Source organism: Peribacillus sp. P4_B1 (assembly GCF_056402395.1).
The window spans coordinates 1-55914 of record NZ_JBFUHM010000017.1 but is presented as its reverse complement, the minus strand read 5'-3'; the positions used below and the strand labels follow the sequence as shown (position 1 = coordinate 55914).

Sequence of the window (55914 nt, the reverse complement as noted above, 5' to 3'; positions counted from 1 at the left end):
GGTCGGCTATACCGCAATGGCCGGGGTCATCGGCGCAGGCGGGCTTGGTAATCTAGCCTATCTAGACGGCTATCAAAGAAGCCACAATGACGTTACGTTAGTAGCGACTATCGTTATTCTGATTATCGTCTTCATTATTCAAATTATTGGAGATGTGATTACATCTAAATTAGACAAAAGATAAAGGGAGATGAATAGGATGAAAAAGTTTTTAGGATTTGCATTAGTCCTTGTTTTATCGATTGCTCTGGCAGCTTGTGGAGCCGATAAGGACAAAAGTGGCAGCGATACAGAAAAGGAAACGAAGAAATTAGTTGTAGGGGCATCCAATGTTCCGCATGCTGAGATTCTTGAAAAAGCTAAACCTCTTCTTAAAGAAAAAGGAATAGATTTGAAAATTGAAAAATTCCAGGATTATGTTTTACCGAATAAGGCTTTAAATGATAAGGAATTGGATGCTAACTATTTTCAGCACCTACCTTTCCTTGAGGCGGCCAATAAAGAGAATGGATATCATTTAGTCAACGCGGGCGGAATTCACATCGAGCCTATCGGACTATATTCACAAAAATATAAAAGCATCGCTAAACTTCCGGAAGGGGCAACAATCATTATGAGCAGCTCGGTTGCTGACCACGGACGTGCGTTATCTCTGTTGGAAAAGAATGGCCTGATCAAGTTGAAAGAGGGCATCGATAAAACGACAGCAACAACAAAAGACATCGTTGAAAATAAGAAAAACCTTAAATTTGATGCTAATTATGAAGCAGCTTTACTTCCAAAGATTTATGAGAGTGGCGAAGGGGATGCAGTTCTGATCAACTCTAACTATGCAATCGACGCAGGCTTGAATCCATTGAAGGATTCGATTGCCATTGAAGATTCAAAATCACCATATGTGAACGTGATTGCGGTTAACAAAGGTGATGAAAATAAAGAAGAAATCAAAACGCTAGTAGAAGTATTGCATTCTAAAGAGATTCAAGATTTCATCCTTAAAGAATATGATGGTGCAGTTGTACCGGTTGATAAATGATTCAAGAAATGGCGGCCTGATAAATTCAGGTCGTTTTTCATGTTTAATCCCGAATCTGAAGGGTAAATAATTATTGAAGGAAATAAAATGATACACAAATTTGAAAGGATGGTTCACTATCAATACTCTTGATTTAAATGTAACAAGCGAAATGGAAAAGGCGATGCAGTCTTCACATGGGATTGGCTACAGTGAGTACAGTAGGAACTTAGACCTCCGTATCGAGGTTGAGAAGGAACGAGATAGGGAACATGTAAAGTGCAACAAAATGGTCCTGGATCTTCAACGCAAAATTCACGTCTAAGCATATAAAAGAGTTCTTTAAAAGATCGGTCTGTAGAGGTAAAATGGAAAGTGGTCCGGAAAATAAGGGTTTCCTTATTGGATAAACTTACATAATGCCTGACAGTCCGATTTTTTTCTTTCCAAACCGGAACGTTCATACCTTCCAATCGAATCTGTCGAACATATATTAATAAGAACGAAGGTTTGCCGAATAATAAGATAATTTTAACAAAAGCTAAAATACGGCTGAATATGCTGTAAATATGCCCTATCTGTTAGTATCCTAAGAATAGGACAGGTTTTTACTATGTAATAAGTGGAAACCCCTATCTATATTAGTTGATTCTAAATTGGATTTGTTATAAAATTGGAATGAGAATAAATTGAGAATGCTTTTATGCAAATTATAGTAAAGAAAGTTATCTTTACTTTCTGGTAATAAAATAGGAATTAGTTCACGGAGGTATTATTATGTCAGCTTCTACATTAACGGTTAAAGATCTTCACGTATCAATTGAAGGTAAAGAGATTTTAAAAGGGGTAAACCTTGAAGTTAAAGGTGGAGAAATCCATGCGATCATGGGGCCAAATGGAACTGGTAAATCCACTTTATCATCAGCAATCATGGGTCACCCAAAATATGAAGTGACAAGCGGAAGCATCACATTCGATGGGGAAGACGTATTGGAAATGGAAGTCGACGAGCGCGCTCGTGTAGGTCTATTCCTTGCTATGCAATATCCAAGTGAAATCAGTGGCGTTACAAACGCTGACTTCTTACGTTCTTCCATTAACGCACGCCGTGAAGAAGGCGATGAAATTTCATTGATGAAATTCATCCGTCAAATGGATCAAAAAATGGAATTCCTTGAAATGGATGAAGATATGGCGCAACGCTATTTAAATGAAGGTTTCTCCGGCGGAGAGAAAAAACGTAACGAGATTCTTCAATTAATGATGATTCAACCTAAAATTGCAATTTTAGATGAGATTGATTCAGGGCTTGACATTGATGCACTTAAAGTCGTTTCAAAAGGAATCAACGAAATGCGCGGAGAAGACTTTGGATGCTTGATCATCACTCACTACCAACGTCTATTAAATTACATCACTCCTGATTATGTACACGTAATGATGCAAGGACGTGTCGTAAAATCAGGCGGTCCTGAACTTGCTGCCCGCTTGGAAGCGGAAGGTTATGATTGGATCAAACAAGAATTGGGCATTGAAGACGAAACTGTTGGCGAAGAAGCGTAAGTAGGAGGATTTGCAATGACTACAGAAACGAAATTACCGTTTGAACAAGAGGATATAAGCTCTTATTCAACTAAAAATAATGAGCCAGCTTGGCTTTCCGAGCTTCGGATTCAAGCGTTTTCTGAATTTGAAAAGCTCCCGATGCCAAAGCCGGATAAAACGAAAATCGACAAATGGAATTTTACTTCTTTCAAGACCCACGCGGTTGAAAGTGAAGCTTTTGCCTCTAAAGAGGAGCTTCCGGAAGAAATCAAAGCCATCATTGAAGAAAACGGAAACTTATACATTCAACGCAACAATACGCCGGCACATATCAATCTGTCAGCAAATGTAAAAGAACAAGGCGTCATTTTTACGGATATTTTCACAGCGGCACGTGACCATTCCGAGCTTGTGCAAAAGTATTTCATGAAAGACGGCGTTAAAATAGATGAGCATCGTTTAACAGCATTGCATGCTGCATTAGTTAATGGGGGAGCATTCCTTTATGTTCCGAAAAATGTAGAAATCAAAGAGCCGATTCAAGCGGTATTCTTGTTGGATAATCCAGATACTGCACTTTTCAATCATGTATTGATCGTAGCGGAAGATAACAGCTCGGTAACATATGTGGAGAACTATTTCTCAAATGTTGAATCTAACGAAGGCATCGCCAATATCGTAACTGAAGTATTTGCGAATGCGAATGCAAAAGTGGAATACGGAGCGGTCGATACACTTTCAAAAGGCTTTACGACATATGTTAACCGTCGTGGAGTGGCAGGACGTGACGCCCGTATTGAGTGGGCGCTTGGCCTGATGAACGATGGAAATACGATTTCAGATAATACAACATATCTAATGGGCGATGGCTCTCACGGTGATACTAAATCCGTTGTTGTCGGACGCGGGGAACAAAAACAGAACTTTACGACAGCCATTATTCATTTTGGCAAACGCTCTGAGGGCTATATCCTTAAGCACGGTGTCATGAAAGACGCAGCATCCTCTATTTTTAATGGAATTGGGAAAATAGAGTTTGGTGCTACAAAGGCTAATGCCGAACAAGAATCACGCGTACTGATGCTGAGTGAAAAGGCACGCGGTGACGCCAATCCAATCCTCTTGATTGATGAAGATGATGTAACGGCTGGTCATGCTGCTTCCGTCGGCCGTGTTGACCCGCTTCAACTGTATTATTTAATGAGCCGTGGTATTACAAAGAAAGAAGCAGAAAGACTTGTCATTCACGGATTCTTGGCCCCTGTTGTTAACCAGCTTCCTATTGAGGGAGTTAAAAAACAATTAGTAGCGGTCATTGAAAGGAAAGTACAGTAATGAACCCATACGAAATTCGTAAGCTTTTTCCAATATTAGATCAAGAAGTCAATGGTCAGCCATTAGTTTATTTAGATAGTGCTGCAACCTCTCAAAAACCGGCTGCAGTGATTGAAGCGATTGAGCAATATTACCGCGGATACAACTCGAATGTTCACCGCGGGGTGCATACACTAGGAACAAAAGCTACGGATGCGTATGAAGGTGCACGTGAAAAGGTACGTAAGTTCATTAATGCTTCTTCTACAGAAGAAATCATCTTCACTAGAGGTACAACGACTTCTTTAAATACTGTAGCAAGAAGTTACGGTGGTGCAAATATTAAAGCGGGTGACGAAATCGTCATCTCCTACATGGAGCATCATAGTAATATCATTCCGTGGCAGCAGCTTGCCAAAGAAAAAGGCGCTGTACTGAAGTATATTCCGCTTCAGGAGGATTGTACGATTTCCCTTGATGATGTTAGGGCAACAATTACGGACGCAACGAAAATCGTTTCCATCATGCAGGTTTCGAATGTACTTGGTGTTATCAATCCTGTGAAGGAAATCGCGCAAATCGCCCATGAACACGGTGCTATAATGGTAGTCGACGGGGCGCAAAGCACGCCGCACCTAAAAGTGGATGTCCGTGATCTGGATTGTGATTTCTTTGCCTTCTCAGGTCATAAAATGGTCGGCCCAACTGGTATCGGCGCATTATATGGCAAAAAAGAACTTCTGGAAAAAATGGAGCCGATTGAATTTGGCGGTGAGATGATTGATTTTGTAGGTTTGTATGAGTCTACATGGAAAGAACTCCCGTGGAAATTCGAAGGCGGAACCCCTATCATTGCAGGTGCCATCGGTCTTGGGGCTGCGATTGATTTCTTGGAAGAAATCGGCTTGGATAATATTGAACGGCACGAACATAAACTCGCCGCTTATGCGATGGAGAAAATGTCTGCAGTTGAAGGACTGACGATATACGGTCCAAAAGATTCAGAAAAACGTGCGGGTGTAGTAACCTTTAATATTAATGACGTACATCCACATGATGTCGCTACCGTACTTGATGCAGATGGAATTGCTGTCCGTGCCGGTCATCACTGCGCACAGCCATTAATGAAATGGCTTGACGTGTCCTCGACAGCAAGAGCAAGTTTCTATCTCTATAACACGGAAGAAGATATTGATAAGCTTGTGTCCGGGCTTGTTAAAACGAAGGAGTATTTCAGCAATGTCTTTTGATAACTTAGATACACTTTACCGTCAGGTCATTATGGATCATTATAAGAAACCACGTAATAAGGGCATGCTAGAGGATGGCAGCATGACGATTGACATGAACAATCCAACTTGCGGTGATCGGATTCGATTAACGATGAAGATTGAAGATGGAAAAGTCAACGATGTTAAATTCGATGGTGACGGTTGTTCGATATCCATGAGTTCAGCTTCCATGATGACTCAAGCCATTAAGGGCAAAGACGTTGAAACTGCTTTAGCCATGTCCGAGACTTTTTCCTTAATGATTCAGGGAAAAGAATACGATGATGAGATGGACCTTGGGGATATTGAAGCCCTTCAAGGTGTTTCTAAATTTCCTGCCCGAATCAAGTGTGCGACGTTAGCTTGGAAGGCCATGGAAAAGGGATTGAAGGAATAATTAAATTAAAATGAGCTGTTGTAATTCAGCCATTTGAAATGGAGGAATACGAGCTATGGCAAAGAAAATGCCTGAAATCGGCGATTATAAATATGGCTTTGCGGATAAAGATGTTTCCATCTTCCGTTCAAAGCGCGGTCTGACAAAAGAAATCGTGGAAGAGATTTCTCGAATGAAGGATGAACCGCAATGGATGCTTGATTTCCGTTTGAAATCATTGGAGCATTTTTACAACATGCCAATGCCTCAATGGGGCGGCGACATGCAGAGCTTGAACTTTGATGAAATCACATACTATGTTAAACCATCAGAGAAATCGGAAAAATCTTGGGATGAAGTTCCTGAGGAAATCAAACAGACTTTTGATAAGTTGGGAATTCCTGAGGCCGAACAAAAATATCTTGCAGGCGTATCCGCTCAATATGAATCTGAAGTGGTTTACCATAGCATGAAAGTTGAATTGGAAGATTTGGGTATCGTGTTTAAAGATACGGACTCAGCACTTCGTGAAAATGAAGATATCTTCCGTGAGCATTTTGGAAAAACGATTCCGCCTACTGACAATAAATTCTCGGCATTGAACTCGGCGGTTTGGTCAGGCGGATCTTTCATCTATGTACCAAAAGGCGTTAAAGTGGATACTCCGCTTCAAGCTTATTTCCGAATCAACTCTGAAAACATGGGTCAATTCGAACGTACGCTAATCATTGTTGATGAAGGCGCATCCGTTCACTATGTAGAAGGTTGCACAGCACCTGTATATACAACTAACTCCCTTCATAGTGCGGTTGTTGAAATAGTCATTAAAAAAGATGCTTACTGCCGTTACACGACGATCCAAAACTGGGCAAACAACGTGTTTAACCTGGTTACGAAACGTGCGGTATGTGATGCTAACGCAACTATGGAATGGATTGATGGTAACATCGGTTCTAAATTGACAATGAAATATCCTGCTGTCATCTTAAAAGGTGAAGGTGCCCGCGGTATGACATTATCCATTGCCATTGCCGGAAAAGGCCAGCACCAAGATGCTGGGGCAAAAATGATTCACCTGGCGCCAAATACATCTTCAACTATCGTATCTAAATCAATTTCTAAACAAGGCGGTAAAGTAACATATCGCGGTATCGTTCACTTCGGACGTAAAGCGGATGGAGCTCGTTCGAACATTGAATGTGATACATTAATCATGGATAATCAGTCTACATCTGATACAATCCCTTATAATGAAATCTTGAATGACAACATTTCCCTTGAACACGAAGCGAAGGTTTCCAAAGTATCTGAAGAACAATTGTTCTACTTGATGAGCCGCGGAATTTCTGAGCAAGAAGCAACGGAAATGATCGTAATGGGCTTCATCGAACCATTTACAAAAGAACTTCCGATGGAATATGCGGTTGAAATGAACCGTCTGATCAAGTTCGAAATGGAAGGCTCCATCGGATAATAACCGACTGTCATGCCTGTAAGGCGATTTAGAATAACCCATTCATACAAAAAGCCTGCCAGGGAGACTCGGCAGGCTTTTTGTTTTGGAAAGTGATATTCGACACCCTTATCAAAGATTGAATATGGTTATACAAGGGTGAAAAATAGTAGACAGGAAATGGGGCCTGTCCCGAAAGGAGTGATGGTCAGATGATATATGTTGGTGTGACCGGTTGGGGGGATCATGATAGTTTGTATCATGGCGGAGTGTCGCAACGTGATAAACTCAAAGAGTATGGGGCTCATTTTCCCATTGTGGAGGTGGATGCCTCATTTTATGCAATCCAGCCAAAGAGGAACAGTGAAAAGTGGATATCCGAGACACCAGCGTCATTCCAGTTTGTCGTTAAAGCCTATCAAGGGATGACGGGACATCAGCGTGGGGAAATTCCATTTGAAAGTAAAAAGGAAATGTTCAAGGCCTTTCGGGACTCTCTAGAAGCTTATCAGAAGTCCGGCAAGCTCGCGATGATCCTATTTCAGTTTCCGCCATGGTTTGATTGTAACCGTGAAAATGTAAATTACCTGAGATGGTGTAAAGCTGAAATGGGCGATATTCCAGCTGCCATAGAATTTCGGAATCAAAGCTGGTACAGACCCAACATGGTCCAGCAAACCCTGGACTTCATCCAAAAGGAGGGTTGGGTCCACACTGTATGCGATGAGCCTCAGGCTGGGGAGGGTTCCATTCCTATCGTCCTCCATTCCACCCATGAAGATAAAACGCTGATCCGCTTTCATGGCCGTAACCTGCATGGTTGGCAGAGACCTTCTTCGGGTGATAATTGGCGTGAGGTCAGGTACTTATACCGATATAATCATCAGGAATTGAATGAATGGGTGGAGAAAATCAGGATAATGGAAAAGGAATCCAAGGAGATATATGTCCTGTTCAATAATAACTCAGGCGGAGATGCCGCTGATAATGCCAAACAAATGATTGAGTTGCTTGGTATAGAATATGAAGGACTGGCTCCCCGGCAGCTTGGTTTGTTTTAAGACGCATTATATAATTAATAAAGAGATGGTATGACAAGCAAGTAAGAGGTAATATCCTCACAAACAGGTAAAGGCGGATTTCTTTATGGTATGGTTAGTATTAGTGGGTATCGGATTATTAGCGGGTTCAATTGGCTCTCTTGTCGGTCTGGGCGGCGGCATCATCATTGTGCCTTCTCTTTTATATTTAGGTACATCTACAAATATAATAGAAGGACTGACACCTCAGATCGCCGTCGGTGTTTCAACGGTGATCATGATTTTTACCGGCTTATCTTCTACTTTATCTTATTTAAAACATAAAGTGGTGGACTATAAGGCAGGCTTAATTTTCTTTATAGGCAGTGCACCTGGTGGAATAATAGGAGCCTATGTGAATAAAAACCTTAATGTCGAAGCTTTTTCATTGTACTTTGGAGCTTTCATGATTTTCATGGCTATCGTGTTATTAGTGAAAAACCGTTTGAAGCCAATGGTTTTCAAGCCTGGTAAAGCGAAAATAGTTAAGACGTATAAAACTGAAAATGGACATTCATTTTCTTATGGTTACCATCCCCTGATAGCTGTATCGATTACATTTGTCGTGGGATTCAGCTCCGGGTTATTTGGAATTGGCGGTGGAGCCTTAATGGTTCCTGTAATGATGCTTCTTTTCTTCTTCCCTCCGCATATGGCTGTAGCGACTTCGATGTTCATGGTATTTCTATCTTCGGTCACAAATTCGATTACGCATATTTCCCTTGGAAATGTAAATTGGCCATATGCTTTTGCCCTGATCCCAGGTGCATGGTTCGGTGCTAAATTAGGGGCTTACATCAATACGCGCCTAAAGAGCGGGGCACTTGAAAATATGTTAAAAATAGTACTGATAATCATTGGTTTACGTCTTATATACCAAAGTATTACAGGATAAACGAGGAGGAAAAATGATGTCAGAAATCATTCATTTATATCACACCAATGATCTCCATAGTCATTTTGAAAATTGGCCTCGTATTGATAAGTTTCTTAAAGAAAGAAGACAACTTCATCAAGAAACGGGAGAAGAGGCAATCATACTTGATATAGGAGACCATGTGGATCGCTGGCATCCATATACAGAAGGTACGTTGGGTAAAGGAAATATTGAGCTTCTGAATGAAGCGGGCTACCAATATGTAACCATCGGTAATAATGAAGGGATCACTTTACCTCATGATGCGTTAGACTCCTTATATGATCATGCAAGGTTCAAGGTCTTGGCAGCAAATATTTATTATGGGGATAATGAAAGGCCGGAATGGGCGCTGCCATATTGGATACATACAACGGTAAAAGGCACCAAAATTGCCTTGATAGGTCTGACAGCTTTTTTTCAAAAGTTTTATTCTGCGATGGGCTGGGAATTAACAGAACCATTCGTTGAGTTAAAGGAACAACTAGAAAGGGTTAGAACAGAGGCAGATGTAATCATCGTCCTTTCTCACCTGGGCATCCATGATGATGAGCGGATGGCAGCGGACTTTCCGGAGATTGACGTCATACTTGGCGCGCATACCCACCACATCCTTCACCAAGGGAAATTGATCAATGATACACTCCTATGCGGTGCAGGGAAATATGGTTTTTTTGTTGGGCAGGTGGAAATGACCGTCAATCAGGAAAAGAGAATTAGCAAGAAGAGTGCCATTCTCTATGATACGAATGACTTTTCGGAATTAGAGAATGAACGATCATGGATTGAAGCAATGTATCAGGCCGGTGGGGAAACGCTAAAACAGGTCGTAGTGGACTTACCGGAAGCGCTGGAAAATGATTGGTTCAAAGTAAGTGCTTTGACGAAAATCCTTGGTGAGGCCTTAAGGGAGTGGAGTCAGGCGGATTGCACCTTTTTGAATGCGGGTCTTCTGCTCGATGGATTGCCAAAGGGACCTGTCACAAAAGGGGATATTCACAGAATCTGTCCACACCCCATCAATCCTTGCATCGTTGAAGTTAATGGGAATGAATTAAAAGAAATCTTAATGCAATCGAGAAATGAGGAGTGGCCACACATTCAGGTGAAAGGTTTCGGTTTCCGGGGAAAAATCATGGGCGTCATGAATTATGATCAAATTGAATTTAACGAAATGGAGAATGGAATCGTAAAAGGGATATTGATAAAAGGGGAGAAACTGGAGACTGATAAGTCCTATAAACTGGCAATACCTGATATGTTCACGTTTGGGCACTTTTTTCCAAGTATTCAGCGCACAAATCGCAAGAAATATCTATTACCGGAATTCTTACGGGATATCCTTTTATGGAAGTTGAAAAAAATATATACAGATGCCTAACGCTAAATCACGGTTTCGCCTTTTCATTCATAAAGTATGAGGAAGAAAGGGGCGAACCCAATGATTAGCATGATACCAATAATACTTGATAATCATACATTCCTAGCCATTTCTGTCCGACTTCCCAAAACGAATTTACTTGCCATCGCTTCCGATAAAGGATATATAATGTGCGGTGCGTTGGATGTAGCGCTGCTGAATGATAAATTGAGAGATCGTAAAATCCTTGCAGGCAGGGCTACAGGAGTTAAATCGATTGATGAGCTTTTGGAAGCGCCGCTTGAATCAGTTACCTGGGAAGCTGTGGAAAAAGGTATTTATCCAGGAATGATTGGTAAAGAGGCATTAATCAAAATGATTTGAAGTGGTGGGCTTTCTTTTATCCAGAAGGGGGCCTTGTTTTAATTCACCAAGAAAATAGTTAATATTTTTCAATAAATATTTTTAAACGGATTCATTTATAAGGATATTTTCCGATAACCCTTATAAAGGAACGGTTTGATTTACAAATATTGAATTGGGAAATGGAGTACAAGTATGAGGCTAGCTATTACAAAGTCCCTGAGCCCTGGAGCCAGGCTTGGAAAAGACATTTATAATGAGCAGGGCCATATCCTCTTGTGTGAGGGTCTTACATTAACGCAGAAAATGATCGCTCGACTGGTATCCCTTAATATTCCTTTAGTTTACATTCAAGATTCTAGGACGGATGACATTATTCCAATGCCACCAGTATTCGGGAACCTAAGGAGAGAAGCCATTAATAGGATTGAAACCACTTTCCTGGACATGAAAAACGAAATGAACCTTGATGGATCTTTCACGATGGAGCAACCTAACGTCAAGTTCACTCAAATCGTCCGAAACATCATGGACGAGCTCAATAGGAATAATGAGTTATTGACTATATTGGCGGATGTTTATACATACGATGACTATATCTTTACTCATTCCTTCAATGTGACCCTATATACCCTGGCAATCGGGATGGAGTTGAATATTAATAATAAGAATCTCGAAATTCTTGGGCTTGGAGCGATTTTACATGATGTCGGCAAAATGTTCATACCTTTGGGAATCCTCCATAAACCCGGTAAGTTAACGGAAAAGGAATTTGAACAAATCCAAAAACATGCCGATTATGGATTTCATCTAATCAAAAATGTTCATACCGTTTCACATTTAGTTGCAAATTGTGCCTATCAGCATCATGAAAGGCTTGATGGATCTGGATATCCACGTGGAATAAAAGGGGATGAAATCCATTATTTCGGCAAGATCATTGCCGTTGCCGATGTGTTTGATGCCGTGACTTCCAATCGGGTTTACCGTAAGGCCATGCTGCCTCATCAGGGGTTGGAAATCCTTTATGCGGGAATCGGGAAAAAATTCGACAATACGATCATCGAGGCGTTCCGCCGGGCAGTTGCCATCTATCCAAATGGTCTATCCGTAGAATTGAATGATGGGAGAAAAGGTGTCGTATCCGCTCAGAATGAGGGGATAGGGGACCGACCTATGATAAGGATACTTGAAGAAAATGGGGAACAGGTAAAAGAGTCCTATGAAGTGGATTTGAATAAAAACCTGCAGTTGCTGATCATGAAATGTCTCAATATACAAGAACCAGCCTAAACTCAAGGATAAGCTGGTTTTTTTATTCCTTGTTTTCCTTCATGATGGCAGGTGCCACCGAACCGTTTCCGTTACTATAATAACTTGGTACATCACCCTCAATTAGCAAGCTGCCGACTGTCACTTCCTGACTGACCTTGGTCTCTTTAGTGAAGGAGGGGATGACGATTTGAATATTGACATCAAAATCAACAATCAATTCATAATACACATTATTGATGCCTGCGTTTGTCAATTTTGTCTTCAAATCCGATTCAACATTACCGATGACTGACATTTTCACTGGGATTTCAGGTCCATAGTTGGAAAGGAGATTATTCCCGGTTACGACACCCAATGGTATATAATAGACTACACTTTTATATTGTTCATCATTTATTTTGGAGGAACCCTTTTTAAAAGGATTTCCCTGTTCGATGCCAAGCTTGTTTTGAATATCCTTTGTAATGTTAGCGCGCAATTCACTGTATATGACCGGATTGAAGCTATAGGAAGAACTGGAGTCCTTACCACCCTCGTTGTTGGTGATGATTTTGTTCATATCAATCTTGGATATATTCTCATCTACAGATTCATGAATCGTTTCCGTTGCAATCCGTTTGATTTCATGTTCGGCTACACTCATGATCACCGGTTCAATTGATTTATCAACATACCAAAGAGTCATGATGCTTGATATGATAAAAAGGATAAATGAGTAGAGGAATACTTTTCGGGTGGGAAGAGGCCCCTTTTTTCGGAATTTCTTTGTTCGAAATCTTTTTCGGAACACGCTTTAGCCCCCTTTACTAATACCTATGCATCAAGTTCGGGGGTTTATGTTCGAATCAAAAAAAAGCAGCGAGAAATTCGTCGCCGCTCACTTTTGTTTTTTAGCTAAATCCTTCCTTTCCCACATTTTTAAATAGGGGTAAGGGTCAAAGCTCCATTCTGTGATTCCGTTGTCTTTGTACATCCCATAATGAAGATGCGGAGGGAACTTACCCGCAGTTCCAGGAGGGCCGTAACCTGTACTGCCTACACCTCCGATGATTTGTCCGGGCTCGACGACTTGTCCGACTTTCAATCCTTCGGCAAATCCGCTTAAATGGGCAAAGTAATGATACGTATTATTTAAATCCCGTATCCCAATCCGCCAACCCCCGAATTTATTCCAGCCTTTCATTTCAATGATTCCATAGCTCGTTGACCGAACAGGAAGGCTATAATCCGCAAATATATCTGTACCCTCATGGATTCTCCTTCCGCCCCATCCACGAGCGCTTCCCCATGTATTTAAATACGTATAATGCGTCCGTACTGGAACTGGAAAGGCTTTTTCCTGTAAATCCAGCCGGCCATATTTCTTATAGATCTTCGCATTGCCGATAATGATGCTGACGGCTTTATCTCGTTTATAATATTCCCACAAGCCGATCCGGATATTATCTTCATCTGAACCATAAGTATGGAGATGCTTCGAAAAAGCGTATAATCGATCGGTGTCATTAGTGACATCAGCTTTGCCATCGCCATTCCCATCCTGGCCTAACCCATCAAAAAAGGTGATCGTTAGCGGGTTCACGTCGTTTAAGTGAGGATTGAGAGCCCCACCCCACTTTGAAGGCTCGATATTGATGCCAATTAAACCCTTTGCCGGCTCTAAATCCCGTCTGGCAGCCCTTAGGCTGTGCTCATATTGATCAGCGCCAGCAAGGTAATACCATGGGATTTGCAGGGTAGCTTCCATGTTTCTATAAAGCGCCATTCTTCCTGCATAAGCTTCAGGGGTATCAGCGGCATTAACCATTTGGCTTGATGCATCCAAAATAAACAAACAAGTTATGATAAGAAGAAATAATTTTTTCAACGGGGCAACTCCTTTCATGAGAATCTCCAATTTATAAAGACATCAGTCCATCTTTTATAGTTTTGCTGATTTGGCTTTAAACATGAAAAATAAATAATGGGAAACCAACTATAACTTGTATAAATGCTTTTTTATTGTTAAAGTAGGGTGTGTTAATTTCTATAGAATGGAGTGACATTTTCATGTCTTCTACAAATAAAGAAATTCTTCGTAAACCAGATTGGTTAAAAATAAAGCTTAATACTAATGAAAACTACCTCGGTTTAAAAAATATGATGCGGGAAAAAAATCTTCATACAGTCTGTGAAGAGGCGAAATGTCCGAATATTCACGAATGCTGGTCAGTGAGAAGAACGGCCACATTCATGATCTTAGGTGAAATCTGTACAAGGGCATGCCGTTTTTGTGCAGTTACAACCGGACGTCCTAATGAATTGGACTGGGCTGAACCAGAGCGTGTTGCGGATTCCGTTGTTCTGATGAATTTAAAGCATGTTGTCATTACAGCTGTTGCCCGTGACGATTTAAAGGATGGAGGCGCTGAAGTTTTCGCTGAAACGGTCCGTGCCATCCGACGCAAGAATCCATTTACATCAATTGAAGTATTACCGTCGGATATGGGCGGGTTGCATGAAAATATTAAGACTTTGATGGATGCTAAACCAGACATTCTGAACCATAATATAGAGACAGTCAGAAGTCTATCCGACCGTGTACGGGCTCAAGCTAAATACGAACGTTCATTGGAGCTTTTAAGAAGAGCCAAAGAACTGTATCCGGAGATTCCGACAAAGTCCAGCTTAATGGTCGGCCTTGGAGAAACACGGGAGGAAATCCTCGAAACGATGGATGACCTAAGGGCTAATAATGTGGATATCATGACGATCGGCCAGTATTTGCAGCCGACTAAAAAGCATTTGAAGGTGCTGAAATACTACACGCCTGAGGAGTTTGCCGAATTGAAGGAACGTGCATTGGAAAAAGGATTCAGCCATTGTGAATCCGGCCCGCTTGTCCGTTCTTCCTACCATGCGGACGAACAGGTTAATGCAGCAGCTAAACATAAGCAAACCAAAGGTGAAGAATTATTGAAATAGAGTGAAATAAAGGACCGAAAAATTCGGTCCTTTCATTTTTAATTAACGGTTATCCATTTTTTGATGGATGTTATCGTGATGATCCCTTTTATCGTTAACCATTTCTCCGTTTTCATTTTCTGCGTTACTCATTTTGTATCCTTGAGGCGATTTCAGCATTCTTTTGATGGTTTGTTCAATCGTATAGTCCATCCCTTTGCTGCCGGATTTCAATGTAGCGAAATTCTCGACATCTTGGGAAAGGTTTTGAAAATCATCACTGACGTAGACGTGATAGTAGCGAGGAACGACGGACATAGCTGTTCGTTTAACTTGGTCAGCGGTTTCGGTCCGATCCTTGGTATTTGTATCGTATACGACAAGAACTTCCTCATCCGTTACGAGGGTAGCCGCATCATTGACATTTGGAATCTGTACACTGAGCTTAGAAATGACATCAGACAATTGTTCACGGTCAATGGAAGCAGCCTTGTTAGAAATGTTACGGCCGTCAATGGTTGTACTATTGGTGCGGGTAAAACCGAAATCATCACTTTTATTGTCATGATTGCGATAATCCTCGTCATAATATTGGGTCGGATTATTTACGTTTGTTGGGTTACCAGCATGATTTTTTGCACCGAGCCCCTGATCATGTTTATTAGAACATCCGGTCAGTGCAATAATCGAACTTAAACCTATTGTTATTATCGTTTTTTTCATCAATAACACCCCCGTAACTTTAGGATGAACATATTTCTCTATTTTTCGCTTAGTAATTGATGGGGAATCAGTTATAATTTAAGAAGGAATGTATTTTTGAGAGGTGAAAGCAATGATTAACATCAATAACATGACCTATGAAATAATCGAGGATGAAAGGGAAGGCTATAACGAAGAAGCGTTTAAAGCCAGATACAGTGAGATTTTAACGAAGTATGATTATATTGTAGGGGATTGGGGTTACGGCCAATTGAGGCTGCGTGGATTTTTTGATGATTCTAATCAGAAAGCGACCTTCGATACAAAAATAAGCACGCTTACTGAATATTTATATGAATACTGCAATTTTGGCTGTCCATATTTCGTCATGAAGAAAATAAAGAAATGAAAAAGGCCAGAATTTACTCTGGCCTTCCATGTTAAGAGCTTCCGTATCCTTTATAAGGAGGCTGCTCATGGTTTTCTGGATCATCATGTGTCGGATGAGCACCAGGATATTTTCGAGGTAAGTCTTCGTGCAACGATTTATTTTCAAAATTAAAGGCACTTTGATATCGTTGCCCTTCCTGCCATGGCGTGTTTTTATTTTGAACTGGTGCATCCTTTGCTCTGGATGATCCAAAAGGTCCTTCGGGAAATTCTTCAGGAATTAAATAATCCCGCTGTTTTTCGACATTGGAGAAATCGTGGTATATTTCCTCTTCTTTGCCCAAGGTAATCCCCCCTCATGTAATCGTACATTCAGTAGGTTTTCCCGATTAAGAAAAAAACTTCAGCTTTCAGACGATTTCCATTAAAAAGTGACTTAATTCTTCCGCTTCCGCTTCTGACAACTGAAAGGCATGCTCAAGATAGCCTTCCTCTTCTAAATCATCAGGTCCAATGATCGCGAATCGGTTACTCTGCATATTTAAAACAAGTTTCTTCCCATAAAAACGATCAGTTGTCGTAATGGCCAAATCGAATCTTGATTCTTCGCCCATGAAACTTATGAACCGGGTTTTTGAATCAACGACGTCATTGTATAAATAAAAACGATCTTCCATAATATCATTCCCTTCTTATGTTCACATTTGTAATTCCATCATAACAAAGTGACTTCAATAGGGGAACAGACATTTTCGGGCTTCCAAAGGTGGAGGAACTTCGTCACGCGTCTTGATGCATTAGGATCGGCAAGCAATCATGCCGCGAGAGAGTTTTCCTCGATTAAAGGAAAATTGTCAAGAATGCAAATGGGAGTAATTTTGGTTACTTTTATTTCAATGGATGACGGGAAATGCGACCCCTGTAAAGAAGTCAATGTACGTTTCTGCCGATGTTTAGTAGAGGGATCGGTTCAAAGGTTGTGGCTGAAGGAATTGAGAGTAGGGGAGAAGCTATGGTATTATCAAGGAATAAGGTTGTTTTGGTACAGGGTTATAACTCGGCTGGCCAATCAACCATAGTAATGCTTCCTATATCATCTTAGATCAGAAAGGATCTGGAAAAAATGTACTTTGTAGACCGCCAAAAGATTGAACAAATATTAGGTTTTCTTGAAAAGCAGCTTGGACTTTTTGAAGGGCATGATAATTGGGATGGAGACATTGGGGAACTTATCGCTGAAAGGCTCATACAGACTTCAATCGATTCCGTGTTGGATGTAGGAAATGCAGTAATTGATGGTTTTATTATGCGTGATCCGGGAAGTTACGAAGATATTATCGATATCCTTCATGATGAAAAAGTCATTTCAGAAGAAAAAGCGATACAATTTAAAAAGGTTTTGCCGCTAAGGAAAATGCTGGTTCAAGACTTCATTGAAGTTGATCACAACGAACTGCATAAGGTATTCTCGGAAAATATCGCGGCATTTAAGCAATTCCCGAATTTGGTGAGGAACTATTTAACAAACGAATTGGGACCTGTATCTGCTTTTAAAAACTAGTATTGTTAGGAAGGCGAATTCAAATGAAGTCGTATAAAGGGTATTTGATTGACTTAGATGGCACCATGTATCGCGGGACTGAACAAATTGCGGAAGCTGCAGGTTTTATAAATGACCTAAAAAAAAGGGATATCCCTTATTTATTCGTCACCAACAACTCGTCCCGGACTCCGGCACAGGTAGCGGATAAATTGAGAAGCATCGGCATATCAACGGAAGATGATCAGGTTTTCACGACAAGCATGGCCACAGCGAATTACATAGCTGAACAAAAGGAAGCTGCATCGGTCTATGTAGTGGGTGAAGAAGGCATTATCGAGGCTCTCAAGGAAAAAGGAATGAAGCTTGTGGATGAGCATCCAGACTTTTTGGTAATGGGCATCGACCGCGGCATCAATTATGAAAAGTTGTCAAAAGCCTGCCTTGCAGTTAGAAATGGCGCAGTTTTCATTTCAACAAATGGCGATATTGCCATTCCTACTGAACAAGGCCTTTTGCCGGGGAATGGTGCTTTGACATCCGTTGTTTCCGTTTCGACTCAGGTACAGCCGATTTTCATTGGAAAACCTGAATCCGTCATAGTGGAACAGGCTCTAAGAGTATTAGGGGTACCTAAAGAAGAGACAATCATGGTTGGGGATAACTATGATACGGATATCCTCGCCGGCATTAATGCAGGGATCGACACATTGCTTGTACATACTGGGGTAACGACCAAAGAACGCTTGAAGCAATATAAGGAGCAGCCGACGCATGTGGTGGACACGCTCGACCTATGGCGCTTCGAATGAAAAAACCAGGCCTGCGAAAGCAGCCCTGGTTTTTTTATGTCGCAAAACAGTGAAAATCGATGAAATGAATTATGGCTTACTACTCTGCATTTTCGGTTCTGTGGGCAAGCCGGCTTGAAGCGGCAGCTGCAATTGCTCCAACAATATCATCTAGAAAGGTATTTACCTTACCTGTGCTTTTATCGTTCAAATATTTTAAGATACCCGGCTTTTGCTTATCGATGAAACCATAATTAGTAAAGCCGATGGATCCGTAAACATTCACAATAGAAAAAGCTAATATTTCATCAACCCCATATAGGCCTTCATCTATTTCAATGATGCTTAGCAAGGGTTCCTCGAGCAGTTTTTTCTCGGCTAGAATATCCAACTGTATGCCGGTCAGTATGGCATTTTGGACCTCGCGTTTTGAAAGGACACGTTCTACATTATGAAGGCAATCGGCCATTTGGAGATTTTCATGGTAACCTGATTGTAAATACATGACAAGTTCAGCGATATCCTCCAATTTCACTCCTCTTTCAATTAACCATCTTCGAGCCGTTTGTTCAGAAATTGATTGTTCAATATTAGCCATGTAATCACCCATTTCTCTATATTTTAAAGGGATAGTTCTAATGCCGGCAGTTTTTAGTTGATCAAAATGAAAACCCATGTTTTAATGCGAATTTCCAATAAGGTTTCGATAATCATTCAGAAAACGGATTATTCCACATATATATAAGTATATGATGTCCAATATTTCTATTATATCCATTTAATGAGGGGGGCCATTCCATGATAGAAGAAATCATTTTTAATAATTATGGTATACAGGTAGGGCTTGAAGAAACCAATAGCAGGTTTCCAAGCTTCCGTTCAGGGAATATGGTTTACAGCATCGTTCCCATTGGAAATATGGAGCAGGAGGAATTAGTGGAACGGCATAAAATGTCTCAACACCTGATTTCACAAGGAGATCGCTACGTATCGGCCTTTGTCCTTGCCAATCATGGAAGTTTTGTTTCGGAAGCGGATGAACAATTATTCATCCTTCTTGCCAATCAGGCTTTAGATGGCCCGAAAAATTTCAACCCAGGAAGACGGCTGGCAAGATTTCACCAGCGTGGGAGAAATATTACTGAAACGATTCGAACATGTTCAAGGATTGGTAAATGGAAAGAGTTATGGGAACAAAGGATCGATCAGTTAGAAATGATTTGGAGGGATAAGCTCAATGCCCATCCTGATAACCAGTTTGAAAAATTATTTATAGAAACCTTTCCCTATTATATGGTACTTGGTGAAAATGCGATTCAATATTTGGTCGACACGGAAATTGATGATGCCCCGCAAATTGTCGATAGTGGAACAGTATGTTATGAACGTTTTTTACATGATACCTGGAAAAGCAATAAATGGATGAAAAATCCGTTTGATTGGGTGTTCGACCACGGCACCAGGGATGTGGCGGAATGGGTGAGGGAACACTATTTTCAAAATGTACATACCCATCAGAAAGGCATTGGCCATTTCTTTCACGAATATCAGGCTATAGAACAATTCTCCAGCTTTTCAGCCCGGTTGTTATATTCAAGAATGCTATTTCCCATTCATTACTTTGAAACAGTAGAAGAGTATTTTTCAAAAACGACGGAATCAAGGTCAAATGAATTGGAGGACAAAATATCGTCGATCACGAAATCCTCCCAACAATATGAATCATTCCTCAAACATTTTTATGAATTGGCGGAAGTTCCGGCCAAGCAATATAATTTACCTCAAATTGACTGGATTTAGGAAAGAAATATGATCCATCCTTAATTACTATGTTATGATGATAACGAGATTTTTTTGAATAGTTAGATATTTAAAGTGAATTACTTAAAGATGTGGAAAGGTGAGTCCATGAAAAGATTGATAATGGCGGCCCTTTTATTCCTTTTAGTCATCCAGACGACAAATCTTGCGAAAGCTGAAACGAAAATAAGTTGTGAAGCAACTCAATTCAAGATTGTCATGAAGTCTACTACTGATATGAAAGAAAAGGCGTCGGCTGCAAGTAAAACATTAAAGAGTTATAACAAAAATAAAGAATTATCGGCAAGTGGGAGAACTGGAAACTGGTATAAGGTCTGTCACTCAAAAAAGACTGCATATATCAAGATGGCAGATGCAAAAGAGGTTTTCAGTTCCGATGAAAAAACCCTTCTGAAGAAATTCGATATGAGAAAGGGTGTTAACCAGGTTGTATCGGTAAAAGGGAGATCGATGAGTGATACGGAGGTCACGATCAAAACGTATGAAAAGAAACAAGGTGAATGGAGACGGGCATTAAAGGGGATGGAAGGCGTCATTGGGAAGAACGGCTTCACGAAGAGCAAAAAAGAGGGCGATGGAAAATCCCCGGTTGGGATTTTTTCATTTGGTACTGCTTTTGGAAGCGAAACGAAGCCGGCCGGTATGAAAATGAGCTATAGGAAAACGACCAATTATGACTACTGGATTGATGATCAAACATCAAAGGATTATAACAATTGGAAAACCTATAAAGGGAATCCGGCTGATAAATGGAAGTCTTTCGAAAGGATGAATCATGAACTATATAAGTATGGGGCGGTCATCAATTATAATACGAATCCCATCATAAAAGGAAAAGGCAGTGCAATCTTTCTTCATATATGGAGAGGGGAAACAATGCCGACGGCGGGATGTATAGCCACTGCCGAAAAGAACGTCCTCAGTATACTGAAATGGATGGATCCCTTGCAAAAGCCACATATAGTAATGGGTACAAATGATTCATTAAAGAGCGTTAAGTAATAATCTTCAAAATGGTTTTCCCATGAAAAATTAGTGTTATCCGTTCTTACTCATTCAAGGGATGGACAAAAAAGTTCGTACATCCATCTTTTCTAACTATTGATAATTATATGAATTAATCTTATAATGTCTACTATACAAATACAAATGTTTTCTTCAGGTAAACAGTTCTTAAGGGGGAACCAAATATGAAAGCCATCTCGATCGGTTTATTAGGGTTAGGTACAGTCGGATCAGGAGTCGTACAAATCATCGAAAGTCATCAGGACAAGCTCACGCATCAAGTGGGCTGTTCCATATCCATTAAGAAGATTCTAGTCAAAGACACGACGAAGGAGCGGCTTGTCGATATTGAAAAAGGTATGTTAACTGACAATCCTGAGGATATCCTTTCGAATCCCGAGATTGATGTTGTAATTGAAGTTATGGGTGGAATTGAAGAAACACGCGGTTATCTGATTGAAGCAATAAAAAATAAAAAGCATATCGTTACGGCCAATAAAGACCTAATGGCTTTATATGGACCGGAACTGCTGGAATTGGCCACCGAGAATCAATGTGATTTATTCTATGAAGCAAGTGTTGCAGGCGGAATTCCGATTTTACGAGGTCTTGTCGATGGATTATCTTCTGACCGCATCACGAAAATGATGGGAATCGTCAATGGAACGACAAACTTCATTTTAACGAAAATGAGCAAGGAAGGCAGAGCTTATGATGACGTATTGAAGGAAGCTCAGGAGCTGGGATTCGCTGAAGCCGATCCTACAGCCGATGTAGGAGGATTGGATGCTGCCCGTAAAATGGCGATACTATCCACTCTCGGGTTCTCAATGAACATTGGCTTGAATGATGTGGATGTACAGGGCATCACCGAGATATCCGAAGAGGATTTGAGATATAGTAAAAAGCTTGGCTATACAATGAAGTTGATTGGCGTTGCTTCTAGGGCAGGGGATAGGGTCGAAGTGAGCGTCCAGCCTGCACTTCTTCCGGAGTCACATCCGTTAGCATCGGTAAATAATGAATATAATGCGGTATACGTTTATGGTGAAGCTGTAGGGGAGACGATGTTTTATGGACCAGGAGCGGGCAGTTTACCGACCGCGACTGCAGTCGTTTCGGATATGGTGACGGTCATCAAAAATATGAGGCTGGGCGTAAATGGCCGTAGTGCGGTTTCACCGCAATACCCTAAACAATTAAAAGCTGCAACTGAGATCTTCGCTAAGTTCTTCATTCGATTGCATGTTCAGGATGAAGTTGGCGTTTTAGCCCGAATCACGAATTTATTTGCCGAGCATGGGGTAGGGTTCGATAAAATCCTTCAATTGCCGCTGGATGAAAAGGAATCTTCCGAAATCGTATTAGTTACGCATACTGCCACATTGGCTGCGTTTGAGCAAATAATACAGAAATTACATGATTACAATATGGTAAAAGAAGTGAAGAGCACATACAGAGTTGAAGGAGAGGACATCAAATGAGCTGGCAAGGACTTATAAGCACATATAAAGATTTTTTACCTGTCAATGAAAATACACCTGCACTATCCCTTTTGGAGGGTAATACACCTTTAATTAGACTGAATCGATTATCTGAAGAGTGGGGAATCGACTTACATGTAAAATATGAAGGGGCGAATCCAACTGGATCTTTTAAAGACCGCGGAATGGTCATGGCCGTCGCCAAAGCGATCGAAGCGGGTAGCGACACGATCATCTGTGCTTCTACTGGGAATACATCGGCTGCTGCCGCAGCTTATGCCGCTCGTGCCAACCTGCGCTGTATCGTTGTCATTCCAGAAGGCAAAATAGCAATGGGCAAGCTCGCTCAAGCCGTTATGTACGGAGCGGAAATCATCTCGATCGAAGGGAACTTCGACCAGGCTTTAAAAATCGTCCGTTCACTTAGTGAGAGCTCACCGATAACTCTTGTGAATTCGGTCAACCCATATCGAATTGAAGGGCAGAAGACCGCGGCTTTCGAAATTTGTGACGCTCTCGGCTCTGCACCGGATATATTGGCGCTCCCAGTCGGCAATGCAGGTAATATCACGGCTTACTGGAAAGGGTTTAAAGAATATAATGAATCGAAACAAACGGGCCTTCCTGAAATGAGAGGGTTCGAAGCGGAAGGTGCGGCTGCAATTGTCAGGGATACCATTATCGAAAACCCCGAAACGATTGCAACTGCCATCCGGATTGGTAATCCAGCCAGTTGGAACTTCGCTGTGGAAGCAGCAAATGAATCCAAAGGTAAAATTGATGAGGTGACAGACGAAGAAATTCTGGAAGCCTATCATTTCCTCGCTAAAAAAGAGGGAGTATTTGCTGAGCCAGCATCATGTGCCTCCATTGCAGGCATCTATAAACAATTAAAAAGCGGTGAAATCAAAAAAGGAAGCAAGATCGTTGCTGTACTTACAGGAAATGGATTGAAAGATCCGAATGTGGCAGTCGATACAAGCACGATTCAACCGACATTGTTGCCAATGGATGAAGAGGTCATTTTAGAACATCTGCAAGGTGTGAACCAGGCATGAGTGCAGATTCCGAGATGTTCTTGATCCGTGTACCAGCGAGTACGGCCAACTTAGGACCAGGATTCGATTCCATCGGCCTGGCCTTAGGACTTTACTTGGAAATACACGGATCTACATCAGATCATTGGGAAGTCGTTCCCCTCTCAGAAGAGATGTCTGTTTTTCCAAGGGATGACCGTAATTATATCGTCCAAATTGCCAAGAAAACGGCTGCCTTTTATGGAAAGGAACTATCCCCATGCCGGCTTTTCGTCTCTAGTGAAATTCCACTGGCACGGGGGCTTGGAAGCAGTGCCTCTGCCATTGTAGCTGGTATTGAATTAGCGAACATCGTTGGTGAACTCCATTTATCCGATGAGGAAAAGAATAGGCATGCTTCCCTCTTTGAAGGGCACCCGGATAATGCAGGGGCATCTGTGTATGGTGGAATGGTTGTGGGTCTGCATACAGAGGAAAGAACGGATGTCGTTTCGTTTCCGATCGAAGGAGTTAAGGTGATTGCAGTCATTCCTAATTTTGAATTGCTTACTGAGGATTCAAGAGATGTCCTTCCTAATTCGCTTTCCTATAAAGAAGCGATAAACGGAAGTGCAGCCGCTAATGTTTTGCTTGCGGGAATTTTATCCAAAGATTGGAAGATTGTTGGTAAAATGATGCAAAGCGATCGTTTCCATCAACCCTATAGGGCGCGCTTAGTCCCTCATTTAGCACTTATAGAAGAAGTTGTCCATAAAGAAGGCGGAATTGGTACAGCCCTAAGCGGAGCAGGTCCTACTGTTTTATGCTTGGCATCCGCAGAAAAATGTGAAAGTGTGTTCACGGGACTGAAGGGGAAATTTCCGGAATTTCTTGTGAAAGAGCTGGAAATCGATAATGATGGCAGCCATACGGCAATCCTTTCGGAACAAGAAAAAAAGGAATTGAAATTTTTGAAATCGTAAGCCATGCTTGATTTAAGTAGATTATAAAAAAGCTGACCCGCGTCAAGCCGTATCAAATCATTTGATAGGGCAAAAGCCGAGTCAGCTTTATTTTATAACAGTCCAGAAAAGGTTCCGGTCTGCACGAAAAAGGTTGAACGTTTATAGATGAGGTGATCCTTCATCCATACGTTGCATGTTATTTAAAGGGCTATTAGAAAACTTGTTCAACTTCCACTACACCAGGGACTTCTTCAAGAAGGGCACGCTCAATCCCAGCTTTTAGCGTAATGGTCGAACTAGGACAGCTCCCGCAGGCTCCTAGTAATCGTAATTTTACAATTCCATCTTCTACGTCAACTAGTTCACAGTCACCGCCATCACGAAGAAGAAACGGACGAAGTTTATCTAGGACTTCTTGAACTTGAACTTCCATTGTTTGTTCAGACATTGCAATCGACTCCTTTCCTAATCATATTATAATGCGAAGGTAGTAAAAAATCCAACTGTAACTTTGCGGAAATATAATCTATATTATTCTGGTAAGATGGAAACAGGTGAATTTTTCTTAAAAGTATTCAAAATGAAGTGAAAATATTAAAATGATGGAGGTAGAGTATAGTAATGAAAGAAATTGAGATAGAAGTGTATGGAGCGGAGCAAATTTGCGCGAGCTGTGTAAATCTCCCCTCTTCGAAAGATACTTGTGAGTGGCTTGAGGCTGCATTAACGAGAAAGTTCCCTGAGCAGAAATTCAAAATAACCTATATAGATATATACAATCCTCCAGAAAAGGTGAAGCAAAAGAGCTTTGCCATGAAGATGATCGAAGAAGATTTATTTTATCCACTGGTCCTCATTGAAGATGAAATTATTGAAGAAGGAAATGTGCGGCTCAAGAAAGTGGTAGAAACTATGGAAAAACATGGATATACAATACAGGTGTGATATATAATGGAAGAAAAAAGAAAATGACCCAAAATAAGCTGCGCTCAGCTCATTTATGGGTCATTTTATAAAATGTAATCGCATAAGAAGGTTTGGAATCAACCGTTATGGTATTTATACATCCAGAGAATGCCTGATTTCATTAATCGTGCCACTCTTCCCGTAATAGGGCGGTTTGCAACAAGACCAAAACCTTGTTTCTTCCCAAGAGAGCCTAATGTCCCTTTTAATTTCATGGTAGGGAAGCTTTCTGGAAGTGGTTCATTTGCCCATTTTTTCACAAGGACCTGGACGATTTGCTCAGCTTGGGACTCTGCTAATTGAGCACTAGGTGCATGAGGCAGGCTTGCACAGTCACCGACCACAAAGATGCTGTCATTAGTAGGAAGGAAATGCTGAGGAGTCAGAACCGCTCTTCCTTGACGGTCTTTTTCAATATCCATATCACGGATGATTTTGCTTGGCTGAATTCCAGCTGTCCAAACGATGACGTCACTTTGAACTGCTTCGTCGCCATTATAAAGAAGGTTTGGCTCAACTTTGGTTATATTTGAATGATGGACGATATCGATTGTATGTTTATCGAACCAAGACTCGACAAATGTGCTTAATCTTTCTGGGAAAGCAGATAGAATATGCGGTCCACGGTCAAATAGCTTAACGTTTAAATCTGAACGGCTTTCAATCAATTCACTTGCAAGCTCAACACCGCTAAGTCCGCCACCTACGATAGAAACGGTTGCACCAGCCCCTAAATTATTCAAAGCTGAATATGTGCTGCGTGATTTATCGATTGTTTGGATACTATAGGTGTGTGTGTCTGCTCCAGGAATATTGTGGTATTTATCTTCGCAGCCAAGGCCGATGACTAAATCATCATAAACGACAGGGTCTTGATTTTCTATAATGACTTGTTTATTTTCCATATCGATGGAAAGTACTTCTCCGTATACGTTCTTCAAGCGAGGATGTTCAGGAAATGCAACACGGATGTGCTGATCAGGAATGGTACCTGCTGCTAAAGCATAATATTCCGTTTTTAAGCAGTGATAAGGATTACGGTCGATAAGCGTGATGCTCACATTTTCAGGAAGCTGATTAGGCAGCAATCTTTGCAACATGCGCATACCACCATACCCACCACCAAGTATGACTAAATTCTTCATATTATTTTCCCCTTTATTTGATCTCTTAAAAATTTGATAAATGCTCACTTGTGAAAACAACTATCCCATTATAGGATTTCCCCAAATGAACCTTTTAAGTTTATTTAAATATATATACCCCAATAGTAGTAAGAATAAAAAATTAATTAATATTCTTTTTTACGTACCCCGACAAAAGTATAACGAATATAAAAGGAAATCACAACCTGTATCTTAAAATCGGCTTATTTTATATGCGTAAATATTGACTGTAATTGGGAAAAGTAATAAGATGGTTTGTTAGTAACTGTGAGGTGAAACAATGTACCCGATTATTGAATTTTGTGTAAGCAATCTGGCTAGCGGTGCTCAAGAGGCTCTGGAAAGATTGGAGCGGGATCCGAATTTAGATATCTTAGAATACGGTTGTTTGGGATATTGCGGCAAATGCTCCAGTAACTTATATGCGCTTGTAAACGGTGAAGTGGTTTCCGGTGACACAACGGATGAATTGGTAGATAAAATATATAAGTTCATTGATGAATTTGACATGTTCTAATCATCAACAACGTAAAAAGGCTGTTCCTGCCTGGGACAGCCTTTTCATTGCCTTATCCATTCATAGCTCAAGCAACGGGTGGGGAGTTGCCCTGTTCTTGCTTAATTTCCTGAAAGCGGTCCCTGGCCATCTGGATGATGGAGGTTTCACGGGCATTTCTTTGTCTTTCTAATACTAACGAAAAATACTTGATTGCTGCCTTTTCATTCCCTATTCTCTTTGAGATGTCGCCAGCGAGATATAGGATTCTGGCTTCAGATACCTGGGTACCGCTGAAGTCCCCTGTTGAATAGGATGCTTCATATTCCTTAAGTGCGAATCTCAAAAACCTTTTTTCTTGTTCCTTGGACCGATTGATCCTATTTAGCCAGGCAATCCGTAAATGGATTCCGGCCAGGATAATATGTTTTTCCTTTTTTAAAGCCCCGCAATAACTAGCCAGCTTGTAAGTATTGATGGCGTCTTTAATGGATCTCTCATTGCTGAAATGATGGGGAACCCACTTGGAGCTTACCTTTTCCATAATGATTTCCTTTGTGGCTTGAGGGAAGTACCGGGAGAAATCATCGGAATAGGAAAAGCCGCAGTGAGGGCAAACAAAAATATTATAGTAAAGGGCATTAACGGCTGAATCAGCATAAACGGGGCAAAAGTCCGTGTCATATTTTGCTACTTTTACAAAATGCGATCGTACCCTTTTTGTGGTTGATTTTTGTTTGCATAGAAGGCATTCCATGTTTTTGTCATATAGAGGCTGTATATCTTCGATGGAGATTACCTCCCTTACTTTAAATTTTTTTGTTGGGTCAAAATATTCAGTCCTATATACCCATAAACCTTATTATAAACCATTTTTTAAATAATGTTGGTAAAATAGGTGCGGGAATATGAATTTTTTCAAGCCGGAAAATTGAGCGTGGGAAATTCTTTGGTATATACTATAAAGAGAAATAGTTCTATCTCACTTATAAGAAGAAGGAGGGATTTATTGTGAGTGAAGTTGTTCAAATAACGGAAGCTGCTGCTTTTCAGATAAAAGAAATGATGAAACAAAATGGTGAAGAGGGTTCCTTTTTAAGAGTGGCCGTCAAAGGCGGGGGCTGCAGTGGATTATCCTATGGAATGGGTTTTGAAAATGAGCCCGGAGAGAAAGATAGCCAGCTGGAACAGTTTGAAATTAAGATCCTTGTTGATAACGGGGATGCAGATATATTGAATGGAACGGTAATTGATTATAAACAAACGATGATGGGTGGAGGCTTTACGATCGAAAACCCAAATGCCATCGCTTCATGCGGTTGCGGGTCTTCCTTCAAAACGGCAAAAAACGCCGGTACACCGGAGAATTGCTAATAATTTCTGTTCATTTGGAAAAGGGGGGCACTTTAACAAGTGCCCCCCTTCAGTTTGTTTGGGTTGAAGGGCCATGAAGGTCGAATAAAATCGTGAACGGTCGAAAGAAGTGCGGGAAAGGACGAAAAAGTGCTCCGATGGAAAACAGTTATCCACAATCATCGAATTGGGTACAAAAAAAACCGGCCATGAAAGCCGGTTTTTGCGTACTATAATTAAAACATGGAAGAACTGTGCATGGGCTGGACTTTTGCTTTTGGGTCAATATATTGCTTGGCGTGATTGACAGCAGTGGGGGCCTCGCCAAAACCACTTGCGATTAATTTGACTTTGCCATCATATGTTGCGATATCTCCGGCTGCATAAATTCCTGGAATATTCGTTTCCATTCTTGAATTCACCAAAATACTATTCTTCTGGATATCAAGTCCCCATTCCTTTATGGGGCCAAGAGAAGAAACGAAGCCGTAGTTGACGATGACTGCATCTACCTCCATCGTCTCTGTATCTTCACCATTTGTATCCTTGATGACAACTGTATGGATCCGGCCGTCTGTACCAATCAACTCTGAAGGTATGTAAGGAGTCTTTATATCAACTTTTGAATTTTTAAGGTTTTCTACACTATGTTCGTGGGCACGGAATTTATCTCTTCTGTGAATGATGCTCACTTTCTCGGCGATCGGCTCCAGCATAAGTGCCCAGTCCACTGCTGAATCCCCACCTCCGAAGATCACCACTTTTTTGCCAGCAAAATGATTGAGGTCATCGATGAAATAGTGAAGGTTGCTGCTTTCATATTTTTTTGCATCATCAATTTCGATGCGGCGGGGTTGAAAAGCCCCATTTCCAGCTGTGATGATAATGGTTTTGGAATAATGGATTTCTTTATCCGTCGTTAACTTGAAAACTCCATCTGCTTGCCTTTCCACTTCTTGAACGGCTTGCTCCAAGACAACAGTCTGTTCAAACTTTGCCATTTGTTCTTTCAAATTATTCACTAGCTCCTGAGCACGCACCTTGGGGAAACCTGCGATATCATAGATGTATTTCTCAGGATAAAGGGCCGACAATTGTCCGCCTAATTGCGGTAGGCTCTCGATGATTTTTACGGATGCCTGCCTCATGCCGCCATAAAATGCAGTAAATAATCCAACTGGGCCTCCGCCAATGATGGTGATGTCATAAACTTTTTCGTTAACTTCCAACTTTATCCCTCCGATATACTAGGTTTGCTGAAATTTATTCTCTTATTTTAACATAGATAATCTTTTAAAAAACGGAGAAAGATTAGAAAAGTGAGAAAGTTTTGACTATAGCGGGACGGTTACATTATGAATACTGTTCACCCCCTTTCATAAGTGGGTAAAAATACACTTTACCAAGGTTGAACATATAGTATGAATATGGTCCTTCACGGGGTGAAAAGCATCGTTTTTCAGCTTTATTTTCACGCGAAAAAGTTCGGTTTGTTACTTGAAAAAGGTATGGAAAAAGACTAAAATTTACTTAGACATCATTAGTGAATTTTTTATGACAATTTCGAAGTATTACGTGAATTACGTCACAAATGTATAAGAGTGCTTTTTATAATGGAAATTAAAAAGATAGACAATAGATTTTAGTTATGGAAAGCATCACAAGAAAATATCGTAAAGGTGGACGAATACTTTTGAAAAAGCCAACTATCGTTGTTTTAGGAGCAGGTTATGGTGGACTGATGACTGTTACTCGCTTACAGAAGGCATTAGGTCAAAATGAAGCTGAAATCGTATTAGTTAACAAAAATGATTACCACTATGAAACAACATGGCTGCATGAAGCATCTGCTGGTACGCTTCATCATGATCGTGTGCGCTATCCAATCAAAAGTGTCATTAACGGCAGCAAAGTTAAATTCATCCAAGATTCTGTTTTGGAAGTGAAAACAGAAGACAAAAAAGTCATCCTTGAAAAAAGCGAAATTTCTTATGATTACCTAGTGATTGGACTTGGACCGGAATCGGAAACATTCGGGATCCAAGGACTAAAAGAATATGCTTTCTCTATCTCCAACGTGAACACTGCACGTGAAATCCGTGATCATATCCAATTGCAATTTGCTACGTACAGTTCTGAGGTCGAGAAAAATGAAGACCGCTTGACGATCGTTGTTGGCGGAGCAGGATTTACGGGTATCGAATTCCTTGGCGAATTAGCTAACCGTGTACCTGAACTTTGTAAAGAATACGATATCGATTTCCAAAAGGTTCGTATGTACTGTGTAGAGGCAGCACCAGCCGTCCTCCCTGGCTTCGATCCGGAATTAGTGGATTATGCAGTTTCCTACCTTGAGAAAAAAGGTGTGGAATTCAAAATCGGTACACCGATCAAGGGGGCAACTCCTGAAGGTATCATCGTCGCAAGAGGCGAAGATGAAGTGGAAGAAATCAAGGCGGGGACCGTTGTATGGGCAGCTGGCGTGCGTGGTAATTCAGTGATTGAAGCATCAGGTTTTGAAGCAATGCGCGGACGTATTAAAGTGAACCTTGACATGCGTGCACCGGGTCATGACGATATTTTCATCGTAGGGGATTGCGCGTTGATCATCAATGAAGAAATTAATCGCCCATACCCGCCTACTGCACAAATCGCCATGCAACAAGGTGAAGTCATTGCGAAGAACCTGACTAAATTGGTTCGTAACGAAAATGACCTTGAAACGTTCACTTTCGAAAACAAAGGAACGGTATGTTCACTTGGTGATGACAATGCGATTGGAGTTGTATTCGGCAAGAAAGTTACAGGCAAGACTGCATCATTCATGAAGAAAATGGTTGATAACAGAGCATTGCTAATGATTGGCGGAGCTTCCTTGGTTGCTAAGAAAGGTAAATTCAACGTCCTTTGATTTTTTCGATATATAAGTGATGGCCATTTGGGGATTGTCCCTGAATGGCCTTTTCAATGGCATCTATCGATGAGCGTGACATGAAGCGGAGACGGGGAGTATGCACCTATCGTGGAATATAATGGGGGTAAGGATGACGAAGCACTAGATTAAATAATCCTCCCCTTTGACCGCTTTGACATTACGTATGTACTCTAGCGGTTTGGAGTTTACACTACTTATAATGAATGTAGGTGAAGTGGGTTTTGGTGGAAAGATGCAAGAATGTTTGGTTGGCAGTGTCCGGCCTTGTGATATCTGATAAAGGCGAGTGGCTGGTCGTGAACAAAAGGTATGGCGGATTGAAAGGGCAGTGGTCGCTTCCGGCAGGTTTTGTCAAAAATGATGAAACCGTTGATGAAGCTGTCGTAAGGGAAGTGTTGGAGGAGACGGGCATTCATACAGAAATCGAAGGCATTGTTGGTGTTAGAAGCGGAGTCATCAAAGGGGATATAAGTGATAATATGTTGGTATTTTTACTTAAACCGATCAGTTTTGAAGTCACTGCTCAATTGGATGAGTTATATGAGGCTAAATTTTATGACCCTGATTTACTCATGCAAGAGGGGAAGCAATCGTTATTATTGGAACAGCTTTTAGCTTTTAAAAAGGAAAGAGTGCAGACGATGCTTGATGGGTTGAATCCGGGAAATCATTTTGGCTATACATCATATAAATTATTCATGTAATTTGGGTAATTATCTTTTCTTCGGTATTATTTGGCATTAAGTCGTTGACGTAGCAATTATTTTTTCAGTAAACTAAAGGTGTCGCTTTTAAGGAGGGTCAAGAATAACATGCCATTGCCTGTTTTAATTATCTCAATACTCTTATTTTTTATATTGTTTTTCGGAATTGGCTTTTTGCTGAATATGCTCTTTCGTTCTTCTTGGATCATGGTCATCTTATTTCCAATCGTCTTCATCATCATTGTCAATGAAACAAAGCTAATAGAATACTTTAGAAATCCGGGAATATCTTTTTCTAATCTTGGAACGAACCTTACAGCCCTGCATACGGCAGACATCATTATTTTATCAAGCGGGCTGCTTGGCGCGGTTTTAGCTGGTGTGGTCATCAGGATTCTAAGGAATAAAGGATATCAAATGTTTTGATAATGGGAAGGGCCGTCATTTATGGACGGTCCTTTTTTTGTAAGAAAAATTGGATCTTTTCATGCTTTATGAATACTTTCACTCTGGAAAGGGAACAAATATCCTTGTGAGAGGAGTGGAATTAATACATATGAAGATTGTAAAGGCATTATTTTTGAGGGTTGCTATTATCATATTATTTATCTTGGCCATCGATTCAACCTTAAATCATGTTTTTGGGGCTATGCCTGAAGATCATCCTTTTGAGGGGGCAATGAGACAACATCAAATGCTTGGTCTCGAATATAAAGCGATCCATAGCGGAGGTCAAGTGGCAACGCTAATGTCATCCGCATCCACGGGCAATGGTGGTCCTACGACGATATTGGAGGCAATCGAGCTCTTGAAATATCCGAAGCATGAAGTTTTGGCTACAGGTTATACAGCAGGGTATGAATCAACGGGAAAGTACCCGGAGAGCCCATCTTATGGAATCACTTATTCAGGTGTGAAGGTGAAACGGGATCTATTTTCAACCATTGCCGCTGATCTTGCCGTATTTCCCCTCGGAACCATCCTTTGGATTCCGGGCTATGGATATGGGGTTGTAGCGGACAAGGGCGGGGCGATCAAAGGAAACCATCTGGATCTATACTATGACACCGTACAAGATGTGTACGAGAAGTGGGGAAAGAAAACCCTTGAAGTATATGTTGTGCAAAAAGGGAGCGGCGAGTTATCTGAAGAACAGCTAAACAAGTTGAATGAAACCAAGATCAGGCAAGTATTCAAGCCTAAAATCGCCGGAAAAACATTGAACGAGAATGTATCTTCCTTTGCTTTTTAATGAAATGATGGAGTTAAAAAAGCTGCCACGATTGGGGCAGCTTTTTTGTTCATTCGAAACGCCCTTAAGCCAAGCCTTTGTACTCCTCAGGATGCAGAGTCATTGCCAATTTTGACAGCCCATCCAGTAAACGGGGGGAAGGCCGGCAGAATAAGGGTTCTTCCATAATGTGGATATTATTAGCTCGGACTGCCTTCATATCGGCCCAACCTTGCCGTTTCTTGACAAGCGCCGGGTTGACTTTTCGTAATGGGACACCGACCCAAGCTAAGCAAATATGGTCGGGATCCTTTTTCTGAACCTCTTCGGACGTGACTTGAATGCTTGCCATTTCCACATCTTCGAAAAGATTATATCCTCCCGCAAGAAGGCTGATCTCGGATAACCAGTTAACTCCCCCAGGGCTGAATAAGGGATTTGGCCACCATTCCCAATATAGGGACGGCTTTGTTTCGATTTTGTCGGCGACATTTTTATATTGAAGGATGGCATCCCGGAATTTTGCTGCCTGCTCCTCTGCTTGATCATTAAGATCCATGGCCCCGCCCAAGGTCAGCAAATCCTTTGCGATATCTTCAAGTGATTGCGGATTGAAGATGATGTGAGGGAGGTTCCGTTCTTTTAATCCTTCAATATTTTTTTCCATACCCGGTACACTAAGGGAAGCCAGCACCAAATCGGGTTTCAGTGATTCTACATGATCGATATCAATCGATAAATCCGGCCCCACTCTAGGAAGGTGCTGTATGGTTTCAGGCCAATCAGAGTAGTCATCGATAGCGATCAGCTGATCTTCTATCCCAAGATATGTGCAGAGTTCCGTATTGCTGGGGCAAAGAGAGATTATTTTCAAATTGACCACCTACCCTTGAAAGATGAAAAAGTGAAGTGCCAGTGCAATGAATACTCCGGTCAAGGCTCCGAAAAATACCTCGATTGGCTTATGGCCCAACAGTTCCTTTAATTGTTGCTGTTTCTGTTTATCCGCTTTTTTCTGCCAGTTTTTTGCTTGCTCGACTAATGTATTGAAGTCCGTGACGAGCTGGTTCAAGACGGCTGCCTGTTCTCCTGCCTGCCGTCTTACTCCTGTCGCATCGAACATCGTGATGACGGCAAAGATCGCGGCAACGGCAAATACAGGAGAATCCATTCCGGTCTCAATCCCTACTGCTACGGTTAAAGCTGACACAGCCGCAGAGTGGGAACTTGGCATACCGCCTGTGGAGTTAAGAAGTGACCAGTTAACTTTACGAAAAGCTATGAAGTGGATGGGCACTTTAATGAATTGAGCAAAGAAAATGGCAATCAATGCTGCGATTAAAGGGAAGTTGAGAAATAATTCCAAGAGTATCAGCCTTCTTTCTAGTTATAAGTAACGATGAAATCCATATATGGGTAAATAAGAAATCCTGCTCGGTACAAGGCCCTTATTATTAGTTCCATTCAGTCCTGTCGATTCCCTGCTGGTTATTAGTATTAAATATGATCTTCCTTATACTATTACTCTAAAGTGGCACATTCTAAACAATATCCCTTGTTAATATTATTTTCATGGGCCTAATTCGAAAATTTCGAAAGATTTCGTTATAATGAAGGTATTCGAATGGAGGAGGTAGCAGAATGTTCACAGTAAAAGATTCCTTGAATATAGATTTGATTGACGAATGCCTGATTCTAGGCGTATTTGACAGACCCGTAAAATTCACAGGCATAGGGAAAGAGGCAGATGAACGATTAGATGGTCAGCTAACCGAGTTAGTGAAAGCGGGAGAAATCCCTTCCAAGAAAAAATCAGTAGTTAAAATACATACATTAGGTAAATTAGGCATAAAGAGATTGATTTTTGTAGGTTTGGGCAAGGAAAAGGAGCTATCCTTTGAAACGCTGCGCGAAGCATTTGGAAAAGCGCGTAAAACAATCAAAGAATCCAGGCTTGCGACGCTATCGATTGCTCTGGATACATTCACGACCGAAAACCTGGATGCATTGGACGCAGCGCATGCTTGTTCCGAGGCTTTTGAACTTGCTTCCTATAAGTTTGACGGATACAAGCAAAAATCGAACCAGGTCGAAAAAAGCCTTGAATCGATTACGGTTTACAGTGAATCGGATAAAGAAGAGGTCGGGGCCGCACTTCATGTAGGGAAAGTCTTCGGAAGGGCGACGAACTCTGCAAGAACATTGGTTAACACACCAGGCAATTTGTTGACTTCCACGGATATGGCGGATTATTCATCTGCTTTGGGCGAACGTTATGGCTTTGAAGTGGAAATCCTGGAGAAGGAGGATATGCTCAAATTGGGAATGGGAGCCCTTCTTGCTGTCAATCAAGGTTCCGTTGAACCTCCGAAAATGATCGTCCTGAAGTACCAAGGTAAAGATGAATGGAAAGATGTTATCGGGCTGGTTGGTAAAGGCATCACATTCGATACCGGTGGATACTCATTGAAAACGAAGGCCGGAATCGTTGGAATGAAGACGGATATGGGCGGTGCCGCAGCTGTTTTAGGTGCAATGGAAATTATCGGCGAATTAGGGCCGGATCAAAATGTCGTGGCTGTCATTCCATCCACTGATAACATGATCAGCGGTGAAGCACTCAAGCCGGATGATGTGATCACTGCCATGAGCGGCAAGACGATAGAGATATTGAATACGGATGCGGAAGGCCGGCTCGTTTTGGCGGATGCCATAACTTACGCTAAACATCATGGTGCCGACTACCTTATTGACGTTGCTACTTTAACGGGGGGTGTTATAACGGCCTTGGGCATGGATATGACGGGTTCAATGACCAATGACGCAGAATTCTATGAACAAGTGGTTAAAGCCTCAGAGGAGGCCGGGGAGCCTATGTGGAGATTGCCTATTACAGAAAAGGACAAAGAGCGGGTACGCAATAGTAAAATAGCGGATTTAAATAATTCACCTGGCGGGGCAGGACATGCCATCATGGGTGGAGCCTTTATAGGCGAATTTGCCGAAGACACTCCGTGGGTCCATCTGGATATTGCCGGAACATCCACAACCTCGAGCAGCTCCGAATTGTGCACGGCGGGGGCGACAGGTGTGATGGCACGAACGCTTGCACTATTTGTTGAAACCTTTGAATCGAAAACAAAATGAACCAAAAAGGATCCGAAGCCGAAAATAGGCTTCGTTTTTTTTACAAAAAAGGTGTTGGACGTTATATATCCCTCCATTTCAAGCTGATGATGATATGACAATTTTCATCCCCTGTTTTGGGATAGAAATCAAAACGGATCCCATCAGGGTTATACTTGATATCAGGTTCGTTTTTAATCCCTATCTTTCGGATCATATCAACCACTAAACTATTATTCGATGCTTGGGCGGCAGTCATCAACCTGTTTGAGAAAGGCTTGGATGTGGCTAATGTATCCATGACTTTTTTTACATCAAGCAATAAAGCTTGCGATGACTTTGCCGATTTAACTAACAGATCTGGATTGGTTGCCGTGTATGGACGCAATGTTCCTTCCAGTTCCCGGTTCATGTTCACTGACCCTACGGGAAGCGGAAATAGGCCATGGTCATATAAAAAATAAGGGAAATCCTCCAAAAGGTTTCCTTCCTTTCCTAAAGTCTGTCTATAGACACGTTTTCTTTATACGTTAAAATATGTATAAAGGCCAGCCGTTATGATTACGGATTATGGATAACCCTTTTCCGAAAAAAAATCTTCTTGAATTTATGAAGAAAGACACACTATTATTTGTAAACTGCTTCATTGACAGGTATAGTGTATAGTAATATACTTACTTACCTAAAGTAAGCAGAAGGCACACTATAAAATTATAAAATAGGTGATGTTAACATGAAAATAACCCAGCAAACAAAAGACCTTTTAATAGATAAAATGAATATTCTTAAAACCCCGGGAAAGGCTGATATATGCCTAGTGGGGCCTGTGAACCTTCCTATTGAACAAGGAGAATTCTCAACGGTTTTTCAATGGTATACATGGCTCCAGCTCGATGGCGAGGATAATGACAAGGAAGCGGTGCTTGATTCGCTTTCGGAAGCCAACCTTGCTTTTGGCCAGCAATCCTCCGTGTTGGTGTATGGGGATTTTAAAAAGTCGGATGATGCACTGGTCCGGATGCATAGCATCTGTCACACAGGTGATATCTTTGGCAGTAAACGCTGTGATTGCGGCTACCAGCTCCACCAATCGATGAAGATGATAGCCGAGCATGGGTGCGGGGCCATTTTTTACCTTGCGGACCATGAAGGAAGAGGGATCGGCCTTTTTTCCAAATCTCTTGCATATTTACTTCAGCAGGAAGGTTATGACACGGTCGAGGCGAATCAGGCTTTAGGATTCGAAGACGATACGCGGTCTTACGAGGGAGCCATTCGAGTGCTGAAGGAACTGCGTGAGGATCCGGTCACTTTAATTACGAATAACCCTAAAAAGTTGGACGCACTTATGAAGCATGGACTAGCGGCAAAGGACCATATCCCGCTTTGGGGCGGTTTGACGGAAGATAATAGTTTCTATCTGGATACAAAGGTCAAGAAGTCTGGACACATACCACACAAGAAGCCAACTTTGATTGTATAAGGAGAGCTAAACGCATGAATGATGATCAATATTACATGAAGCTGGCACTGGATTTGGCGGCAAGTGCTAAAGGAAAGACGAATCCAAATCCAGTTGTCGGTGCAGTCATAGTTAAAGACGGTGTGATAGCCGGGACAGGAATCCACCGTAAAGCGGGTGAACCGCATGCAGAGGTACATGCTTTCAAAATGGCGGGTGAGTATGCAGAAGGGGCAACGCTATACGTGACTCTTGAGCCGTGTTCCCATTATGGAAAAACCCCTCCTTGTGCAAATTTAGTGAAAGAATCAGGTGTACGGCGGGTTGTAGTGGCTACGCAAGATCCGAATCCGGAAGTTGCGGGCAGAGGTATATCGATCATAAAGGATGCAGGCATTGAAGTGGAAGTTGGCGTCCTGGAGAAGGAAGCTCAAAGACTGAATGAGCGTTTTATTCACAATATGCTGACGAGCCGTCCATTTGTCATTTCAAAGTATGCGATGACACTCGATGGAAAACTTGCAACACACACAGGCCATTCAAAATGGATAACAGGAGAAGAATCCCGTCATTCCGTTCATTTGCTCCGGGATGAGGTCGATGCCATTCTCGTTGGAATCGGGACTGTTTTGGCCGATGATCCATCACTTACGACCAGACTTCCGGAGGGCGGAGGGAAAAATCCGATCCGAATCATTTTAGACAGTGAATTACGTGTTCCAATGGAAGCCAATGTTGTCCAGGTATCAGATGCGAGGACCATGATCGTAACGCAGGATCATGCACCTGCCGATAAAATGGCAGCTCTACGTGAAAAAGGGATCGAATTCATTTTCGTCCCCAAAAACGATTCGGGCCTGAATTTAAGGACCTTGATGGAAGAGCTTTATAAAAAGGGGATTACGGATGTCTTGCTGGAAGGTGGAAGCGAAGTGAATGCTTCTTTCCTGAGGGCAGGGCTCATCGATAAATACTTGATTTATATAGCTCCTAAACTATTGGGCGGACGAAACTCACTAACACCGTATAGTGGAATGAATGTAGATACGATGGATGAAGCGATGGATGTTTCCTTCTCTGGCGTGGACATGTTTGGAGAGGACATACGCATCACGGCTTATCCTAAATTAAAATAGACAACAGGTGATAGGCATGATGGTTAAGTCAGATGTATGCATAGTCGGATCGGGGCCTGGAGGAGCGCTGCTAGCCTATCTATTGGCCAAACAGGACATTTCAGTCGTCCTGCTCGAGAGGCATTCTGAAGTTGCACGGGAGTTCAGGGGCGAATTCCTGAACGAAGAAGGAGAAGGCATTCTGAAAAAGCACGGTTTATTCGAGAGTGTGGAAAGGCTTGGCTTGCTTAGGATGGAACAAATTGAATATTGGCATGACGGCCAAATGTTTAAAAGGATTTTCCCAGAATTGCCGGTAGATCATGTTGGGATACATGTCCCTCAGAATCATCTGCTTACTGCTATATTGAGTGAAGCTGAAAAGCTGGACTCTTTTCAATTGATGATGAATACGAGGGTTACGGACTTGATTCAGAATGAAATGGGCCGGTTTTCGGGTGTTAAGGCCCGAAAGGATGGAAATGACCTGGAAGTGCATAGTTCATTGATAATCGGAGCGGACGGCAGATTTTCCATGGTTCGAAAAAAAGCGGGGATACCAGTAGTTATTAAAAATCATGGCTATGATTTACTGTGGGCAAAAATTCCCGCTCCAGAGGGGTGGAAGCCCTCGATCAAGATGGCATTGGTCAATGACTCCCAGGTTGCCCTCTTCACCCAGGCTGGAGGTTTCATCCAAATTGGATGGAATATAGAACATGGTTCATTTCCCCATTTGCGAAAACAGCCCTTTGAGCCATTCATTGAAGATTTGCTTATCGCCTTTCCTGAACTAAAAAAGGTTGTGTGTGAAAATATCCGCTCTTGGAATGACTTCATTTTATTGGATGTTTACAGCAGCTATTGTGAAACGTGGACAAAGGATGGCGTTGCTTTATTGGGTGATGCAGCACATACGATGACGCCTACGGGTGCGTTTGGACTCAATTGTGCCATGAAAGATGCCGATATATTAGCCGATCTTATTAAAGGATGCATCATGTGGGAGGATACTTGCTTCCTTGGACTTAAAATCGCTGAACCGGAAAGAAAAGCCGAAATTGAAAGATTACAGGCCATGCAGGTGGACAAGGAAATTTCCTTCGCAGCACAGTTTGCCGCTAATGTTTGAATAGGAGTGAAGGATATGAAATTCGGTTTTGATATTGACGATACCCTTATTAATTTGAGGGAGTTCGCTTTCCATCTTTATAATAAAAAGCTTGATATGAACATAGAGTTAACGAAATTCAGAGCTTTAAAGACGTTAGAGATCCATGAAGCTTTCGGGCTTGATAAAGAGGCTGGGGGCAAGATGTGGAACAGCCTTGCCGAGGAAGTGTATTATTCATCCTGTCCAGCCTTCGAGGGAGCAGTGGAAACGCTGCAGGAGCTTGAACGCGATGGCCATGAAGTCTATTACATCACAGCCAGAAAAGCGGAGCATGGTGAACGGACGAAAAAATGGTTGATTGAAAACGGCTTTCCCGTTAAGGATGACCAATTTTACTGCGGCATGAAGGATCATGAAAAAATTGATACGATTCGCAGATTGGAATTGGATTATTATTTTGATGATAAACCGGCAGTGCTGGAAACTTTATTGGATATCCCAACGAAAGTGTATGCAATGGATAACTCCTATAACAGGGATTTGGATATTCCAAGACTGACAAGCTGGTTTGAATTAAAAGAAATACTCTCCAAATAATCGAATTCTCATAATGAGGGATGACTTGAATAGACTTGAGTCATCCTTTTTATGTATACTATAATGAATGGTTATTCATTTTTTGGAATTTAAGAATCAATTCGTTGTAGAAAAAAACATAAGAGTTGGGGGTATTGGGATGGAGAGAAATATTGAAAGTTCTTTGATAGGCACGCTTGGGATAGAAATGAAGGAAATCAGTGATGGGAAAGTCATTGCGACGATGCCGGTGGATGAACGAACTAGGCAGCCGTATGGATTATTGCATGGGGGGGCGTCCGTTGCCCTTGCGGAATCCGTTGCGAGCTTTGGCGGAATCCAGCTTGTAGATAGGACAAAACAAGCTGTCGTCGGTCTTGAAATCAATGCCAACCATGTAAGGAGCGTCCGTTCTGGTTTGGTTACAGCAGAAGGGAACATAATCCATCGCGGGAAGACGACGATGGTATGGGACGTGAAAATCCGTGATGAAGAGGATCGTCTTATCTGCATTTCACGCTGTACATTGGCCGTTATCGACTTACCAAAGTGAATCAGGGAACTATCGCTTTGAAATGTAACGTAATGATTTTACAGTGTCCGGCTTAAGTATAATATGGCAGTAGACTATTGTTTGGAAGGAGTTTTCTTATGCTGGTTGGTCATATACAAGAAATCACCCGCCATCCTGTAAAATCATTCACCGGTGAGCATGTACAGAAAACGAAGGTGATGGACTATGGGCTATATGGAGATCGCAGTCATGCCTTTAAAGACAAGCACGGGAAGTTCCTAACGATAACCCAAGTTCCTGAAATGGTCCGTTATCAAGCTGTTTTTTCTGGTGAGGAAACCCTTGAACAATATCCGGAAATAAAAGTGAAGACCCCTTCAGGAAACGTGCTGGCTTGGGGTGAAGAGGCCTTTAAGGAGGAAATGGAACGGTTGTTGAAACAGGAGGCAACATCCGTTGTTTATCCGCCTGCACATATCCCGTTCGGTGCGATTGAGGAAGAAAACATCCTGCTTGTCAGTGATGCCTCGATTGGCGAATTGAAAAAGCTTTGGGGAAAAGAAGTGGATGGCAGGAGATTCAGGCAAAATTTGGTGCTATCTTTAGTGGACAAAACACCCTTTTTAGAAGAGCAATGGTTCGGAAAAAGGATTCTGATTGGAAATGATGTAGAATTGGAGATAAAAAGGCATTGTGAGCGTTGTATGATCATAACAGTCAATCCAAGCGATTCCCAAAGAGATTCATCACTCTTGAAAACTGTCGTCAAGGAAAGGAACAATCATTTTGGCGTATATGCCTCGGTCATCCGTACGGGTGAAATCAGTTTAGGGGACCAAGTATTTTTAAAGGATTGATACTTGAAAAGAGCTGCTCCTGTAATCAGGGCAGCTCTTTTGCAATGGCAGGAATCACCGGGTTTTCCTTAAATCATCCTGGACACTTCGATCCCACATTTTAACGCCTGAATGGTAAGCCGAGCGATTGATTAAATGCCCGGCAACAGGGCTGGTCATGAAGATAAAGATGATCGCGAGCACGACCCGGAAATCGAAAAGGCTATGTTTATAATAAAAATATAACAAGGTGCCAATCAGGATGAACATGATTCCAAGTGTCGAGCTTTTTGAGGCAGCGTGATTTCTTGTATAGACGTCGGGCAGACGGATGACTCCGAAAGCCGAGACTAAAAAGAGAAAGACCCCCATTAAAAGGAATAAGGCTGATAGTATTTCAACGATTGCGGTCATTTTCGATAATCTCCCCTTTCTCAAGGAATTTGGCGAAAGCGACCGTTCCGATGAAAGATAGGATTCCGAGCAGAAGAATGGCTTCCAGATAAGCGCTTGTATCCATGACAATGGATACAAGTGCAACGATTGCGATAAGATTTATTCCCATCGCATCGAGTGCGACGACCCGATCCGGTACAGAAGGCCCTTTGATTAAACGGTATAAGAATCCTATCATGGAAAGCGAAACACCGAGCAACGCGATTTTAAGTATAAGATCGAACATTATTTGCTCACCTCCATGATCGCCTTTTCAAATGTATTTTTAATGCTGTCCACGGCTTCTTCTTTGTCGGCAATATCCATCGCATGGATATAAAGAATCCGATTATCCTCCGATACTTCAACGACAAGTGTTCCTGGTGTCAGTGTAATTAAATTCGATAGTATCGTAATTTCCCAATCCTTAGTTAGCGCGGTTTCGAATGCGAATATGCCAGGTCTCATATCAAGGCTCGGTTTAAGCACGACCTTAAGGACGCTAACGTTGGAAAGTAAGAGTTCCCTTGCGAATATAAGCAGCAATTGAACGACGGCATTCACCCTGTTCAGGTAAAAACGGCCATTGAAAAAATGACGGAAGACGAACATGATGCCGAGCCCCAATACATATCCGATGATAAAAGTGCTCCCGTTAAACTCATTTTTCAAAAACATCCAGATAAACGCAAGGAACACATTCAGTAAAATTTGGAATGACATCAGGCACTACTCCTTTAAAACCGCTTTAATATAAATATCGGGATTGATTAATGTTTCTGCAGCTTGTGTAATGAATGGGTAAATCGATTCTGTTCCTACTCCGAATAAAACGGAAATGATAATAAGGAGGACGGCAGGAACCAGCATTTTATTCACCGTATTATTAGTTAAGGCATAATCAGCTTTTGGGGTTCCCCAGAAGCCATTCATGAATATTTTCATAACGGAATATAGAACCATCAAGCTGGAAAGTAAGACAACGGCCATTCCAAAGTAGGCCCCTTTTTCTGCAGCTCCCTGAAGAATCAAAAGCTTACCGGCAAAACCGCTGAACGGTGGTATTCCCGCCAATGATATGGCAGCTATGAAGAAAGTCCATGCAAGGGCCGGGTATCGCTTGATCAAGCCGCCCATATCCCGTAAATCATCCGATCCGCTGATTTTGATCATGATGCCAACCAGCAGGAAGAGCGCAGCCTTGATCAGCATGTCATGAATGATATATAGGATGGAGCCCGATAAGGCCTGTTCATTCATGACGGAGATGCCGAAAATGATAACCCCGACGGCGATGATGATATTGTAAATGATGATTTTTTTAACATCCCAATAGGCTATCGCACCAATGACACCGATGATGATGGTCAAGATCGCAAGTATCGCAAGGAAAGTATGAGTGAAATCCTGGTCATGGTAAAACATGAGTGTATAGGTCCTGAAAATGGAATATATCCCGACCTTTGTCAGCAATGCCCCGAATAGTGCCATCACCGGGATTGGTGGAGCATAATAGGACCCAGGGAGCCATTGGAATAGCGGGAAAATGGCTCCCTTCAAACCGAATACGATCAAGAAGCCAATTGCTATCACCGAGATGATTCCAGGCTGGTTTACCTCCGCTATCCTTTGACTGATGTCCGCCATGTTCAATGTACCTAGAACTGAATAAAGGTACGCCACCATGATGACGAAAAAGGACGAGGAAAGCACATTGACGATGATATACTTCAATGATTCCCTCAGTTGGATTTTCGTCCCCCCCAGTACAAGCAGCACGTAAGAAGCCATCAGCATGACTTCGAAAAAGACGAATAGATTGAAAAGGTCCCCCGTAAGGAAAGCACCGTTAACACCAATCAGCAAGAATTGAAATACAGGATAATAATAGTGTCTTTCACGTTCTTCACCTATGGAGTAAAACGAGTAAAGCAGTATGGCAAATCCAATGATATTCGTGGTCAGGACCAGCAGCGAAGAAAGCATGTCTGCGACGATCACGATCCCGAATGGCGCATCCCAGCTGCCGACACCGAGAGTCAAGATCCCATGAGTATGAACCGAGAACACTAGATAAAGGGAAATCGCAATTCCTATAAGAGAGGAAAAAAGGGATATCCCTCTTTGCAGCTTGATTTTTTTTGAAAAGAAAATAAGAAAGATGGCTGTGAAAAGCGGCCATAAAACAGGCATGAAAGTAAGATTATTCATTCGTTTTCGTACCTCTCATTTCTTCCATGTCATCCGTACCGAGTTCCTGGTAGGTCCGGTAAGCAAGAACCAGCAGAAATGATGTGACTCCGAAACTAATGACGATCGCAGTCAAGATAAGCGCTTGCGGAAGCGGATCGACATAGGATGCAACTTTATCACTTAGCAATGGAACGGAATCGCCTTTCAGGCCGCCCATCGTCAAAATCAAAAGGTGGGCGCCGTGACTGAGCAGTCCAGTACCGATTATGATTCTTAAAATGCTTTTTGAAAGCATTAAATAGGTCGCACACATAAATAGTATTCCAACGACAATGGCCATTAAAAGTTCCATTATTCACTCTCCCCTATCGTTTGAATAATGGTCATCGTTACACCAACAACCACAAGATAAACACCCAGATCAAACAGTACCGCGGTATGAAGCGAGATGTGCCCAAGAAGAGGCAAATCGATATAATGATATACATGTGTCATGAGCGGCACCCCGAAAAATAACCCGCCGGCAACAGTCAGGCTTGATATGAGCAAGCCTGAACCAATCATTAGCTTATAGTCAATCGGCAAGATCCCTGCGACGGTTTTAATGTCGAAAGCGAGCAACAGCAAGACTATGGCAGCTGAAGTCATTAAACCGCCGACAAACCCGCCTCCTGGCGAATAATGCCCTCCTAAAAAGATGGCTACCGCAAAAAGCAGGATAACAAAGGCGGCGACTTTCGTAACCGTTTGGAGAATCAGGTCATTTTGCTTCATGATTTATTTCTCCCCCCTGTCAAACGCAATTTGATCATCGCGAATATTCCGAGCGCAGCGATGGAAAGGACACTGATTTCAAACATCGTATCAAGTCCGCGGAAGTCAACAAGAATGACATTTACGACGTTTTTCCCGCCTGCTTCCTTATAAGCATTTTCAAGATAGTAACTTGATATGGAATCAAATAGTTTATTGCTATGTGCCGATAAGGCAATCAGTGTCACGATGACTCCTACACCAATGGATATCAGGGCGTTATTCAACCTGAATGTCATCCGTTCTTCCTTTCTGCTTGCCATTAACGGAAGGTGGAAGAAACAGAGCAAAAACAGGGATACCGAAATCGTTTCGATGACCAGTTGAGTCAAGGCTAAATCCGGTGCCCGCAGCAAAACGAAAAATAGGGAAATCGTATAACCGACCGCTCCTAGAATGATAATGGAAGTTAAACGGGATCTTGCAAACAAGATGGCGATCGAGCTAATCACGATGATTGCCGCTAATACCAATTCATATAAGCCGATCGGGGCAAGATTTCCTGTATCCAATTTAAAGGCATCCTTCCAATAGAGTGTAAAGCCCAATGAAAGAATGAAGAAAAGGAATATGGAAAGCAAATACGTCCGAATCGAACCTGTCATTAAAAATTTCATGACGGAGGCTGCTGATCGTTCCAGCCCCCTTATCCCGTTATCATAAAGAGCGTTCAGGGATAAACGTTCAGGCATCCACTGGTGGATCTTTTGCCACCTCGGAAACGTTTTGTATAAAATGATTCCAAATGCAATGATGCCGACCGTCATCCAAAATTCAGGTTTAAATCCATGCCAGAATTCGATATGGACTTGGAAATCCGGACCCGCCAAGCTTGGCTGTATGCTAGCTACCGCAGGTTCAATGATCGATGAAGATAGCAAGTTTGGAAAAATACCAAAAATGATGACCAACGAAGCAAGGATGACCGGGGAAATCAACATCCCGATCGGTGCCTCGTGGGGCTTCTTGTCCAATAGTTGTAACTGAAGTTTGCCTGTAAAGGGCTTGAGCACGACGATCATGCTGTAAATAAAAGTGAATACACTGGCAACCCATGCTATAACAGGGAACAGTATGCCCCATGTCTCCATATTGAAGATATTCAATTCCAATACATTCACCATGCTGGCCAAGAACATTTCCTTACTTAAAAAACCATTGAAGGGCGGAAGGCCAGCCATTGAAAAAGCACCTATGGCGGCGACGGTGAAAGTAATCGGCATCAACTGCATCAATCCGCCAAGCTTCCTGATATCACGAGTACCGGTTTCATGATCAATGATGCCTGCAACCATGAAAAGGCTGCCTTTAAAGGTCGCATGATTAATTAGGTGGAATACTGCTGCAACCGTGGCTGCCAAATATATATTTTCCCCTAACGAATCATAGTGGAGAGCCGCCGCACCAAGTCCCAAAAGCGACATGATCAATCCGAGCTGACTGATGGTGGAAAAAGCGAGAATCCCCTTTAAATCAGTCTGCTTGATTGCAGAGAAGGAGCCCCAGAACAAGGTAATCAATCCGGCAATCGAAACGAGCCAGAACCATAATCCGGATTCTGCAAAAATAGGACTTAAGCGGGCAACCAGATAAATTCCGGCCTTGACCATTGTCGCGGAATGAAGGTAAGCGCTGACAGGTGTCGGAGCTTCCATCGCGTCAGGAAGCCAGATATGGAACGGGAACTGTGCGGATTTGGTGAATGCGCCAAGCAGCACAAGCAAAAGTGCAGGAATGAAGAGCGAGTGGTCCATAAGTTCCCCGGTTTGTGCTATCAATTCACGTATACTGAATGTGTTCCCCATAATGGAAAGGAGAATGATTCCTCCAAGCAGGCTTAAGCCTCCAAGCACGGTGATCAGCAGGGATTTCTGCGCTCCATAACGTGAACGCTCCCTTTCGTTCCAATATCCTATCAATAGAAAAGATGATAAACTCGTGAATTCCCAAAATGAATAAAGGACAATTAGATTATCGGAAAGGACGACGCCCAGCATCGCTCCCATGAAAAGCAAAAGGAAGACGTAAAATTGGTTCAGTTTTTCTTTCTCTTTCGATAAATAGAAAACCGAATACAGAACGACAAGTGAACCTATCCCTGTAATGAGCAAGGCGAACAAAAGTCCTAGTCCATCTACATAGAAATCAATATGAATTCCGAGTGAAGGAATCCAAGCAGCCCTTTCCGTAATGATATCCCCTTGTTTGGTCAAGGAAATGAACCTTGAAAAATAGGTGAAAAGGAGAATCGGTAAAATCAATACAAACCATCCTGTATGTATTTGTCGGAATAGTTTGTATAATATTGGTACAATAAGTGCAAATAGAAACGGTGATAATACCACCCAATGCAGTAAAGACATAAACTCCCCCCCTTTTTAAAACGAAGTCATCCGTCTTATTATGCTTTTTTTACGCAATCTTAGACGTTAGAAAACCTTCGTTGAATATGTATTTTTGATTCGATACTTGCCTCGCTTAAAAGTATAACGCAATTTATGTGGGTTTGCATGGCTTTAAGAACAGTGAAGGCCGACTAAAATGGAGTTTTATATATAGGTAGAAAAGGAGGGGAAATCGTCCCGAAAAATTTTAATTTAAAAGTTTTAAAGGGTGAATTAGTAGAGAATTCACTGTTAAAAAGTGGAATAGTTTGCATAATGTAGGGAAAAGGATGCATGGATGGAGAATCCATGAAAACCGCTTATTTACTTAGCTACTTTCCAATCATTTCAATCCTACTATTCAGCCTCTCCCATTTATGGAAAATGCAAATGCTCATGTTACCTATTATTTTTTATGGTTTTTGCCGGATTGAAGTTGATCTCCGATACTATATGGAGCAGTCTTTATTATTCCTTTCCAAGGTTTCGGAAGGTAAAGCCCTGAACAGTGTAAGAAGGGAATCTGTCATATATGTAATTGGCGGTGCTTATTCATTGTTCAATACATCCTTATGGCGGGTGTGATATAGGACTGAGCAAAGGCAATACTTAGTGTGTCCAACGCATAGCTGTCACCGCTATAATTCTTTGGACAATAGTTTTTGCTCAATAGCTTGCTCAACTAACTGCCTGATTGATGTCAGCATCCGTTTCTTCTATATAGGGGGGCAGAATCAAGGAGTGGGGTTAATGGCTGACCCTGGCTGCCGATAGTTTTGGTATGCCCGATTGAAAGAATTTTTTTTATAATCCTTTTCCCCAATCAAAGAGACAAGCTCGTGCGTATGATGCTGTATAACCACTAAAGCTTCCTCGATATCATTGCACCGATTTTTGATTGTACAGCAGTCTTGGGCTTTAGTTTACAGCTTGGTATCGAGTGCGGTATGGATGGTTACACCGGAATCAAAAGCTTTTCAATCCTTTTATCCAGCTCTGCCTCACCTGATGGCGTATAGCCGCATCAGAACCTTGCAGGGATGTTATGAGACCTTCAGAGGATGTCACTAGGCTTTTCAATTCCTGATGAGCATATGTCACGTAATCGGGATAATAAGTCGACCGAGGTGGACAAGTCCAATTTAATCGTACTTCCGATCTTCGGCACATTAAGAGTTTATAGTTTTTCGGATTATTAAGGATTACTGCCAGTAAGGTGAGTTCTGCCTTTGATAACTTCCCAGTCGGTTTACTGAAATAATACTGGGAGGCAGCTTCGATTCCATATGATCCATTACTGGAAATATATCGTATTCAAATATAGCTCCATGATTTCCGGTTTTGAATTTTTTCGCTCTAATTGATAGGCGTAAAAGAGTTCATTAAGTTTTCGGTTATACGTCCTTTCATGGGAAAGGCAAACACTCCTGGTGAATTACTGGGTAATGGTACTGCCGCCTTGTTCGATTGTTTTATTTTGTGAATTGATAAGATGCGCCTTCCATGCCGGACAGGGCAACACCTGCATGATCATAAAAATTTGTGATCCTCCGTTATGCTGAAAGGGAAATGGTTTTCCAGAAAAAGGGGATGCCATCAAGTTTAAGGTAAGTCCGTTTTTCACCATTGGAAATTTCACTGATCACTTTCCATTTGCAGCCGTCATGTAATTAGTCCTGAGCCAGCTCTATCGAATCAATGGGATTCGCCCGTTAAGTACATGATAGGGAGTTTGGGCTAAGGATCACTTGTGATAGGAAAGGAAAATGAAAAGGACAATACAGGAACTGTGAAGAAAATCGTGCTATAACCAAGATACGTGCGCATAGTTCAACTGCCTAACTAATATATTTTTAGTATATTCTTGGCGATAATGCAGGGATTAAAGAATGGTACTTTCGGTTCGTCCAAATACTAAAAACCAATTAAGGAAAATAATATATAGTTTTGAGTAAATCAAGAATGATGGCAGAAGTCGTATCTGAATGGTGTAATATGATCCAATGAAAAACTTTCTAAATCTTCTGTTATAATATTCTCATGAGAAAATAAAAACCAATTTTTGTTTGTATGTTGACGTCAAGAATAAGAAGGGGGTCATTAAAATGGAGGAACAACAGCAATATGTATTCATTGATTTTGAATTTACGATGCCGGAAGGAAAAGCGAATCCAGTAGGTTTTTATCCAGAAATCATTGAGGTCGGTTTAGTCAGCGTCATTAATGAGACAATTCAGGAACAATTCTCTTCTTTTGTTAACCCATTGAAATTTCCAGTCCTAACGGGGAGATGCAAGAAGTTCTTGAATATTACCCAAGATCAGGTGGACCGGGGGATTTCATTTGAAGAGTTGATTTCTTTATTGAAGAAAATAGATGAGCAGCACCCGACGACGATTGTGACTTGGGGGAATATGGACATGAAGGTACTTCGCCAGAACTGTCAGAAATCAGGATTGGATTTCCCTTTTTCAGGAAAACAAATAGATCTTTGCCTGGAGTATAAACGCTTTTTCGGAGATCAAAATCAAACCGGACTTTGGAAGGCTGTACAGGCCTATGGCAAGGAAGGGACAGGCAAGCATCACAGGGCGTTGGATGATGCAATTACGACATATAATATATTTAAGTTAGTAGAGAAAGATAAAAGTTATATGCAAAATCATGAACCGACGACAATTGGCGATCGCATTGATTTATCAAAGGTATTGAATCATTTAGCGTTATAAAAGCCAAATCATATACTACTGATTTGGCTTTTATGCTTTATTTGAAATAATCCGCCGCCAGATCTTCAAGCAGCTGTAAGCTTTTATCATTCCACTCTGTGTTTGCTTCGCTTAAGGTGTGTTTCATTTTCTCAACAGCTTCTCTTAAGGACTCCTTATACTCAGGAATTTCCTCTTCAAAGCCCCTTACCATATTCTTAGGTACATTGGTTTGCTCCCGGAATGCAAGAGCACGCCGCTGATGGAACATGGACACTTCTGTTTGCTTCGGGTTATGAAGATCCCCCTGCATGGGATGCTTCATGACAGCCAACACTTTAACAAGATATGCAGCAGGTCTGATATCGGTGATTTCCCCGATGTATTTTCCGGTTTTATATATGGCGGTAACCTTATCGCCGATTTTAAAATCCTGTTCTGACATTTCCCTACCACCTTTCTTTTAACTTCCTTCATGATACATAAGAACAACGATTTTTCACAGCGAATTCGTTCAATTTCGCAAAGATGCTTTTTTTTTGAAAATCGTGTAAAGTGTACAAATGAAGATGGAAAATGGCGTTACAGGCCATTTATTTAAAAAAAGAAAGAGGGTATATACAATGACAAATTTCCCGCAATTAACAAGTGAAGTTTTGGAAAATGAAAAAGCGGTCATCATGCAAACGACGATGGGCGATATTAAAATTAAATTATTCCCTGAGCTGGCTCCAAAGACAGTGGAAAATTTCATGACTCATGCTGAAAACGGTTACTACGAAGGAATCATCTTCCACCGTGTCATCAAGGATTTCATGCTTCAAGGCGGAGATCCGACAGGTACTGGAATGGGGGGAGAAAGTATTTGGGGAGCTCCATTTGAGGACGAGTTCTCCATGCAATTATTCAATTTGCGTGGAGCTCTTTCCATGGCAAATGCAGGCCCGGGAACAAATGGCAGCCAATTCTTCGTCGTACAGGCCCAGCATGTAGACAGCAGGATGGGTGAGCAGATGAAGGAAGCCGGTTATCCGGAAGAAATCATCAACGCTTATATGGAACAAGGCGGCACACCATGGCTGGACCATAAACACTCTGTTTTTGGACAGGTGGTCGAAGGCCTGGACGTTGTTGATACGATTGCTAATGTAGAGACAGTTGCGGGAGACAAGCCAGCAGTGGATGTAGTCATTAAAGGAATCACCATTTTATAAATAAAAGAGAAGCGGGGGGCTTAGTGCCTCTCGTTTTTTTAGGTTTTAGCGGATTTGCTCCACTAGTGGATTGTTCTGGCAATTGATATAATGGGATAAAGCATTTTAATTCCTATCAGGAAGGATGTATCGAATGGACTTTCTCAATCATACTTTACTAGGTTTGTTTCTTTACTTTCCAGAAGACAAGACTGAATATATCTCTGCAGGTATAACATGCTTCATCTTTTTAGTAGCAGCCGTTTTAACGATGAGGGCAATTATAAGATATTCAAAAAAAGAAGAACTGAAAACTAAGCAATTCGAAGATGAAGTCACTAAAAGGAACCAGCGTATAAAGGATGATACTATTTCTTGATTCCGGAAGATGCGAGTGGATTCAATAGAGTTCCAGCCTTTTTTTTTGCTAATTAGAATATGAATGGTATTATGTTTTGTTAGAAGGCCGTAAAGGACCTAAATGAAGAATAAACTGTTCCCTTATCAGCATAAGCAATTTATACTATAAGCATAGAGATAGAAACTTTGGGGGCGTAAATAGTTATGCAAATCGTAGCTAAAAGAATGATTGCGACGGATACAGTTAAGAGTTTTTTCATTCAGCACTGGGAGACGACTCAAGTCGTTTTTTCAAGAGGTTTGTTTCATTATGCGGAACTTGAGGGTTTTGGAGTGATGGACGAGAATGAAAAAATCATGGGGTTGGGAACGTATAAATTGTCCGACCATGTATGCCAAATCATTTCTTTGAATAGTGAGCATGAGAATCAAGGAGTGGGCTCATCATTGCTTTATGTAATGGAAAATACCGCCAAGGAGAAAAATTGCCATACTATTAAAGCGATTACAACGAACGATAATTTACAGGCATTGAAGTTTTTTCAAAAGCGTGGTTATGTCATTGCGGAAATCGTTAAAAATGCGGTTGAAGAATCACGGAAAATCAAACCTGAAATACCATTTTACAGTTTTGAGGGAATTCCTATCCGAGATGAGATAATACTGGAGAAATACTTGTAATACCTGAATTTTGATAGGGGGAATAGGGATGTTTAAGAAAATTGCGGCTGATGCCCTTGGACTTAGTGATATTGGAAGTGTGATTAGCCCTGCCAATTATGACAAGGTGGATGCAGATGACTATATCATGCATGAAGACGAGGAAAAAATTTATTTCCTGATAAAATCGAAAACCGATGAGTACTGTTTCACGAATCAAGCGTTCATACATTTGGACGGGACAAGTGCCATAAGCAAAAAACGTACACTTACAAGATATAGCTACAGCCAGTACAATATTTCCAGCGTAACACTTGAAACGGCAGGGACCGTGGATTTGGATGCGGAAATTAAATTTACGATCGGTGCAAAGACGTTCTCCATTGATGTCCATAAGAAGTTCATTGAAGAATTAAAGGACTTGTTCAAATCATTAGTTAAAATATCGGAAATTTGCCATGAGAATGAATATGCCCTTCAATTTGCACAGCAAAGCGTAAACCTTGCTTCTTCCACTTTGAACCAGGTTCGGACAGAGGGAAGCCAAATGGCTGCAAGTTTCAAGGAAATTAATTCCGCAGCTTTCGAATGGTTGATGGACAGTCGGAAAAAGTACCATGTTAAAGATTTTGGCTATGTTTTTGAGAAATATATAAATAATTAAAACAAGGAGGCGAACACGGAATGATGTGTCCGCCTTCTTTTTTAATGGCTGTTTTCACATACTTTGTTGCTATTTACCAGGTAGTGAGTTGTGGTTGATTTCCCCTCCAGATGCTCGCTTTCCTTGGAGTGGGCGGTGAGCCTCCTCGGCGGAAACGCCTGTGGGGCCGCTGCTCCCGCAGGAGTCTCGCACTTCCGCTCCAATCAACCTTAAATAGTTTCGTTTTAAAAACAACAATCTTTACGAAAAGAGCCTTTTTAATTGTTCAAATCACTCAAACCAGGGCTGTGTTCATTTGGCATATCTGGCATTTCCGGGACCGGGAATCCTTTTGGCGGCTCGGTAACGGCAAGGTTTCCGCCATTTCGGCTCGGTGTCTCCCCTTGGAAAATTTCGCCAATTTTAGTTTGATCCAGCCTGAAATTGAATTGAGCATTATGATAGCCCAAATCCACATATTTTCGGCATTCAGGATATTTGTTCAAATCATAATTAGGTATAGGGAAGATCTTCCCCCAGCTGACCCCAAGAGTTTCCAATGCCTTGGCAAATGCATTTTGATGGGCATTGTCGCGGACCATTAAAAATGCCAGTGTTTCACGCATTGCTTTATTGGAGCTCATTTCATATATCCTCGACTTTTGCAGAACCCCCGTAGATTCAAGGATGACATTATTCAAAAGGTTCGCCACAAGATTGCCGTGATCATAAACCCAAGAGCCATTCCATGGATTGCCGCCAGCGTCGACGGGCAGGGACGCTTTCGCACCGATTATGAAATGATGTGGATTTGCACCACTCTGGATGGCATCATCCAATGGGGCGCCATCGATCCCGGAATCTCCGGGCATATCCCCACCAGCCTCATTCAGCAACTGGTTGATGGTTGATTGGACAAGTTCTACGTGGCTTAGTTCCTCTAGGAAAACCCCGCGGATTAAATCACGATATTGTTTAGCGTTGCCGCGGAAGTTGGCACTTTGGAAAGAATACTGCATCATCGTCCGCATTTCACCGAATTGCCCTCCAAGCGTTTCCTGAAGAACCTTTGCTGCATTGGGATCAGGCTTATCTGGAACGATCATATTGATTAAATCTTCTTTATAGAAATACAATGAAAGCTCTCCTAGAATCAATATTTCTAATTTAGCTTCTGTTGCCTCAATTAAATTATTCCTAAGGTAAAAAGTACCTTTATGGAATGAAGGGAAGAGAGAAATACTAGAGGGAAGAACGATTTTGAAAGGATGTTGCACATGCTATCCAATCAGCAGCTAAAAGAATTTCAACAGCAATTGCAGCAAACGAAGCAAGAGTTGAAAGAGCGATTAAATGATTCAGGCAACTACGATTTAAGAAGAAGCTTGGAGGATTCGACAGGTGAGCTATCGAGTTACGATAATCATCCCGGCGATGAAGGAACCGAGTTATATGAACGGGAAAAGGATTTGGCCCTTTCCGAGCATGATCGGGATGAAATAAGGGATATTGATCGAGCGCTTTCTGCCATCGAGGCAGGTGAGTATGGAAAGTGCGAGGTTTGTTCAAAGGAAATACCTATTGAACGTATGAAAGCCATGCCTACAACGACTTATTGTGTCGAGCATACTCCGTCACAGGAAACTTCGCACAATCGGCCAATCGAAGAGGAAGTGCTGGGACCACCGTTTGGAAAGTTTGATTATGATGACCGGCACGAATCGGTTGCTTACGATGCGGAAGATTCGTGGCAGGATGTTGCCAGTTACGGAACATCTGAATCGCCTTCCGATTTTGTAAATCCGCCAAGCGATTACGAAGATATGTATGTTGAGTCCGAAGAAAATATCGGATATGTCGAAGATTATGAAAATTTTGTTGGTGTGGATATATACGGTAAAGAGGTAACGGTTTACCCGAACTCCCAATATCAAGAATTGAAGGAAGAACTTTTTGAAGAAAATATTCAAACCCCGTTTGGTGATTTGCCGCGATATGAGCATGATCCTTATGTTGATGAAGAGAAAGATTGAAAAAAAGAACCAGGATTTTTAAACCTGGTATTATCCCCTACAGGTAGACAGAGTAAAAAGAGAGCATGATAAAATGTTCTTAACAGTCTATCTGAGAGGGGATTTTTCTATGGCAAAAAAGGGGCAAACGTTTCAAACATATACAGAAGAATTAAAGCGAGAAGTTGTTCGTTTGAAGTTGGAGGAAGGCTGGTCATATCGTCGGCTTCGTGAGCGATTTGGTATCAAAAGTGATGCACAAATAGCGAATTGGGTAAAGAAAGTGCAAAATAAT

General features: G+C 41.7%; 68 protein-coding genes and 1 pseudogene (1 of these 69 only partly in view). 44 read left to right on the top strand and 25 right to left on the bottom strand.

The annotated features are described in order from the left end of the window. The 13 genes from AC1DVK_RS12100 to AC1DVK_RS12040 all read left to right on the top strand — a co-directional run. Positions 1-184: the final stretch of a methionine ABC transporter permease gene (locus tag AC1DVK_RS12100; protein ID WP_477626556.1), read on the top strand. The gene continues 485 nt to the left of window position 1, outside the view; the window shows 184 of its 669 coding nt (coding positions 486-669); its start codon lies beyond the left edge, outside the window; its stop codon occupies positions 182-184. Positions 185-199: 15 nt separating this feature from the next. Next, positions 200-1036 carry a MetQ/NlpA family ABC transporter substrate-binding protein gene (locus AC1DVK_RS12095; protein WP_477626555.1) on the top strand — a complete coding sequence of 279 codons (837 nt, stop codon included), beginning with the start codon at positions 200-202 and terminating at the stop codon, positions 1034-1036. 151 nt (positions 1037-1187) lie between these two features. Further along, positions 1188-1340 (top strand): YuzK family famiily protein, encoded by a 153-nt coding sequence (locus AC1DVK_RS12090; RefSeq protein WP_477626575.1) that lies wholly within the window; start codon positions 1188-1190, stop codon positions 1338-1340. Between the two features lie 452 nt (positions 1341-1792). Continuing rightward, the gene (sufC, locus tag AC1DVK_RS12085) at positions 1793-2578 is read left to right on the top strand and encodes a Fe-S cluster assembly ATPase SufC (protein ID WP_061465489.1); all 786 of its coding nucleotides are present in this window, start codon (positions 1793-1795) and stop codon (positions 2576-2578) included. A 15-nt stretch (positions 2579-2593) separates the two neighbouring features. After that, positions 2594-3895 carry a Fe-S cluster assembly protein SufD gene (gene sufD, locus AC1DVK_RS12080; protein ID WP_061465488.1) on the top strand — a complete coding sequence of 434 codons (1302 nt, stop codon included), beginning with the start codon at positions 2594-2596 and terminating at the stop codon, positions 3893-3895. Next, positions 3895-5124: a cysteine desulfurase gene (locus AC1DVK_RS12075; protein WP_061465487.1), complete on the top strand. Its 1230-nt coding sequence runs from the start codon at positions 3895-3897 to the stop codon at positions 5122-5124. Before sufD ends, AC1DVK_RS12075 begins: the two co-directional genes overlap by 1 nt. Continuing rightward, entirely contained in the window at positions 5114-5542 is a 429-nt protein-coding gene (gene sufU, locus AC1DVK_RS12070; RefSeq protein ID WP_061465486.1) for a Fe-S cluster assembly sulfur transfer protein SufU, read from the top strand. The genes AC1DVK_RS12075 and sufU overlap by 11 nt, the downstream gene beginning before the upstream one ends. 55 nt (positions 5543-5597) lie before the next feature. After that, entirely contained in the window at positions 5598-6995 is a 1398-nt protein-coding gene (gene sufB, locus AC1DVK_RS12065; RefSeq protein ID WP_061465485.1) for a Fe-S cluster assembly protein SufB, read from the top strand. 191 nt (positions 6996-7186) lie between these two features. Next, positions 7187-8035, top strand: a complete 849-nt coding sequence (locus tag AC1DVK_RS12060; protein WP_061465484.1) for a DUF72 domain-containing protein — start codon at positions 7187-7189, stop codon at positions 8033-8035. Between the two features lie 85 nt (positions 8036-8120). Further along, on the top strand, positions 8121-8948 hold the full coding sequence (locus tag AC1DVK_RS12055) for a sulfite exporter TauE/SafE family protein (RefSeq protein ID WP_289319412.1): 828 nt from the start codon (positions 8121-8123) through the stop codon (positions 8946-8948). Positions 8949-8964: 16 nt separating this feature from the next. Further along, entirely contained in the window at positions 8965-10350 is a 1386-nt protein-coding gene (locus AC1DVK_RS12050) for a bifunctional metallophosphatase/5'-nucleotidase (protein WP_289319413.1), read from the top strand. Positions 10351-10410: 60 nt separating this feature from the next. Continuing rightward, the gene (locus tag AC1DVK_RS12045) at positions 10411-10713 is read left to right on the top strand and encodes a YunC family protein (protein ID WP_089361889.1); all 303 of its coding nucleotides are present in this window, start codon (positions 10411-10413) and stop codon (positions 10711-10713) included. A 174-nt stretch (positions 10714-10887) separates the two neighbouring features. Further along, entirely contained in the window at positions 10888-11985 is a 1098-nt protein-coding gene (locus AC1DVK_RS12040) for an HD-GYP domain-containing protein (RefSeq protein WP_089361888.1), read from the top strand. Positions 11986-12007: 22 nt separating this feature from the next. Here the strand turns inward: AC1DVK_RS12040 and yunB are convergent, their stop codons facing one another. Continuing rightward, positions 12008-12757 carry a sporulation protein YunB gene (gene yunB, locus AC1DVK_RS12035; RefSeq protein ID WP_089361887.1) on the bottom strand — a complete coding sequence of 250 codons (750 nt, stop codon included), beginning with the start codon at positions 12755-12757 and terminating at the stop codon, positions 12008-12010. 87 nt (positions 12758-12844) lie between these two features. Continuing rightward, positions 12845-13852: a M23 family metallopeptidase gene (locus AC1DVK_RS12030; RefSeq protein ID WP_477626554.1), complete on the bottom strand. Its 1008-nt coding sequence runs from the start codon at positions 13850-13852 to the stop codon at positions 12845-12847. 164 nt (positions 13853-14016) lie between these two features. On the opposite strand from AC1DVK_RS12030, the gene lipA reads away from it, so the two are divergent. Beyond that, complete coding sequence (lipA, locus tag AC1DVK_RS12025; protein ID WP_089361886.1) at positions 14017-14931, top strand: lipoyl synthase; 915 nt, start codon at positions 14017-14019, stop codon at positions 14929-14931. A 42-nt stretch (positions 14932-14973) separates the two neighbouring features. Here the strand turns inward: lipA and AC1DVK_RS12020 are convergent, their stop codons facing one another. Further along, positions 14974-15633 (bottom strand): YhcN/YlaJ family sporulation lipoprotein, encoded by a 660-nt coding sequence (locus tag AC1DVK_RS12020; protein ID WP_061465476.1) that lies wholly within the window; start codon positions 15631-15633, stop codon positions 14974-14976. Between the two features lie 112 nt (positions 15634-15745). On the opposite strand from AC1DVK_RS12020, the gene AC1DVK_RS12015 reads away from it, so the two are divergent. Next, the gene (locus tag AC1DVK_RS12015) at positions 15746-16021 is read left to right on the top strand and encodes a YutD family protein (RefSeq protein ID WP_061465475.1); all 276 of its coding nucleotides are present in this window, start codon (positions 15746-15748) and stop codon (positions 16019-16021) included. A 31-nt stretch (positions 16022-16052) separates the two neighbouring features. Here AC1DVK_RS12015 and AC1DVK_RS12010 read toward each other — a convergent pair whose 3' ends face one another. Then, complete coding sequence (locus AC1DVK_RS12010; protein ID WP_410862069.1) at positions 16053-16346, bottom strand: cytosolic protein; 294 nt, start codon at positions 16344-16346, stop codon at positions 16053-16055. 66 nt (positions 16347-16412) lie between these two features. Continuing rightward, positions 16413-16679 (bottom strand): DUF3055 domain-containing protein, encoded by a 267-nt coding sequence (locus tag AC1DVK_RS12005; protein WP_061465473.1) that lies wholly within the window; start codon positions 16677-16679, stop codon positions 16413-16415. 446 nt (positions 16680-17125) lie between these two features. On the opposite strand from AC1DVK_RS12005, the gene AC1DVK_RS12000 reads away from it, so the two are divergent. Then, positions 17126-17563 (top strand): DUF86 domain-containing protein, encoded by a 438-nt coding sequence (locus tag AC1DVK_RS12000; protein WP_089361883.1) that lies wholly within the window; start codon positions 17126-17128, stop codon positions 17561-17563. Positions 17564-17586: 23 nt separating this feature from the next. Next, entirely contained in the window at positions 17587-18354 is a 768-nt protein-coding gene (locus tag AC1DVK_RS11995; protein ID WP_284469325.1) for a TIGR01457 family HAD-type hydrolase, read from the top strand. A gap of 79 nt (positions 18355-18433) precedes the next feature. On the opposite strand, the gene AC1DVK_RS11990 is transcribed toward AC1DVK_RS11995, so the two are convergent. Next, complete coding sequence (locus tag AC1DVK_RS11990; protein WP_061465470.1) at positions 18434-18931, bottom strand: phosphatidylglycerophosphatase A family protein; 498 nt, start codon at positions 18929-18931, stop codon at positions 18434-18436. Between the two features lie 200 nt (positions 18932-19131). Between AC1DVK_RS11990 and yutH the strand changes: the two genes are divergently transcribed. From yutH to thrB, 5 genes are all read left to right on the top strand, one after another. Further along, positions 19132-20133: a spore coat putative kinase YutH gene (gene yutH / locus AC1DVK_RS11985; protein ID WP_061465469.1), complete on the top strand. Its 1002-nt coding sequence runs from the start codon at positions 19132-19134 to the stop codon at positions 20131-20133. Between the two features lie 108 nt (positions 20134-20241). Further along, on the top strand, positions 20242-21156 hold the full coding sequence (locus AC1DVK_RS11980) for a L,D-transpeptidase family protein (RefSeq protein WP_477626553.1): 915 nt from the start codon (positions 20242-20244) through the stop codon (positions 21154-21156). Positions 21157-21344: 188 nt separating this feature from the next. Beyond that, positions 21345-22643: a homoserine dehydrogenase gene (locus tag AC1DVK_RS11975; RefSeq protein WP_089361880.1), complete on the top strand. Its 1299-nt coding sequence runs from the start codon at positions 21345-21347 to the stop codon at positions 22641-22643. After that, positions 22640-23701 (top strand): threonine synthase, encoded by a 1062-nt coding sequence (gene thrC, locus AC1DVK_RS11970; RefSeq protein ID WP_061465467.1) that lies wholly within the window; start codon positions 22640-22642, stop codon positions 23699-23701. The genes AC1DVK_RS11975 and thrC overlap by 4 nt, the downstream gene beginning before the upstream one ends. Further along, on the top strand, positions 23698-24642 hold the full coding sequence (gene thrB, locus AC1DVK_RS11965) for a homoserine kinase (RefSeq protein WP_089361878.1): 945 nt from the start codon (positions 23698-23700) through the stop codon (positions 24640-24642). Before thrC ends, thrB begins: the two co-directional genes overlap by 4 nt. 193 nt (positions 24643-24835) lie before the next feature. Here the strand turns inward: thrB and AC1DVK_RS11960 are convergent, their stop codons facing one another. Next, on the bottom strand, positions 24836-25072 hold the full coding sequence (locus AC1DVK_RS11960) for a NifU family protein (protein ID WP_034310199.1): 237 nt from the start codon (positions 25070-25072) through the stop codon (positions 24836-24838). Between the two features lie 173 nt (positions 25073-25245). On the opposite strand from AC1DVK_RS11960, the gene AC1DVK_RS11955 reads away from it, so the two are divergent. After that, positions 25246-25569 carry a YuzD family protein gene (locus AC1DVK_RS11955; protein WP_089361877.1) on the top strand — a complete coding sequence of 108 codons (324 nt, stop codon included), beginning with the start codon at positions 25246-25248 and terminating at the stop codon, positions 25567-25569. 98 nt (positions 25570-25667) lie between these two features. Here AC1DVK_RS11955 and AC1DVK_RS11950 read toward each other — a convergent pair whose 3' ends face one another. Next, positions 25668-26735: an NAD(P)/FAD-dependent oxidoreductase gene (locus AC1DVK_RS11950; RefSeq protein ID WP_061465464.1), complete on the bottom strand. Its 1068-nt coding sequence runs from the start codon at positions 26733-26735 to the stop codon at positions 25668-25670. A 301-nt stretch (positions 26736-27036) separates the two neighbouring features. Between AC1DVK_RS11950 and AC1DVK_RS11945 the strand changes: the two genes are divergently transcribed. Continuing rightward, the gene (locus AC1DVK_RS11945) at positions 27037-27273 is read left to right on the top strand and encodes a YuzB family protein (protein ID WP_061465463.1); all 237 of its coding nucleotides are present in this window, start codon (positions 27037-27039) and stop codon (positions 27271-27273) included. A 67-nt stretch (positions 27274-27340) separates the two neighbouring features. On the opposite strand, the gene AC1DVK_RS11940 is transcribed toward AC1DVK_RS11945, so the two are convergent. Beyond that, on the bottom strand, positions 27341-28033 hold the full coding sequence (locus tag AC1DVK_RS11940) for a DUF2225 domain-containing protein (protein WP_477626574.1): 693 nt from the start codon (positions 28031-28033) through the stop codon (positions 27341-27343). A 230-nt stretch (positions 28034-28263) separates the two neighbouring features. Here AC1DVK_RS11940 and AC1DVK_RS11935 point away from each other — a divergent pair, with 230 nt between their 5' ends. Continuing rightward, positions 28264-28626 (top strand): HesB/IscA family protein, encoded by a 363-nt coding sequence (locus AC1DVK_RS11935; protein WP_061465461.1) that lies wholly within the window; start codon positions 28264-28266, stop codon positions 28624-28626. Between the two features lie 215 nt (positions 28627-28841). On the opposite strand, the gene AC1DVK_RS11930 is transcribed toward AC1DVK_RS11935, so the two are convergent. Continuing rightward, positions 28842-29834 (bottom strand): NAD(P)/FAD-dependent oxidoreductase, encoded by a 993-nt coding sequence (locus AC1DVK_RS11930; protein ID WP_061465460.1) that lies wholly within the window; start codon positions 29832-29834, stop codon positions 28842-28844. Positions 29835-30298: 464 nt separating this feature from the next. Between AC1DVK_RS11930 and AC1DVK_RS11925 the strand changes: the two genes are divergently transcribed. The 4 genes from AC1DVK_RS11925 (at position 30299) to AC1DVK_RS11910 (ending at position 33496) form a co-directional block, all read left to right on the top strand. Continuing rightward, entirely contained in the window at positions 30299-31516 is a 1218-nt protein-coding gene (locus AC1DVK_RS11925) for an NAD(P)/FAD-dependent oxidoreductase (RefSeq protein ID WP_410862071.1), read from the top strand. A gap of 245 nt (positions 31517-31761) precedes the next feature. Beyond that, the gene (locus AC1DVK_RS11920; protein ID WP_410862072.1) at positions 31762-32244 is read left to right on the top strand and encodes an NUDIX domain-containing protein; all 483 of its coding nucleotides are present in this window, start codon (positions 31762-31764) and stop codon (positions 32242-32244) included. Positions 32245-32352: 108 nt separating this feature from the next. Next, positions 32353-32670, top strand: coding sequence for a YuiB family protein (locus AC1DVK_RS11915; RefSeq protein ID WP_061465457.1), 318 nt, complete (start codon positions 32353-32355; stop codon positions 32668-32670). A gap of 49 nt (positions 32671-32719) precedes the next feature. Continuing rightward, on the top strand, positions 32720-33496 hold the full coding sequence (locus AC1DVK_RS11910) for a 3D domain-containing protein (protein WP_477626552.1): 777 nt from the start codon (positions 32720-32722) through the stop codon (positions 33494-33496). Positions 33497-33560: 64 nt separating this feature from the next. Here the strand turns inward: AC1DVK_RS11910 and AC1DVK_RS11905 are convergent, their stop codons facing one another. Together AC1DVK_RS11905 and AC1DVK_RS11900 are read right to left on the bottom strand one after the other, a co-directional pair. Next, positions 33561-34349 (bottom strand): cobalamin-binding protein, encoded by a 789-nt coding sequence (locus AC1DVK_RS11905; protein WP_089361873.1) that lies wholly within the window; start codon positions 34347-34349, stop codon positions 33561-33563. A gap of 9 nt (positions 34350-34358) precedes the next feature. Beyond that, positions 34359-34841 (bottom strand): divergent PAP2 family protein, encoded by a 483-nt coding sequence (locus AC1DVK_RS11900; RefSeq protein WP_061465453.1) that lies wholly within the window; start codon positions 34839-34841, stop codon positions 34359-34361. A 275-nt stretch (positions 34842-35116) separates the two neighbouring features. Here AC1DVK_RS11900 and AC1DVK_RS11895 point away from each other — a divergent pair, with 275 nt between their 5' ends. Beyond that, a complete protein-coding gene (locus tag AC1DVK_RS11895) occupies positions 35117-36622 on the top strand; it encodes a leucyl aminopeptidase (protein ID WP_410862074.1) in 1506 nt (501 codons plus the stop codon). Positions 36623-36683: 61 nt separating this feature from the next. Here the strand turns inward: AC1DVK_RS11895 and AC1DVK_RS11890 are convergent, their stop codons facing one another. Further along, positions 36684-37013: a YuzC family spore coat inner layer protein gene (locus tag AC1DVK_RS11890; RefSeq protein WP_410862075.1), complete on the bottom strand. Its 330-nt coding sequence runs from the start codon at positions 37011-37013 to the stop codon at positions 36684-36686. Between the two features lie 321 nt (positions 37014-37334). On the opposite strand from AC1DVK_RS11890, the gene AC1DVK_RS11885 reads away from it, so the two are divergent. The 6 genes from AC1DVK_RS11885 to AC1DVK_RS11860 all read left to right on the top strand — a co-directional run bounded on the left by AC1DVK_RS11885 (position 37335) and on the right by AC1DVK_RS11860 (position 42239). Further along, complete coding sequence (locus tag AC1DVK_RS11885) at positions 37335-38084, top strand: GTP cyclohydrolase II (RefSeq protein ID WP_089361870.1); 750 nt, start codon at positions 37335-37337, stop codon at positions 38082-38084. A gap of 14 nt (positions 38085-38098) precedes the next feature. Next, positions 38099-39199 carry a bifunctional diaminohydroxyphosphoribosylaminopyrimidine deaminase/5-amino-6-(5-phosphoribosylamino)uracil reductase RibD gene (gene ribD, locus AC1DVK_RS11880; RefSeq protein ID WP_477626551.1) on the top strand — a complete coding sequence of 367 codons (1101 nt, stop codon included), beginning with the start codon at positions 38099-38101 and terminating at the stop codon, positions 39197-39199. Between the two features lie 16 nt (positions 39200-39215). Then, positions 39216-40310 carry an FAD-dependent monooxygenase gene (locus AC1DVK_RS11875; protein ID WP_477626550.1) on the top strand — a complete coding sequence of 365 codons (1095 nt, stop codon included), beginning with the start codon at positions 39216-39218 and terminating at the stop codon, positions 40308-40310. A 15-nt stretch (positions 40311-40325) separates the two neighbouring features. Further along, entirely contained in the window at positions 40326-40889 is a 564-nt protein-coding gene (locus tag AC1DVK_RS11870; RefSeq protein ID WP_427088108.1) for a 5' nucleotidase, NT5C type, read from the top strand. 139 nt (positions 40890-41028) lie between these two features. Then, positions 41029-41421, top strand: a complete 393-nt coding sequence (locus AC1DVK_RS11865) for a hotdog fold thioesterase (protein WP_089361867.1) — start codon at positions 41029-41031, stop codon at positions 41419-41421. A 98-nt stretch (positions 41422-41519) separates the two neighbouring features. Continuing rightward, the gene (locus AC1DVK_RS11860) at positions 41520-42239 is read left to right on the top strand and encodes an MOSC domain-containing protein (RefSeq protein ID WP_284469343.1); all 720 of its coding nucleotides are present in this window, start codon (positions 41520-41522) and stop codon (positions 42237-42239) included. A 54-nt stretch (positions 42240-42293) separates the two neighbouring features. On the opposite strand, the gene mnhG is transcribed toward AC1DVK_RS11860, so the two are convergent. The 7 genes from mnhG to AC1DVK_RS11825 are packed head-to-tail and all read right to left on the bottom strand — an operon-like array spanning position 42294 to position 48022. Then, positions 42294-42632 carry a monovalent cation/H(+) antiporter subunit G gene (gene mnhG / locus AC1DVK_RS11855; protein ID WP_061465444.1) on the bottom strand — a complete coding sequence of 113 codons (339 nt, stop codon included), beginning with the start codon at positions 42630-42632 and terminating at the stop codon, positions 42294-42296. Next, positions 42616-42900, bottom strand: coding sequence for a Na(+)/H(+) antiporter subunit F1 (locus AC1DVK_RS11850; RefSeq protein WP_061465443.1), 285 nt, complete (start codon positions 42898-42900; stop codon positions 42616-42618). Before AC1DVK_RS11850 ends, mnhG begins: the two co-directional genes overlap by 17 nt. After that, positions 42900-43376 carry a Na+/H+ antiporter subunit E gene (locus AC1DVK_RS11845; RefSeq protein WP_318682487.1) on the bottom strand — a complete coding sequence of 159 codons (477 nt, stop codon included), beginning with the start codon at positions 43374-43376 and terminating at the stop codon, positions 42900-42902. Before AC1DVK_RS11845 ends, AC1DVK_RS11850 begins: the two co-directional genes overlap by 1 nt. Positions 43377-43382: 6 nt before the next feature. Then, positions 43383-44864, bottom strand: a complete 1482-nt coding sequence (locus tag AC1DVK_RS11840; RefSeq protein WP_477626549.1) for a Na+/H+ antiporter subunit D — start codon at positions 44862-44864, stop codon at positions 43383-43385. Beyond that, positions 44857-45198 (bottom strand): Na(+)/H(+) antiporter subunit C, encoded by a 342-nt coding sequence (locus AC1DVK_RS11835; protein ID WP_410862083.1) that lies wholly within the window; start codon positions 45196-45198, stop codon positions 44857-44859. Before AC1DVK_RS11835 ends, AC1DVK_RS11840 begins: the two co-directional genes overlap by 8 nt. Next, positions 45198-45620 carry a Na(+)/H(+) antiporter subunit B gene (locus AC1DVK_RS11830; protein ID WP_089361862.1) on the bottom strand — a complete coding sequence of 141 codons (423 nt, stop codon included), beginning with the start codon at positions 45618-45620 and terminating at the stop codon, positions 45198-45200. Before AC1DVK_RS11830 ends, AC1DVK_RS11835 begins: the two co-directional genes overlap by 1 nt. Then, complete coding sequence (locus tag AC1DVK_RS11825; RefSeq protein ID WP_477626548.1) at positions 45617-48022, bottom strand: Na+/H+ antiporter subunit A; 2406 nt, start codon at positions 48020-48022, stop codon at positions 45617-45619. Before AC1DVK_RS11825 ends, AC1DVK_RS11830 begins: the two co-directional genes overlap by 4 nt. A 315-nt stretch (positions 48023-48337) precedes the next feature. Here AC1DVK_RS11825 and AC1DVK_RS11820 point away from each other — a divergent pair, with 315 nt between their 5' ends. Then, on the top strand, positions 48338-48628 hold the full coding sequence (locus tag AC1DVK_RS11820) for a hypothetical protein (RefSeq protein ID WP_477626547.1): 291 nt from the start codon (positions 48338-48340) through the stop codon (positions 48626-48628). Between the two features lie 381 nt (positions 48629-49009). Here AC1DVK_RS11820 and AC1DVK_RS11815 read toward each other — a convergent pair whose 3' ends face one another. Both AC1DVK_RS11815 and AC1DVK_RS11810 read right to left on the bottom strand, forming a co-directional pair. Beyond that, entirely contained in the window at positions 49010-49348 is a 339-nt protein-coding gene (locus tag AC1DVK_RS11815) for a transglycosylase domain-containing protein (RefSeq protein WP_477626573.1), read from the bottom strand. After that, positions 49338-49460: pseudogene (locus tag AC1DVK_RS11810) on the bottom strand (transglycosylase domain-containing protein); the annotation flags it as partial. The pseudogene AC1DVK_RS11810 and the gene AC1DVK_RS11815, both read right to left, overlap by 11 nt. A 688-nt stretch (positions 49461-50148) precedes the next feature. Here AC1DVK_RS11810 and kapD point away from each other — a divergent pair. Then, positions 50149-50772, top strand: coding sequence for a 3'-5' exonuclease KapD (gene kapD, locus AC1DVK_RS11805; protein WP_061465435.1), 624 nt, complete (start codon positions 50149-50151; stop codon positions 50770-50772). A gap of 37 nt (positions 50773-50809) precedes the next feature. On the opposite strand, the gene kapB is transcribed toward kapD, so the two are convergent. Then, positions 50810-51196, bottom strand: a complete 387-nt coding sequence (gene kapB, locus AC1DVK_RS11800; protein WP_089361859.1) for a kinase-associated lipoprotein KapB — start codon at positions 51194-51196, stop codon at positions 50810-50812. A gap of 178 nt (positions 51197-51374) precedes the next feature. Here kapB and AC1DVK_RS11795 point away from each other — a divergent pair, with 178 nt between their 5' ends. The 4 genes from AC1DVK_RS11795 (at position 51375) to AC1DVK_RS11780 (ending at position 53628) form a co-directional block, all read left to right on the top strand. After that, on the top strand, positions 51375-51965 hold the full coding sequence (locus tag AC1DVK_RS11795; protein WP_089361858.1) for a peptidylprolyl isomerase: 591 nt from the start codon (positions 51375-51377) through the stop codon (positions 51963-51965). A 133-nt stretch (positions 51966-52098) separates the two neighbouring features. After that, entirely contained in the window at positions 52099-52323 is a 225-nt protein-coding gene (locus tag AC1DVK_RS11790; RefSeq protein ID WP_089361857.1) for a hypothetical protein, read from the top strand. Positions 52324-52508: 185 nt separating this feature from the next. Then, positions 52509-52985: a GNAT family N-acetyltransferase gene (locus AC1DVK_RS11785; protein WP_089361856.1), complete on the top strand. Its 477-nt coding sequence runs from the start codon at positions 52509-52511 to the stop codon at positions 52983-52985. 28 nt (positions 52986-53013) lie between these two features. Continuing rightward, entirely contained in the window at positions 53014-53628 is a 615-nt protein-coding gene (locus AC1DVK_RS11780; protein WP_061465430.1) for a PH domain-containing protein, read from the top strand. Positions 53629-53697: 69 nt separating this feature from the next. Here AC1DVK_RS11780 and AC1DVK_RS11775 read toward each other — a convergent pair whose 3' ends face one another. Both AC1DVK_RS11775 and AC1DVK_RS11770 read right to left on the bottom strand, forming a co-directional pair. Beyond that, positions 53698-53862 (bottom strand): hypothetical protein, encoded by a 165-nt coding sequence (locus AC1DVK_RS11775; RefSeq protein ID WP_477626545.1) that lies wholly within the window; start codon positions 53860-53862, stop codon positions 53698-53700. Positions 53863-53885: 23 nt separating this feature from the next. Continuing rightward, positions 53886-54743, bottom strand: coding sequence for a manganese catalase family protein (locus tag AC1DVK_RS11770; protein ID WP_477626544.1), 858 nt, complete (start codon positions 54741-54743; stop codon positions 53886-53888). Positions 54744-54884: 141 nt separating this feature from the next. Here AC1DVK_RS11770 and AC1DVK_RS11765 point away from each other — a divergent pair, with 141 nt between their 5' ends. Then, positions 54885-55640 (top strand): TraR/DksA C4-type zinc finger protein, encoded by a 756-nt coding sequence (locus AC1DVK_RS11765; protein ID WP_410863599.1) that lies wholly within the window; start codon positions 54885-54887, stop codon positions 55638-55640. Positions 55641-55749: 109 nt separating this feature from the next. Continuing rightward, positions 55750-55914: helix-turn-helix domain-containing protein (locus AC1DVK_RS11760; protein ID WP_477626572.1), on the top strand; the 165-nt coding region annotated here is incomplete at its 3' end.

Excerpts from the sequence above, each read along its gene's own strand:
- AC1DVK_RS12095 (WP_477626555.1), top strand. The coding sequence starts at position 200 with ATGAAAAAGTTTTTAGGATTTGCATTAGTCCTTGTTTTATCGATTGCT.
- AC1DVK_RS12090 (WP_477626575.1), top strand. The coding sequence starts at position 1,188 with ATGGAAAAGGCGATGCAGTCTTCACATGGGATTGGCTACAGTGAGTAC.
- sufC (WP_061465489.1), top strand. The coding sequence starts at position 1,793 with ATGTCAGCTTCTACATTAACGGTTAAAGATCTTCACGTATCAATTGAA.
- sufD (WP_061465488.1), top strand. The coding sequence starts at position 2,594 with ATGACTACAGAAACGAAATTACCGTTTGAACAAGAGGATATAAGCTCT.
- AC1DVK_RS12075 (WP_061465487.1), top strand. The coding sequence starts at position 3,895 with ATGAACCCATACGAAATTCGTAAGCTTTTTCCAATATTAGATCAAGAA.
- sufU (WP_061465486.1), top strand. The coding sequence starts at position 5,114 with ATGTCTTTTGATAACTTAGATACACTTTACCGTCAGGTCATTATGGAT.
- sufB (WP_061465485.1), top strand. The coding sequence starts at position 5,598 with ATGGCAAAGAAAATGCCTGAAATCGGCGATTATAAATATGGCTTTGCG.
- AC1DVK_RS12060 (WP_061465484.1), top strand. The coding sequence starts at position 7,187 with ATGATATATGTTGGTGTGACCGGTTGGGGGGATCATGATAGTTTGTAT.
- AC1DVK_RS12055 (WP_289319412.1), top strand. The coding sequence starts at position 8,121 with ATGGTATGGTTAGTATTAGTGGGTATCGGATTATTAGCGGGTTCAATT.
- AC1DVK_RS12050 (WP_289319413.1), top strand. The coding sequence starts at position 8,965 with ATGTCAGAAATCATTCATTTATATCACACCAATGATCTCCATAGTCAT.
- AC1DVK_RS12045 (WP_089361889.1), top strand. The coding sequence starts at position 10,411 with ATGATTAGCATGATACCAATAATACTTGATAATCATACATTCCTAGCC.
- AC1DVK_RS12040 (WP_089361888.1), top strand. The coding sequence starts at position 10,888 with ATGAGGCTAGCTATTACAAAGTCCCTGAGCCCTGGAGCCAGGCTTGGA.
- AC1DVK_RS12030 (WP_477626554.1), bottom strand. The coding sequence starts at position 13,852 with ATGAAAGGAGTTGCCCCGTTGAAAAAATTATTTCTTCTTATCATAACT.
- lipA (WP_089361886.1), top strand. The coding sequence starts at position 14,017 with ATGTCTTCTACAAATAAAGAAATTCTTCGTAAACCAGATTGGTTAAAA.
- AC1DVK_RS12020 (WP_061465476.1), bottom strand. The coding sequence starts at position 15,633 with ATGAAAAAAACGATAATAACAATAGGTTTAAGTTCGATTATTGCACTG.
- AC1DVK_RS12015 (WP_061465475.1), top strand. The coding sequence starts at position 15,746 with ATGATTAACATCAATAACATGACCTATGAAATAATCGAGGATGAAAGG.
- AC1DVK_RS12005 (WP_061465473.1), bottom strand. The coding sequence starts at position 16,679 with ATGGAAGATCGTTTTTATTTATACAATGACGTCGTTGATTCAAAAACC.
- AC1DVK_RS12000 (WP_089361883.1), top strand. The coding sequence starts at position 17,126 with ATGTACTTTGTAGACCGCCAAAAGATTGAACAAATATTAGGTTTTCTT.
- AC1DVK_RS11995 (WP_284469325.1), top strand. The coding sequence starts at position 17,587 with ATGAAGTCGTATAAAGGGTATTTGATTGACTTAGATGGCACCATGTAT.
- AC1DVK_RS11990 (WP_061465470.1), bottom strand. The coding sequence starts at position 18,931 with ATGGCTAATATTGAACAATCAATTTCTGAACAAACGGCTCGAAGATGG.
- yutH (WP_061465469.1), top strand. The coding sequence starts at position 19,132 with ATGATAGAAGAAATCATTTTTAATAATTATGGTATACAGGTAGGGCTT.
- AC1DVK_RS11980 (WP_477626553.1), top strand. The coding sequence starts at position 20,242 with ATGAAAAGATTGATAATGGCGGCCCTTTTATTCCTTTTAGTCATCCAG.
- AC1DVK_RS11975 (WP_089361880.1), top strand. The coding sequence starts at position 21,345 with ATGAAAGCCATCTCGATCGGTTTATTAGGGTTAGGTACAGTCGGATCA.
- thrC (WP_061465467.1), top strand. The coding sequence starts at position 22,640 with ATGAGCTGGCAAGGACTTATAAGCACATATAAAGATTTTTTACCTGTC.
- thrB (WP_089361878.1), top strand. The coding sequence starts at position 23,698 with ATGAGTGCAGATTCCGAGATGTTCTTGATCCGTGTACCAGCGAGTACG.
- AC1DVK_RS11960 (WP_034310199.1), bottom strand. The coding sequence starts at position 25,072 with ATGTCTGAACAAACAATGGAAGTTCAAGTTCAAGAAGTCCTAGATAAA.
- AC1DVK_RS11955 (WP_089361877.1), top strand. The coding sequence starts at position 25,246 with ATGAAAGAAATTGAGATAGAAGTGTATGGAGCGGAGCAAATTTGCGCG.
- AC1DVK_RS11950 (WP_061465464.1), bottom strand. The coding sequence starts at position 26,735 with ATGAAGAATTTAGTCATACTTGGTGGTGGGTATGGTGGTATGCGCATG.
- AC1DVK_RS11945 (WP_061465463.1), top strand. The coding sequence starts at position 27,037 with ATGTACCCGATTATTGAATTTTGTGTAAGCAATCTGGCTAGCGGTGCT.
- AC1DVK_RS11915 (WP_061465457.1), top strand. The coding sequence starts at position 32,353 with ATGCCATTGCCTGTTTTAATTATCTCAATACTCTTATTTTTTATATTG.
- AC1DVK_RS11895 (WP_410862074.1), top strand. The coding sequence starts at position 35,117 with ATGTTCACAGTAAAAGATTCCTTGAATATAGATTTGATTGACGAATGC.
- AC1DVK_RS11890 (WP_410862075.1), bottom strand. The coding sequence starts at position 37,013 with ATGAACCGGGAACTGGAAGGAACATTGCGTCCATACACGGCAACCAAT.
- AC1DVK_RS11885 (WP_089361870.1), top strand. The coding sequence starts at position 37,335 with ATGAAAATAACCCAGCAAACAAAAGACCTTTTAATAGATAAAATGAAT.
- ribD (WP_477626551.1), top strand. The coding sequence starts at position 38,099 with ATGAATGATGATCAATATTACATGAAGCTGGCACTGGATTTGGCGGCA.
- AC1DVK_RS11875 (WP_477626550.1), top strand. The coding sequence starts at position 39,216 with ATGATGGTTAAGTCAGATGTATGCATAGTCGGATCGGGGCCTGGAGGA.
- AC1DVK_RS11870 (WP_427088108.1), top strand. The coding sequence starts at position 40,326 with ATGAAATTCGGTTTTGATATTGACGATACCCTTATTAATTTGAGGGAG.
- AC1DVK_RS11865 (WP_089361867.1), top strand. The coding sequence starts at position 41,029 with ATGGAGAGAAATATTGAAAGTTCTTTGATAGGCACGCTTGGGATAGAA.
- AC1DVK_RS11860 (WP_284469343.1), top strand. The coding sequence starts at position 41,520 with ATGCTGGTTGGTCATATACAAGAAATCACCCGCCATCCTGTAAAATCA.
- mnhG (WP_061465444.1), bottom strand. The coding sequence starts at position 42,632 with ATGACCGCAATCGTTGAAATACTATCAGCCTTATTCCTTTTAATGGGG.
- AC1DVK_RS11850 (WP_061465443.1), bottom strand. The coding sequence starts at position 42,900 with ATGTTCGATCTTATACTTAAAATCGCGTTGCTCGGTGTTTCGCTTTCC.
- AC1DVK_RS11845 (WP_318682487.1), bottom strand. The coding sequence starts at position 43,376 with ATGTCATTCCAAATTTTACTGAATGTGTTCCTTGCGTTTATCTGGATG.
- AC1DVK_RS11840 (WP_477626549.1), bottom strand. The coding sequence starts at position 44,864 with ATGAATAATCTTACTTTCATGCCTGTTTTATGGCCGCTTTTCACAGCC.
- AC1DVK_RS11835 (WP_410862083.1), bottom strand. The coding sequence starts at position 45,198 with ATGGAACTTTTAATGGCCATTGTCGTTGGAATACTATTTATGTGTGCG.
- AC1DVK_RS11830 (WP_089361862.1), bottom strand. The coding sequence starts at position 45,620 with ATGAAGCAAAATGACCTGATTCTCCAAACGGTTACGAAAGTCGCCGCC.
- AC1DVK_RS11825 (WP_477626548.1), bottom strand. The coding sequence starts at position 48,022 with ATGTCTTTACTGCATTGGGTGGTATTATCACCGTTTCTATTTGCACTT.
- AC1DVK_RS11820 (WP_477626547.1), top strand. The coding sequence starts at position 48,338 with ATGGATGGAGAATCCATGAAAACCGCTTATTTACTTAGCTACTTTCCA.
- kapD (WP_061465435.1), top strand. The coding sequence starts at position 50,149 with ATGGAGGAACAACAGCAATATGTATTCATTGATTTTGAATTTACGATG.
- kapB (WP_089361859.1), bottom strand. The coding sequence starts at position 51,196 with ATGTCAGAACAGGATTTTAAAATCGGCGATAAGGTTACCGCCATATAT.
- AC1DVK_RS11795 (WP_089361858.1), top strand. The coding sequence starts at position 51,375 with ATGACAAATTTCCCGCAATTAACAAGTGAAGTTTTGGAAAATGAAAAA.
- AC1DVK_RS11790 (WP_089361857.1), top strand. The coding sequence starts at position 52,099 with ATGGACTTTCTCAATCATACTTTACTAGGTTTGTTTCTTTACTTTCCA.
- AC1DVK_RS11785 (WP_089361856.1), top strand. The coding sequence starts at position 52,509 with ATGCAAATCGTAGCTAAAAGAATGATTGCGACGGATACAGTTAAGAGT.
- AC1DVK_RS11780 (WP_061465430.1), top strand. The coding sequence starts at position 53,014 with ATGTTTAAGAAAATTGCGGCTGATGCCCTTGGACTTAGTGATATTGGA.
- AC1DVK_RS11765 (WP_410863599.1), top strand. The coding sequence starts at position 54,885 with ATGCTATCCAATCAGCAGCTAAAAGAATTTCAACAGCAATTGCAGCAA.